Annotated in this window: 63 protein-coding genes (2 of these 63 running past the window's edge); 38 read left to right on the top strand and 25 right to left on the bottom strand. The window is 67.7% G+C overall.

The features are described from left to right. Window positions 1–595 carry the 5' portion of a zinc ABC transporter ATP-binding protein AztA gene (gene aztA, locus EL338_RS12090; protein ID WP_126333973.1) on the bottom strand. It extends 50 nt beyond the left edge of the window, so the window shows 595 of its 645 coding nt (coding positions 1–595); it begins with the start codon at window positions 593–595; the stop codon falls past the left edge of the window. Between the two features lie 23 nt (window positions 596–618). Here aztA and aztB point away from each other — a divergent pair, with 23 nt between their 5' ends. From aztB to aztD, 3 genes are read left to right on the top strand one after another with little or no spacing between them, the layout of a single operon-like run. Then, window positions 619–2,616: a zinc ABC transporter permease AztB gene (aztB, locus tag EL338_RS12085; RefSeq protein ID WP_126336825.1), complete on the top strand. Its 1,998-nt coding sequence runs from the start codon at window positions 619–621 to the stop codon at window positions 2,614–2,616. Continuing rightward, window positions 2,613–3,527 (top strand): zinc ABC transporter substrate-binding protein AztC, encoded by a 915-nt coding sequence (gene aztC, locus EL338_RS12080; RefSeq protein WP_126333972.1) that lies wholly within the window; start codon window positions 2,613–2,615, stop codon window positions 3,525–3,527. The genes aztB and aztC overlap by 4 nt, the downstream gene beginning before the upstream one ends. A gap of 24 nt (window positions 3,528–3,551) precedes the next feature. Continuing rightward, window positions 3,552–4,772 carry a zinc metallochaperone AztD gene (gene aztD, locus EL338_RS12075; protein WP_126333971.1) on the top strand — a complete coding sequence of 407 codons (1,221 nt, stop codon included), beginning with the start codon at window positions 3,552–3,554 and terminating at the stop codon, window positions 4,770–4,772. 110 nt (window positions 4,773–4,882) lie between these two features. Here aztD and EL338_RS12070 read toward each other — a convergent pair whose 3' ends face one another. Further along, window positions 4,883–6,583: a PHA/PHB synthase family protein gene (locus EL338_RS12070; RefSeq protein ID WP_126333970.1), complete on the bottom strand. Its 1,701-nt coding sequence runs from the start codon at window positions 6,581–6,583 to the stop codon at window positions 4,883–4,885. Window positions 6,584–7,018: 435 nt separating this feature from the next. Continuing rightward, window positions 7,019–7,837, bottom strand: coding sequence for a TIGR03560 family F420-dependent LLM class oxidoreductase (locus tag EL338_RS12065; protein ID WP_126333969.1), 819 nt, complete (start codon window positions 7,835–7,837; stop codon window positions 7,019–7,021). Window positions 7,838–7,967: 130 nt separating this feature from the next. On the opposite strand from EL338_RS12065, the gene EL338_RS12060 reads away from it, so the two are divergent. Beyond that, window positions 7,968–8,246 (top strand): type II toxin-antitoxin system Phd/YefM family antitoxin, encoded by a 279-nt coding sequence (locus EL338_RS12060; RefSeq protein ID WP_126333968.1) that lies wholly within the window; start codon window positions 7,968–7,970, stop codon window positions 8,244–8,246. Beyond that, window positions 8,243–8,656, top strand: a complete 414-nt coding sequence (locus EL338_RS12055) for a type II toxin-antitoxin system VapC family toxin (RefSeq protein WP_126333967.1) — start codon at window positions 8,243–8,245, stop codon at window positions 8,654–8,656. Before EL338_RS12060 ends, EL338_RS12055 begins: the two co-directional genes overlap by 4 nt. A gap of 9 nt (window positions 8,657–8,665) precedes the next feature. Here EL338_RS12055 and EL338_RS12050 read toward each other — a convergent pair whose 3' ends face one another. After that, complete coding sequence (locus EL338_RS12050) at window positions 8,666–10,132, bottom strand: wax ester/triacylglycerol synthase family O-acyltransferase (protein WP_126333966.1); 1,467 nt, start codon at window positions 10,130–10,132, stop codon at window positions 8,666–8,668. 18 nt (window positions 10,133–10,150) lie between these two features. After that, the gene (locus tag EL338_RS12045; protein WP_126333965.1) at window positions 10,151–11,347 is read right to left on the bottom strand and encodes an alpha/beta hydrolase family protein; all 1,197 of its coding nucleotides are present in this window, start codon (window positions 11,345–11,347) and stop codon (window positions 10,151–10,153) included. A gap of 306 nt (window positions 11,348–11,653) precedes the next feature. Between EL338_RS12045 and EL338_RS12040 the strand changes: the two genes are divergently transcribed. The 4 genes from EL338_RS12040 to EL338_RS12025 all read left to right on the top strand — a co-directional run bounded on the left by EL338_RS12040 (window position 11,654) and on the right by EL338_RS12025 (window position 14,878). Further along, a complete protein-coding gene (locus EL338_RS12040; RefSeq protein ID WP_126333964.1) occupies window positions 11,654–12,193 on the top strand; it encodes a hypothetical protein in 540 nt (179 codons plus the stop codon). 276 nt (window positions 12,194–12,469) lie between these two features. Beyond that, window positions 12,470–12,745 (top strand): hypothetical protein, encoded by a 276-nt coding sequence (locus EL338_RS12035; RefSeq protein ID WP_126333963.1) that lies wholly within the window; start codon window positions 12,470–12,472, stop codon window positions 12,743–12,745. A gap of 370 nt (window positions 12,746–13,115) precedes the next feature. Beyond that, window positions 13,116–14,366, top strand: coding sequence for an IS256 family transposase (locus EL338_RS12030; protein WP_126333404.1), 1,251 nt, complete (start codon window positions 13,116–13,118; stop codon window positions 14,364–14,366). Between the two features lie 86 nt (window positions 14,367–14,452). Beyond that, window positions 14,453–14,878, top strand: a complete 426-nt coding sequence (locus tag EL338_RS12025; protein ID WP_126333962.1) for an AarF/ABC1/UbiB kinase family protein — start codon at window positions 14,453–14,455, stop codon at window positions 14,876–14,878. A 551-nt stretch (window positions 14,879–15,429) separates the two neighbouring features. Here the strand turns inward: EL338_RS12025 and EL338_RS12020 are convergent. Next, window positions 15,430–15,762: a type II toxin-antitoxin system PemK/MazF family toxin gene (locus EL338_RS12020; RefSeq protein ID WP_126333961.1), complete on the bottom strand. Its 333-nt coding sequence runs from the start codon at window positions 15,760–15,762 to the stop codon at window positions 15,430–15,432. After that, on the bottom strand, window positions 15,759–15,965 hold the full coding sequence (locus EL338_RS12015; protein WP_126333960.1) for an antitoxin MazE-like protein: 207 nt from the start codon (window positions 15,963–15,965) through the stop codon (window positions 15,759–15,761). The genes EL338_RS12020 and EL338_RS12015 overlap by 4 nt, the downstream gene beginning before the upstream one ends. A 119-nt stretch (window positions 15,966–16,084) precedes the next feature. Here EL338_RS12015 and EL338_RS12010 point away from each other — a divergent pair, with 119 nt between their 5' ends. The 4 genes from EL338_RS12010 to EL338_RS12000 all read left to right on the top strand — a co-directional run bounded on the left by EL338_RS12010 (window position 16,085) and on the right by EL338_RS12000 (window position 18,308). Next, window positions 16,085–16,636: a YaeQ family protein gene (locus EL338_RS12010; protein WP_126333959.1), complete on the top strand. Its 552-nt coding sequence runs from the start codon at window positions 16,085–16,087 to the stop codon at window positions 16,634–16,636. Between the two features lie 257 nt (window positions 16,637–16,893). Next, window positions 16,894–17,901, top strand: a complete 1,008-nt coding sequence (locus EL338_RS12005) for a zinc-dependent alcohol dehydrogenase family protein (RefSeq protein ID WP_126333958.1) — start codon at window positions 16,894–16,896, stop codon at window positions 17,899–17,901. A gap of 62 nt (window positions 17,902–17,963) precedes the next feature. Beyond that, window positions 17,964–18,089: a hypothetical protein gene (locus EL338_RS26780; protein WP_258538483.1), complete on the top strand. Its 126-nt coding sequence runs from the start codon at window positions 17,964–17,966 to the stop codon at window positions 18,087–18,089. Between the two features lie 9 nt (window positions 18,090–18,098). Continuing rightward, window positions 18,099–18,308 carry a hypothetical protein gene (locus EL338_RS12000; RefSeq protein WP_126333957.1) on the top strand — a complete coding sequence of 70 codons (210 nt, stop codon included), beginning with the start codon at window positions 18,099–18,101 and terminating at the stop codon, window positions 18,306–18,308. A 128-nt stretch (window positions 18,309–18,436) separates the two neighbouring features. Here EL338_RS12000 and EL338_RS11995 read toward each other — a convergent pair whose 3' ends face one another. The 3 genes from EL338_RS11995 to EL338_RS11985 all read right to left on the bottom strand — a co-directional run bounded on the left by EL338_RS11995 (window position 18,437) and on the right by EL338_RS11985 (window position 19,968). Continuing rightward, entirely contained in the window at window positions 18,437–18,865 is a 429-nt protein-coding gene (locus EL338_RS11995; protein WP_126333956.1) for a type II toxin-antitoxin system VapC family toxin, read from the bottom strand. Next, a complete protein-coding gene (locus tag EL338_RS11990; protein WP_126333955.1) occupies window positions 18,862–19,107 on the bottom strand; it encodes a FitA-like ribbon-helix-helix domain-containing protein in 246 nt (81 codons plus the stop codon). Before EL338_RS11990 ends, EL338_RS11995 begins: the two co-directional genes overlap by 4 nt. A gap of 114 nt (window positions 19,108–19,221) precedes the next feature. Then, on the bottom strand, window positions 19,222–19,968 hold the full coding sequence (locus tag EL338_RS11985) for a DUF4304 domain-containing protein (protein WP_220096886.1): 747 nt from the start codon (window positions 19,966–19,968) through the stop codon (window positions 19,222–19,224). A gap of 19 nt (window positions 19,969–19,987) precedes the next feature. Here EL338_RS11985 and EL338_RS11980 point away from each other — a divergent pair, with 19 nt between their 5' ends. Next, the gene (locus EL338_RS11980) at window positions 19,988–21,238 is read left to right on the top strand and encodes an IS256 family transposase (protein WP_126333954.1); all 1,251 of its coding nucleotides are present in this window, start codon (window positions 19,988–19,990) and stop codon (window positions 21,236–21,238) included. A gap of 20 nt (window positions 21,239–21,258) precedes the next feature. Here EL338_RS11980 and EL338_RS26775 read toward each other — a convergent pair whose 3' ends face one another. Then, on the bottom strand, window positions 21,259–21,387 hold the full coding sequence (locus tag EL338_RS26775; protein ID WP_258538482.1) for a hypothetical protein: 129 nt from the start codon (window positions 21,385–21,387) through the stop codon (window positions 21,259–21,261). A 104-nt stretch (window positions 21,388–21,491) separates the two neighbouring features. Next, window positions 21,492–22,601 carry an oxygenase MpaB family protein gene (locus EL338_RS11975; RefSeq protein WP_126333953.1) on the bottom strand — a complete coding sequence of 370 codons (1,110 nt, stop codon included), beginning with the start codon at window positions 22,599–22,601 and terminating at the stop codon, window positions 21,492–21,494. Window positions 22,602–22,742: 141 nt separating this feature from the next. On the opposite strand from EL338_RS11975, the gene EL338_RS26150 reads away from it, so the two are divergent. Next, window positions 22,743–22,895: a hypothetical protein gene (locus EL338_RS26150; protein ID WP_170217439.1), complete on the top strand. Its 153-nt coding sequence runs from the start codon at window positions 22,743–22,745 to the stop codon at window positions 22,893–22,895. Between the two features lie 89 nt (window positions 22,896–22,984). On the opposite strand, the gene EL338_RS11970 is transcribed toward EL338_RS26150, so the two are convergent. Further along, entirely contained in the window at window positions 22,985–23,587 is a 603-nt protein-coding gene (locus EL338_RS11970) for a TetR/AcrR family transcriptional regulator (RefSeq protein ID WP_126333952.1), read from the bottom strand. A 103-nt stretch (window positions 23,588–23,690) separates the two neighbouring features. On the opposite strand from EL338_RS11970, the gene EL338_RS11965 reads away from it, so the two are divergent. From EL338_RS11965 to EL338_RS11955, 3 genes are all read left to right on the top strand, one after another. Then, on the top strand, window positions 23,691–25,418 hold the full coding sequence (locus EL338_RS11965) for a thiamine pyrophosphate-binding protein (RefSeq protein ID WP_235666510.1): 1,728 nt from the start codon (window positions 23,691–23,693) through the stop codon (window positions 25,416–25,418). After that, complete coding sequence (locus EL338_RS11960) at window positions 25,415–26,551, top strand: zinc-binding dehydrogenase (protein WP_126333950.1); 1,137 nt, start codon at window positions 25,415–25,417, stop codon at window positions 26,549–26,551. The genes EL338_RS11965 and EL338_RS11960 overlap by 4 nt, the downstream gene beginning before the upstream one ends. An 84-nt stretch (window positions 26,552–26,635) precedes the next feature. After that, on the top strand, window positions 26,636–28,339 hold the full coding sequence (locus EL338_RS11955) for a GMC family oxidoreductase (RefSeq protein ID WP_126333949.1): 1,704 nt from the start codon (window positions 26,636–26,638) through the stop codon (window positions 28,337–28,339). Here the strand turns inward: EL338_RS11955 and EL338_RS11950 are convergent. Beyond that, entirely contained in the window at window positions 28,308–28,916 is a 609-nt protein-coding gene (locus EL338_RS11950) for an LGFP repeat-containing protein (protein WP_126333948.1), read from the bottom strand. The two genes, EL338_RS11955 and EL338_RS11950, sit on opposite strands and share 32 nt — an antisense overlap. Before the next feature lie 171 nt (window positions 28,917–29,087). Between EL338_RS11950 and EL338_RS11945 the strand changes: the two genes are divergently transcribed. The 9 genes from EL338_RS11945 (at window position 29,088) to EL338_RS11905 (ending at window position 36,528) form a co-directional block, all read left to right on the top strand. Then, window positions 29,088–29,930 carry an SH3-like domain-containing protein gene (locus EL338_RS11945; RefSeq protein WP_179967196.1) on the top strand — a complete coding sequence of 281 codons (843 nt, stop codon included), beginning with the start codon at window positions 29,088–29,090 and terminating at the stop codon, window positions 29,928–29,930. A 47-nt stretch (window positions 29,931–29,977) separates the two neighbouring features. Next, a complete protein-coding gene (gene scnC / locus EL338_RS11940) occupies window positions 29,978–30,685 on the top strand; it encodes a thiocyanate hydrolase subunit gamma (RefSeq protein WP_126333947.1) in 708 nt (235 codons plus the stop codon). After that, window positions 30,682–31,029: an SH3-like domain-containing protein gene (locus tag EL338_RS11935; RefSeq protein WP_126333946.1), complete on the top strand. Its 348-nt coding sequence runs from the start codon at window positions 30,682–30,684 to the stop codon at window positions 31,027–31,029. The genes scnC and EL338_RS11935 overlap by 4 nt, the downstream gene beginning before the upstream one ends. A 126-nt stretch (window positions 31,030–31,155) precedes the next feature. Then, window positions 31,156–32,130 (top strand): ABC transporter substrate-binding protein, encoded by a 975-nt coding sequence (locus tag EL338_RS11930; protein WP_126333945.1) that lies wholly within the window; start codon window positions 31,156–31,158, stop codon window positions 32,128–32,130. Beyond that, window positions 32,127–32,996 (top strand): ABC transporter permease, encoded by an 870-nt coding sequence (locus tag EL338_RS11925; RefSeq protein ID WP_163792137.1) that lies wholly within the window; start codon window positions 32,127–32,129, stop codon window positions 32,994–32,996. Before EL338_RS11930 ends, EL338_RS11925 begins: the two co-directional genes overlap by 4 nt. Next, on the top strand, window positions 32,993–33,730 hold the full coding sequence (locus tag EL338_RS11920) for an ABC transporter ATP-binding protein (protein ID WP_126333943.1): 738 nt from the start codon (window positions 32,993–32,995) through the stop codon (window positions 33,728–33,730). The genes EL338_RS11925 and EL338_RS11920 overlap by 4 nt, the downstream gene beginning before the upstream one ends. Beyond that, window positions 33,714–35,312: an FAD-binding protein gene (locus EL338_RS11915; RefSeq protein WP_126333942.1), complete on the top strand. Its 1,599-nt coding sequence runs from the start codon at window positions 33,714–33,716 to the stop codon at window positions 35,310–35,312. The genes EL338_RS11920 and EL338_RS11915 overlap by 17 nt, the downstream gene beginning before the upstream one ends. Beyond that, window positions 35,309–35,716: a 4Fe-4S dicluster domain-containing protein gene (locus tag EL338_RS11910; RefSeq protein WP_126333941.1), complete on the top strand. Its 408-nt coding sequence runs from the start codon at window positions 35,309–35,311 to the stop codon at window positions 35,714–35,716. Before EL338_RS11915 ends, EL338_RS11910 begins: the two co-directional genes overlap by 4 nt. 482 nt (window positions 35,717–36,198) lie before the next feature. Continuing rightward, window positions 36,199–36,528: a nuclear transport factor 2 family protein gene (locus EL338_RS11905; RefSeq protein WP_126333940.1), complete on the top strand. Its 330-nt coding sequence runs from the start codon at window positions 36,199–36,201 to the stop codon at window positions 36,526–36,528. 26 nt (window positions 36,529–36,554) lie between these two features. Here EL338_RS11905 and EL338_RS11900 read toward each other — a convergent pair whose 3' ends face one another. Both EL338_RS11900 and EL338_RS11895 read right to left on the bottom strand, forming a co-directional pair. Continuing rightward, entirely contained in the window at window positions 36,555–37,016 is a 462-nt protein-coding gene (locus tag EL338_RS11900; RefSeq protein ID WP_235666449.1) for a DinB family protein, read from the bottom strand. 52 nt (window positions 37,017–37,068) lie between these two features. After that, window positions 37,069–37,905 (bottom strand): lysophospholipid acyltransferase family protein, encoded by an 837-nt coding sequence (locus tag EL338_RS11895; protein WP_126333938.1) that lies wholly within the window; start codon window positions 37,903–37,905, stop codon window positions 37,069–37,071. A 151-nt stretch (window positions 37,906–38,056) separates the two neighbouring features. On the opposite strand from EL338_RS11895, the gene EL338_RS11890 reads away from it, so the two are divergent. The 5 genes from EL338_RS11890 to EL338_RS11870 are packed head-to-tail and all read left to right on the top strand — an operon-like array spanning window position 38,057 to window position 41,699. Next, entirely contained in the window at window positions 38,057–38,668 is a 612-nt protein-coding gene (locus EL338_RS11890; protein ID WP_126333937.1) for a DUF4178 domain-containing protein, read from the top strand. Window positions 38,669–38,676: 8 nt separating this feature from the next. Continuing rightward, entirely contained in the window at window positions 38,677–39,183 is a 507-nt protein-coding gene (locus EL338_RS11885; RefSeq protein WP_126333936.1) for a DUF2617 family protein, read from the top strand. Next, window positions 39,180–39,614: a DUF4247 domain-containing protein gene (locus tag EL338_RS11880; RefSeq protein ID WP_126333935.1), complete on the top strand. Its 435-nt coding sequence runs from the start codon at window positions 39,180–39,182 to the stop codon at window positions 39,612–39,614. The genes EL338_RS11885 and EL338_RS11880 overlap by 4 nt, the downstream gene beginning before the upstream one ends. A gap of 38 nt (window positions 39,615–39,652) precedes the next feature. Continuing rightward, window positions 39,653–40,111: a DUF350 domain-containing protein gene (locus EL338_RS11875; RefSeq protein WP_126333934.1), complete on the top strand. Its 459-nt coding sequence runs from the start codon at window positions 39,653–39,655 to the stop codon at window positions 40,109–40,111. A 13-nt stretch (window positions 40,112–40,124) separates the two neighbouring features. Then, window positions 40,125–41,699, top strand: a complete 1,575-nt coding sequence (locus EL338_RS11870) for a polyamine aminopropyltransferase (RefSeq protein WP_126333933.1) — start codon at window positions 40,125–40,127, stop codon at window positions 41,697–41,699. A 7-nt stretch (window positions 41,700–41,706) separates the two neighbouring features. On the opposite strand, the gene EL338_RS11865 is transcribed toward EL338_RS11870, so the two are convergent. Next, window positions 41,707–42,246 (bottom strand): MOSC domain-containing protein, encoded by a 540-nt coding sequence (locus EL338_RS11865; protein WP_197721927.1) that lies wholly within the window; start codon window positions 42,244–42,246, stop codon window positions 41,707–41,709. Window positions 42,247–42,470: 224 nt separating this feature from the next. Here EL338_RS11865 and EL338_RS11860 point away from each other — a divergent pair, with 224 nt between their 5' ends. Together EL338_RS11860 and EL338_RS11855 are read left to right on the top strand one after the other, a co-directional pair. Continuing rightward, window positions 42,471–42,800: a hemophore-related protein gene (locus EL338_RS11860; RefSeq protein ID WP_126333931.1), complete on the top strand. Its 330-nt coding sequence runs from the start codon at window positions 42,471–42,473 to the stop codon at window positions 42,798–42,800. Between the two features lie 50 nt (window positions 42,801–42,850). Further along, the gene (locus EL338_RS11855; protein WP_126333930.1) at window positions 42,851–43,462 is read left to right on the top strand and encodes a pyridoxamine 5'-phosphate oxidase family protein; all 612 of its coding nucleotides are present in this window, start codon (window positions 42,851–42,853) and stop codon (window positions 43,460–43,462) included. 13 nt (window positions 43,463–43,475) lie between these two features. On the opposite strand, the gene EL338_RS11850 is transcribed toward EL338_RS11855, so the two are convergent. Beyond that, window positions 43,476–43,655 carry a hypothetical protein gene (locus EL338_RS11850; protein ID WP_126333929.1) on the bottom strand — a complete coding sequence of 60 codons (180 nt, stop codon included), beginning with the start codon at window positions 43,653–43,655 and terminating at the stop codon, window positions 43,476–43,478. Window positions 43,656–43,840: 185 nt separating this feature from the next. Between EL338_RS11850 and EL338_RS11845 the strand changes: the two genes are divergently transcribed. Continuing rightward, window positions 43,841–44,740 (top strand): MBL fold metallo-hydrolase, encoded by a 900-nt coding sequence (locus EL338_RS11845; RefSeq protein WP_126333928.1) that lies wholly within the window; start codon window positions 43,841–43,843, stop codon window positions 44,738–44,740. Here the strand turns inward: EL338_RS11845 and EL338_RS11840 are convergent. Continuing rightward, window positions 44,734–45,873, bottom strand: coding sequence for an FUSC family protein (locus EL338_RS11840; protein WP_126333927.1), 1,140 nt, complete (start codon window positions 45,871–45,873; stop codon window positions 44,734–44,736). The genes EL338_RS11845 and EL338_RS11840 overlap by 7 nt on opposite strands. Before the next feature lie 56 nt (window positions 45,874–45,929). On the opposite strand from EL338_RS11840, the gene EL338_RS11835 reads away from it, so the two are divergent. After that, window positions 45,930–46,439 carry a MarR family winged helix-turn-helix transcriptional regulator gene (locus EL338_RS11835; RefSeq protein ID WP_126333926.1) on the top strand — a complete coding sequence of 170 codons (510 nt, stop codon included), beginning with the start codon at window positions 45,930–45,932 and terminating at the stop codon, window positions 46,437–46,439. A 3-nt stretch (window positions 46,440–46,442) separates the two neighbouring features. On the opposite strand, the gene EL338_RS11830 is transcribed toward EL338_RS11835, so the two are convergent. After that, complete coding sequence (locus EL338_RS11830) at window positions 46,443–47,336, bottom strand: serine hydrolase (RefSeq protein WP_126333925.1); 894 nt, start codon at window positions 47,334–47,336, stop codon at window positions 46,443–46,445. Then, window positions 47,333–48,214 carry a LysR family transcriptional regulator gene (locus EL338_RS11825; protein ID WP_308213124.1) on the bottom strand — a complete coding sequence of 294 codons (882 nt, stop codon included), beginning with the start codon at window positions 48,212–48,214 and terminating at the stop codon, window positions 47,333–47,335. The genes EL338_RS11830 and EL338_RS11825 overlap by 4 nt, the downstream gene beginning before the upstream one ends. 158 nt (window positions 48,215–48,372) lie before the next feature. On the opposite strand from EL338_RS11825, the gene bla reads away from it, so the two are divergent. Next, the gene (bla, locus tag EL338_RS11820) at window positions 48,373–49,272 is read left to right on the top strand and encodes a class A beta-lactamase (protein WP_126333923.1); all 900 of its coding nucleotides are present in this window, start codon (window positions 48,373–48,375) and stop codon (window positions 49,270–49,272) included. Window positions 49,273–49,305: 33 nt separating this feature from the next. Here the strand turns inward: bla and EL338_RS11815 are convergent, their stop codons facing one another. Next, the gene (locus tag EL338_RS11815; protein WP_126333922.1) at window positions 49,306–50,148 is read right to left on the bottom strand and encodes an alpha/beta fold hydrolase; all 843 of its coding nucleotides are present in this window, start codon (window positions 50,146–50,148) and stop codon (window positions 49,306–49,308) included. Between the two features lie 121 nt (window positions 50,149–50,269). Here EL338_RS11815 and EL338_RS11810 point away from each other — a divergent pair, with 121 nt between their 5' ends. After that, window positions 50,270–51,103: a carbonic anhydrase gene (locus EL338_RS11810; RefSeq protein WP_163792133.1), complete on the top strand. Its 834-nt coding sequence runs from the start codon at window positions 50,270–50,272 to the stop codon at window positions 51,101–51,103. Between the two features lie 7 nt (window positions 51,104–51,110). On the opposite strand, the gene EL338_RS11805 is transcribed toward EL338_RS11810, so the two are convergent. The 3 genes from EL338_RS11805 to EL338_RS11795 all read right to left on the bottom strand — a co-directional run. Continuing rightward, window positions 51,111–51,650 carry a hypothetical protein gene (locus EL338_RS11805; protein ID WP_126333920.1) on the bottom strand — a complete coding sequence of 180 codons (540 nt, stop codon included), beginning with the start codon at window positions 51,648–51,650 and terminating at the stop codon, window positions 51,111–51,113. Between the two features lie 76 nt (window positions 51,651–51,726). Further along, on the bottom strand, window positions 51,727–53,976 hold the full coding sequence (katG, locus tag EL338_RS11800) for a catalase/peroxidase HPI (RefSeq protein WP_126333919.1): 2,250 nt from the start codon (window positions 53,974–53,976) through the stop codon (window positions 51,727–51,729). After that, window positions 53,966–54,150: the end of a Fur family transcriptional regulator gene (locus EL338_RS11795; RefSeq protein WP_126333918.1), read on the bottom strand. The gene runs 292 nt beyond the window's last position; the window shows 185 of its 477 coding nt (coding positions 293–477); its start codon lies beyond the right edge, outside the window — the gene reads right to left on this strand; the stop codon is at window positions 53,966–53,968. Before EL338_RS11795 ends, katG begins: the two co-directional genes overlap by 11 nt.

Below are 54,150 nucleotides of genomic sequence, written 5' to 3'. Positions count from 1 at the left end.
GGGTCGCGACAATCACCGTCGTTCCGGTACCCGCGCACCGGTGCAGCTGCTCGATCAGCCTCGCCGCCGAACACGTGTCCAAACCGGTGGAAGGTTCGTCGAGCAACAGCAGCGGCGCCTCCTGCGCCAGCGCCTGGGCGAGCAGGACCCGTTGGCGCTGACCGCCGGACAATTCGCCGAGTGTCCGATCGCACAGGTCGGTGAGGCCGAGCTCTGAGATCCAACGCTGCACCGCGGCCCGGTCGGCCGCACTCGGTCGCCGCAGCAGGCCAAGCCGGCGCCAGCGACCCATCATCACGGCCGCGGCGACGGTGATCGGAAACGTATCGGTGACCGCACTGCGCTGCACGGCGAAGGCGATATCGCGGGCGTCGACGCGCACCGTGCCGGCAGCCGGTCGCAGCACCCCAGCGAGCAGGGCAAGCAGGGTCGACTTCCCGCAGCCGTTGGGCCCGACAACGGCATTCACCACACCTGGTTGAAACGACAACGTCAGCTGCCGAAACACTGCCGTGCTGCGGTAGTCGAAGTCGACCCCGGACACCGCGGCGCCAGGCGGGGCGACCGTGGCCGTCTTATTGAAAATGGGATTCATTACTGATAAGAGTGTACCCGATGATGTACTGGTTGACGGATCCCTTCCACGCCGACATGGTCCTGCGGGCCCTGATTGCCGGCGTGATCGCTGCCTGCTCCTGCTCTCTCGTCGGATGTTGGGTCCTGCTGCGCCGCAATGTCTTTCTTGGCGAGGCGATGACCCACGGCATGCTGCCCGGGGTCGCCGCCGCGGCGCTGCTCGGCGGAAGCTTGAGGGTGGGCGGACTCGTGGCGGCGCTGGCCATGGCGGTTGGTGTCGCGCTGATCGGCAGGTCGGCGAAGTTGTCCTCCGATAGCAGCATCGGGCTGCTGCTCGTCGGCATGCTGGCCCTGGGCGTGATTATCGTGTCCCAGTCTCAGAGCTTCGCGGTCGATCTGACCGCATTCCTGTTCGGCGATGTATTCGCCGTGCGCACAGTCGACCTCATCGTGCTGGGTGCGGCGCTTGCCATCACCGCCGCGGTGACACTCGTCGGACACCGCGCATTCGTCGCGGCGACATTCGATCCACGCAAGGCCGCCACCCTGGGGCTGCGCCCGCAATGGGCCATCCCGGCGCTGACGGTGCTGATGGCGGTGGCGATGGTCGCCTCCTTCCACGTGGTCGGCACACTGCTGGTGCTGGGCCTGCTGGTCGCGCCGCCGGCAACCGCACTGCTGTGGGTCCGTTCGATTCCGCGGGCTATGGCATTGTCGACGCTGATCGGTTCCGCGGCGGTGTACCTCGGCCTACTGATCTCCTGGTACGCGGGGACGGCGGGTGGCGCCACCATCGCGGGTGTCGCGGTACTGATGTTCTTCACATCGGCGCTGCTTTCGGCACTGCGCGCGAAATGGCTCCGGCTCGGTGTGCTGACCGCCTCAGCCGTCGTCGCGGTGGGTTGTGCCAACGGCTCGGGACCGGCCCCGCCGCCGACCGAGACATCCTCGGCCACCACCGGCGACGGTGTGGCCGTCGCGGACGGCGCCCGCGAGATCGACGGTGCGCTAACCAAACTCGTCCTGGTCGACCCCGCCACCGGTGACACCTCGGTCTATGACGCGGTGCAGGAGACCGAGACCGCGCTCGGCTCCTATGGCCAGGTATCGGCGATCTTCGGGGACGGCCGGTTCGGTTACCTGCGGGCGGGTGAGCGCACCACCGTCGTAGATGCCGGGGCCTGGACCTTCGACCACGGCGATCATTACCATTACTTCGCCACCGAACCCGCGGAGGTTGCCACACTCGACGTGTCCGTCGATGCCGTGGCCGCCGGCAACTCTACCGTCGCCCTCCGAACCGGCACCGGGGCAACAGAATTACTCGACCGGGAGAAGCTCGGGCAGAAGAAGGTCGAGAAGCCTGCACAACTCGGGGTCGGGCCGGATGTCGCCGCGGCCGTGCCATACGGCAGCAGGCTCGTGACCGTGACCGCGGACGGGCGTCTCCAGGTCACCGATGAATCCGGTACCTCCGCTGTGGCCGGCGAATGCCCCGAGGTCACCTGGGCCTTGGCGTCCCGGCGAGCGGTGTCGTTCGGATGCGCGACGGGCGCCGTCCGGGTGACCGGCGGCGCCGGTGAACTGACCACCACCGCAATGGCTTTCCCGCCGGACGCACCGGCCCAGGCGCCTGCGCAGATGGCGTCCCGCGATCGTGCCGATGTCTTCGCCGGCCTGTCGGCGGGCACCGTCTGGGTGTTGGACAGCCGACAACGAGCGTGGACCGTCATCCCGGTCCACAACGCCGTTGCGACCAACACAGCCGGTGACGGATCCGTGCTGGTGCTGCGCCGTGATGGCAGCCTGAGCTCATTCGACGTCGACACCCGCACCGAGACGGCCCGGGTACCGCTGATCGCGGACGGGGTGCCGACCGATGGATTCCCACCGGTGATCGACATCGACTCGGACCGCGCCTACGTCAACAGTGCTGCCACCAAAGAAGTGTACGAGATCGACTATGCCGACGGGCTGCGGATCGCACGCACCCTACGCACGGAGGTGACACCGGGTCTGATGGTCGAGGCGGGTCGATGACCGCAGTGCGGATCTGGATCTTCGCGCTGCTCGGGTTGCTGGTCATCGGCTGCGGCGGTGCCGGCACCACAGGGCCCGGCGGTGGCGAAATCGTGGTCACCACAAACATCCTGGGCGATGTCGTGCGAAACGTGGTCGGTGACACCGCGACCGTGCGGGTACTGATGCAGGCAGGCGCCGATCCGCACTCATTCGGAGTCTCCGCCCAGGACGCCGCGGCGATGAGCGGTGCCCAACTGATTCTCCACAACGGGCTCGGGCTGGAGGAGAACATCGCGCGTAATATCGAAAGCGCTGCTTCCCAGGGCGTTCCGACGCTGGGAGTGGGGGATCGCATCGACAGCATCGCCTATTCCGACGGCGACAGCGCCGGCACACCCGATCCGCATTTCTGGACCGATCCGCAACGCATGGTCGCCGTCGTCGACGCCGTTGAGGAGATGATCGTCGGCGAGATCGACGGCATCGACACCGTCGCGGTGTCGCGCAACGCCGACGAATATCGTAGGCAACTCCGCGAACTGGACGCCGAGATGGCGCAGGCCTTCGGCGCGATACCGCCGGATCGTCGCAAGCTGGTCACCAACCATCATGTGCTCGGATATCTAGCCCAGCGCTTCGATTTCACGGTGATCGGCGCGGTGGTCCCCAGCGGCACCACGCTGGCCGCACCCAGCGCCTCGGACCTGCAGTCCCTGGCAGACGCCATCGACTCGGCTCGGGTCCCGGCGATCTTCGTCGACTCCTCACAGCCAGAGAAATTGGCCCGGGTGCTCGCCGAGCAGGCCGGCGTCGAGGTGCAGATCGTCCCGCTCTACAGCGAATCACTCAGTCCGCCCGGCACTCCGGGCGCGACCTATCTCGACATGATGCGCGCCAATACCGGCGCCATCGTCACCGGTCTGCGATAGCCGCAGGCCAGAAAGGGAGCGAATATGTCAAATCCGAGGTGGCTGTACCGCGTCGGAGCCTTGTCGTTCGCGGCGGCCGCGCTCGCGGCCTGCTCGGCGGGCAGCGACAACGGCGAGAGCACCGGCACGTCAGAGGCGAGCGCATCCGGGACGGCCTCAGCGCCGGCCACCCCAGGTGCTCCCATCACCGACCCCCTGGTCGCCACCTATGACGGCGGACTCTACGTTCTCGACGGTGCGACTCTCGAGGTCAAGCAGGACATCCCGCTGGACGGCTTTCTCCGGGTGAACCCGGCCGGCGACCACGGCCACGTACTGGTCACGACCACGGAGGGCTTCCGCATCCTGGACGCCGCGGGTGGCCGGCTGACCGAGGACGTCTTCCCGGCCATCGAGGCCGGCCACGTCACGCCGCACGGTGAGCACACCGTGCTGTTCGCCGACGGCTCGGGCGAGATCACCGCGTTCGACCCGCATGCGCTGGAGGCCGGCGGGCTGCCCCAGACGCAGAAGTTCACAACGCCTGAGCCGCACCACGGCGTAGCGGTCATCCTTGCCGACGGAACCCGGCTGCAGACCCTCGGCAATCCGGATACCCGCGTCGGCGCCGCCGCATTCGACGGTGACCGCGAGATTGCACGCAACGAGCAATGTCCGGGCGTGCACGGTGAGACCGTGGCGGCCGACGAGGTCGTAGTCCTCGGCTGCGAGGACGGTGCGCTCGAGTACGCCGACGGAAGGTTCACCAAGATCGCAAGCCCCACCCCGTACGGCCGGATCGGCACCACCAAAGGCCACGACGATTCGCCGGTTGTATTGGCAGACATGAAGATCGACCCGGACGCCGAGCTGGAGCGGCCCGAGCAGTTCGCGCTTATCGACACCACGACCGACCAGATGCGCATCGTCGCGTTGCCGCAGGGCGTCAGTTACACCTTCCGGTCCCTGGCCCGCGGGCCGCAGGCCGAGGCGCTGATCCTGGGCACCGACGGCAACCTGCACGTCTTCGACCCGGTCACCGGCGCTCCGACCAAGGCCGTCCAAGTGACCGAACAGTGGACCGAGCCCGACGATTGGCAGCGGCCCCGTCCCACGCTGTTCACCCGCGAGGGCGCGGTGTACGTCTCCGACCCAGCCACCAAGCAGATCCATCTGGTGGATCTGGCGGCCGGAACCGTCGCCGAGTCGGTGACGCTGGAGCAGACGCCGAACGAGTTGAGCGGCACGGTCGGACACCACCACTGATCGGGCGTGACACCGGCCCGGCGGGTATCACCCGCCGGGCCGGTGCGTCGATCAGCAGCGCCCCATCAACCAGCGATCGTCGGTCGGCTGGACCCCAGCCTCAACGAGGCTCAGGGTTTCGGTGCCTTCTCCTTGACATAGCTGCCTGGTGCGGGCTCGATCTCGGTGTAGGTGCCGCTGCCCAGGCTCTGCGGCGCCGCGACCTTGTCGCCGGCGGTCTTGGCCAGCCATTCGTGCCAGACCGGCCACCAGCTGCCGGGGACGCTCTTGGCGGAGTCGAGCCACTTCTCCGGGTCGGGGTCGTAGGATCCGCGTTTCTTGGACACCCAGTAGTTGCGCTTGTTCTTCGCCGGGGGATTGATCACGCCGGCGATGTGGCCGCTGGCGCCGAGGACGAATGTCGGTTTGCCGCCGAGGAATTGGGTGCTCGCGTAGGCCGACGTCCACGGCACGATGTGATCCGCCCGGGAGGCGTAGACGAACGACGGGATGTCCAGCGAGCCGAGGTCCACCGGGACGCCGGCCTGCACGGTGCCGCCGGGTTCGCGAAGCTTGTTCTCCAGGTACAGGTTTCGTAGGTACCAGCTGAACATCGGGCCGGGCAGGTTGGTGTCGTCGCTGTTCCAGTACAGCAGGTCGAACGGCGGCGGGGCCTGGCCCTGCAGGTAGCCCTTGACGACGTACGGCCAGATCAGGTCGTTGGCCCGCAGCAGCGAGAAGACCTGGGCCAGCTCGCTGCCCTGCAGCACCCCGCCGTTGCCGATCCTCGCCTCGCGCTGGGCGACGCTGGCTTCGTCGACCAGCAGGCCGATCTCGCCGGTGTCGGTGAAGTCGAGCAGCGTGGTCAGCAGCGTCATGCTGGCGGCCTTCTGATCGCCGCCGGCCTGCAGGACCCCCAGCGCGCTGGCCAGCAGCGTGCCGCCGGCGCAGAAGCCGAGCGTGTTCGCCTTGTCGGCGCCGGTGACGTCCAGCGCCACATCGATGGCCTGCAGGACACCGTCGACAACGTAGTCGTCCCAGGTGATTTGGCCCTGCTCGGGGCCAATGTTGCGCCACGACAACAGAAAAACTGGGTGGCCCTCGGCGACCGCGTGCGCGACGAACGAGTTCTCCGGCTGCAGGTCCAGGATGTAGAACTTGTTGATACACGGCGGGATGATGACGAGCGGACGTTCGTGCACCTCGTCGGTGGTCGGGGTGTACTGGATGACCTGGATGAGCTCGTTCTGATAGATGACCGCACCCGGCGTGGTGGCGACGTTCTCGCCCACCTCGAACGCCGATTCGTCGGTCATCGAGACGCGGCCCTTGGCCAGGTCCTCGGTGAACAGGCGCATGCCCTCGATGAGGCTCCTGCCGCCGGTTTCCAGCGCCAGCTGCTGGGCCTCCGGATTGGTCATCAGATTGTTGGCCGGGCTGAGCGCATCGACCACCTGGCGCAGCGCGAAACTCCACTGGCCCTTGCTGCGCTCGTCGAGCGGGGCCGCCTCGAGGGCCTTGGTCAGCAGATCCACCTGGGTCAGGTAGGCCCGCGCCGTCGCCTCGAAGCGGGGGTCCTTGGTCCAGGCCTCGCCGGCGAAGCGGCGGTCGGCGATCGGTTTCGCGGCCGGACCGAGCCCGAACATCGCGGCCCACTGCCCGGTGAGCTGATTCCAGGTGTCCAGCTGCCATTCGGTGGAAGCGGCCAGCGCCTCCGTCCATTGTTTGGCCACCGGGATCTCCGGGCCACCGGCGGCCGCGGTCAGCAGCGCCTGCTGCGATTCCACGAGATCGGTGAACCAGCGAGTGGCGTCGGTGCTGGGCTGGGACATGACATCGCCTCCAAAGGTCAGGGCGACGCGGGCACGGGCTACCGGTGGACGTGGTCGCGCCTCCGGCCTCAGGATGCTACGAGCGGTTCGGTGGCGTCATCTTTCGTCCGCTGGTTGAAAACTGGGGCGTCGTTATCCTGGACGAGGGTCGAGCGGAGGGGAGGGGCGCCTTGGTCGAATGCCGTAAATGCCAACAGGCTTTGTGCAGCCATGACGCTGCCTGCCCGACGATGATCCGGTGGTACGACGACCCGTGGGACGGCGAGTTCTGGCGGCGCTGTGAGTGCACGGCGTCGATCGAGGCCGCGACATGCCCGGTGACGGTCAGGCGGGTGGAGCGACCCGGGCGGTGACGCCTCCCGTCGAGAAGCACTTACGCCGAGGGCTGCAGTCGAATGCTGACTCCAATCCGGGGCATAACGCCCGAACGCCGCCTCAGAGCGCCGCGCAACGCGCCAGCAGGTCCTCGTCTGGAGGCTGGTAGAACGACAGCACCACGTGCTGGCAGCCGACGTCGCGGTACTGCGGCAGCGAATCCAGTTGCTGCTGCACCTGTTCCGCATTGCCCGGATGCAGGAACAGCTGGACCGACCGCCGGATCTCCTGGGGCGGGCGGCCGACCTCGGCGCAGGCCTCGTCGAGGGCGGCGTTGGTGCGCGACCACTCCTGCGCGCCCTGCCCCGGGGCGTTCCATTCGTCGGCGTGCCGGGCGATCACCCACAGCATCTTCGGTTTCATCCCGCCGATGACGATCGGCGGATGCGGGTGCTGCAGCGGCTTCGGATTCGCCAGCGCGTCCTCGACGGTGAAGTACTTGCCGCTGAAGCTGACTCGGTCTTCGGTCCAGAGTCGCCGGACCACCGTCAGCGCCTCGTCGAGCATCGCCACCCGGGCACCCGGCGCGGGGAACTCGAAGCCGTAGGCCTGGTGCTCCGCCTCGTGCCAGCCCGCGCCGAGCCCGAACTCCAGCCGACCGTGGGACATGTGATCGATGGTGGCCGCCATCTTCGCCAGCAGGGCCGGGTTGCGGTAGGTGACCGAACCCACTAGGCAACCGATCCGTGCATTCTTGGTGTGTGCGGCCATGCCCGCCAGCAGGGTCCAGCCGTCGTAGGTCAGCAGTTCCGCGTCGGTCAGCCCGTAGAAGTGGTCGTAGTCCCAGATGGCATGGAAACCGAGGGCGTCGGCGCTGCGCCAGAAGCGTTCCAGCACCGGGTAGTCGAAGGTCGGGGCCAGCTTCGCCGAGATCAGCATGACCGCAACCTACACCCGGGCGCGCGGCGCGGCCGTTGAACGTTTGTCGCCAGAGCAACGCTTCGCGGCCGTATCGATGACCGCCTGCACCACCACTTGGGAGTAGCACACTTTGTGCTACCATTCTGAAATGGAGGCTATCGGAGTCCGCGAACTGCGGCAACACGCATCGCGATACCTCGCGCGGGTTGAAGCCGGTGAGGAACTCGGCGTCACCAACAACGGCCGACTCGTCGCCAGACTGGTCCCGGTGCAGGACGTCGAACGGTCCCGCGAATCCCTGATCGAGGCCGGCGTTCTGACCCCGGCCAATCGGCCGCGGAACCTCTTCGACATCATTGCCACGCCAGATCCTGGCCGTGAGCGCACCCTGTCGGAAGTTCTCAGCGAGATGCGCGACGAACGTTGATCTACCTGGACACGTCTGCCCTGACCAAGCTGCTCGTCGCCGAAGCCGAGACACCAGACCTGCAGTCGTGGCTCCTCGAACAGCGCGACCACGGCGAAGACCACGCGGTGACGAGCGCCCTCGGCCGTGTCGAATTGATGAGAGCTGTTGCGCGGCTGGGGGAGCCGGGACTTCACGAGCGTGCACTCTATCTGCTCGACGGCCTGGACATTCTGCCGTTGACCGACGCCGTGATCACCTTGGCCGAAACGATCGGCCCCGCCCGCCTGCGCTCACTGGACGCGATTCACCTTGCCTCGGCCGCCCAGATCAGGCGTGAGCTCACGACGTTCGTCACCTACGACCACCGGCTGTTGGAGGGCTGTCGCGCAGTCGGTTTCGACACCGCGTCGCCGGGCGGCTCGGCATGAGCCCGCACGTCAGCCTTGGACCTCGCGGGCGGCCTCGAGCAACTCCTCGACAGCGCCGCTGAGGCACTGCTCGTACACCTCGGGGTCGGGGAGGGCCTTGCGGTCGGCGGTGAAGCAGAACGTCACGCGGTTGCCGTAACTGCCGATGCCGTTGTTGAGCCCCATGCCGTCGAGCACCGGACCAAGCCCGGTGGTGTCGACCATCTGCGCGCCACAGAAGTACATCGGGGTCAGCGGCCCAGGGACGTTGCTCACCAAGGTATGAGCGGCGACGGTGCGCCCACGCCGACTCAGGGCGCGCACGGCGGCGCGTTGCACCGTGCCGATCAGGCCGCCGAAGGCCTCCTCCGACATCGCGATCAGCGATCGGACCGGGTGCGCACCCGAATCCTTGACGTGCGCAGTCGATTTCACGATGCGCGCGAGCCGGTCGAGCGGGTCGTCTTCGTCGGTCGCCATCGTGATGGGTGCAACCGAGTATTCATTGCCGCTGGTCCCGGTGCTGGTCGCCGAGACCGTGGTGCCGCTGGAGCGGGTGGCCGTCGGCCGGACCGAGATGGGCATCATCGCCACCATGGCCTCGTCGGGCAACTCGTCCTTGTCGAGCAGATAGCGCCGGATGGCCCCGCCGACGATGGCGACGCCGACGTCGTTGATCGTGGCTTGCGGCATCGCCGCGCGGATCTCCTTGAGGACGTCCAGCGTCGTGTAGGCGGTGCCGAACACGCGATGCGGCGAGACCACCTGGTTGAAGCGGGTCGCCTTGGCCAGCGACGCCGGCGATGTCACGGCCGGGTCCCGGGTGTCGGTGACCAGCGCGGGCAGTTGCGGCGCGAGCTTGCGGACCTGACGCAGCACGTCGACAGGCCGGACAGCACCATGCAGCGCAGCGCGGCTCAACAGGCCGAGGTCGGACGGCATGGAGTCCGGTTCCCACTGGTAGTCCTCCGGGACCGGCGGCGGTCCGTCGTCGGGCTCGTGGCTGTGCAGCGCGGTGAGGATCTCGGCGCCGGCGACACCATCGATGGCGGAGTGGTGCACCCGCAGGAACACGGCGAAGGCGCCCTGCGGCAGATGGTCGACGCCGTCGAGCCCATCGATCAGGTACAGCTCCCAGGGCGGCCTGGTCAGGTCCAGGGGCCGAGCGTGGATACGCGCGATCTGGGTGCACAGCTGCCGCCAGCTACCCGGACGCGGCAGGGCGATGTGCCGGACGTGGTATTCCAGATCGAAGTCGCCGTCCCGGATCCACCAGGGCCGGTCCAGCCCAAAGGGCACGTGCACCAGCCGTTCCCGGAAGCTTTCGGCGACATGAAGGCGTGCCTCGACGTACTTGAGGACCTCCTCGTAGGTGACCGGGTCGCGCGTCTCGGTGCGCGTCGAGGGGTCGTAGATGCCGACGATGCCGATGGTGTTGTGCGCTGTCGCGGTGTCGAGTGACACCATCGTCCAGTCGGCACTGGAAAGCTGACGCATGGTTTCCCCCTGGCTCCCTCAGGAATGGTGTCGCAGCCCGGACGAGGCGAGGAGCGAGGCGATGTGGTCGTCGTAGGCCGCTCCCCGCCACGCGGTGACGTGGCCGCGTGGGCACCACGCGATCGACGGTTCGCCCCAGTGCCGCCAGAGCTGGGCGGCACCGCGCGGCGGCGCGATCCGGTCGACCTGTCCGGCCACGATGTGGCGCCGCTGGTGGGGGACCAGGCACGGCCGGGCCAGCGGTGAGACGACGCGGTGTACGAGCTCCGAGCGATGGTCGTGCACCTTGCGGTGCCAACGGCGTTTGGCCGGCGTGATCGGCTCGGCGTCGCGCATCGACGCGGCCAGGTCGCTGGTCGGGACGATGGCTACGAGACAAGCCAGGTCGCCGTCGAGCGTCGAGAGCAGGTTGACGACGTAGGAGCCCAGCGATACGCCGAGCAGGCCGACCGACGGCGCCTGCTGGTCTTCGCGCAGCCACTGCAGCAGCCGCCGGATGTCCCACACCGACTGGGTGAGCCCCAGCACGTTGTTGATCGCGAAGATGTTGGACGCGAACTGCCGCGAAGGGGAGAAGCCGCAGGAGCGCGGACCGTGCAGCGGGAGCACGGGCATGGCGATGTTGATGCCGAGTTCCTCGTGCAGATGGCGCACGCGCAGCATCTTGGCGTCCGACGGCCGTCCCATCCCTTGCCCGTGGACGACGACGAGCCATGGTCGGGGAGCACCGGGGTGACGCAGCAGCGGAACCGACACCCGTTCGTTGGCGCGGAACGTCCGCCAGCGATCGCCGCCGGGCTCGCGCTTCTCCGGCCGCCAGCCGCTGTCGAACCGGGCGATCTCCCGTCCGGGTGAAAGGGCCGCGATCCGAACGTCATCCGGCGCGTTCGGGCGCCGGTGCCGAAGCTGCGGAGCGTCCAGCCAACCGGCGTCACCGTAGTAGCGGACCGCGGCGTCGAGTTCGGTCGAGGCCGCCGCATAGTCCTGCGCTGATCCCAGCGACGACAGCAGCGGCATCGGCGCCGCTAGCAGCGCGTCGACGGCTGCGGCCACCCCGAGCCCGAACGAGGGCTCCGGTATCGGCACGTCGTCGCGGGTGGTGACGCCGCGCCTCCGGGCCGTCTCCGCGCGGGCGACCTCACGGGCCCCGGCCATACCGGCGGCTACCAACGGTGTGGCCGCGGCGGCCAGGCCCAGCCAGGTCGAGCGTCTCACCGCTGCACTCCTTGTGTGCGCCGAAGATTCGTTGGCCCCGTGGTCCTCGGATGACGGGGGACCCGTCGAGGCGGCGTCATCGCAGTCGAAGGCCATCGAACCGTGAGTTGCTGCCGCTTCGGACACAGGACCAGCTTTGCAGCCTGGTCACGGATAGTCGTCGTTATCCGTGAACTCGTGTGTCGTGTCGCGGCCCTAATCGAGTACTACGAACCTGCAGTTAAGGCCCGCGGAAACGAGGGATTCGCCGACGATTGCAGGCGCGACTATCGTCGACCTCGGGCATTGTCTAGGAGGTGAGCCCCCGTGTTCCGTCTGCGGTCGCGCCACCAGTCGATCGAAGAGACCCTCGAGCAGATCGAACACCGGGTGTTCGACGACATCCGTCTGCCCCCATGGGCACGACGGGTGGCGTGGGCGGCGACCACGGTGCTGATCATGACCGGAATCACCGAATGGGTGATAGGAGGGGCCCTACCGCTGGTCACCTCCGCGCTGGGCGCCGCTGCCGCGATCAGTTCGGTCGCCACACTGCGGCGTCGCCGGTTCCGCTGGTGCGTCGCGGCGGCATACCTGTCCGGGTTGTCGACTGTCGCCGGCGTCGGGGCGTTCTGGTGGTCACGTACCGGCTCGGCGGGCCCGATCCTGGCGACTTCCACCGGCGTGGCCGCCGTGGCCGCGGCCACGCTCACGGCAGTGTGGGTCGCGGTGGCGATCACCCCGCTGCAGGATTCGCATCCGGATATGCGGCAGACCTCGAAGCGCAAGTGGGGTGTCCGCGAGAGCGGCGACACGATCACCTGGCCACCGCCAAGCGCGGAGCCGCACCGGCCCGATCGCAAGTAGTTCTTTTTCGTCAGTGAGCGCGCGACGACGAGATCGCCATGCGCCAACGAGGCTCGACGCTAGCGGCGCGACGGCATCCAATGCCGTCGCGCCGCTGTCATTCGTCGAGAAGGTTACTTCTTCTTCTTTTTCTTGTCCTTCTTCTTGTCCTTCTTCTTCGACATGGTCACACCTCCTTGCCGTCAACGAATTGTTGCCCTTAGTCAATCATGCGTTGACGAAAGTGTCAACAAATCGTTGCCGCCGGGAGTGCAATCGACCCTCTATGCTGCGTCCATGGATGCGCACGCACCCCACCAGCAGTTGGCGGACGCGCTCGCGGAACTGGACGCCGCGACCGACCCCCTGAGCCGCCTCGATGCGGCCCGGCAGATCCGCGAGTTGGCGGAGGCACTGGAGCTCGCGCAGGTGCGGGCCGCGCGGGAGCATGGCACGTCCTGGAGCAAAATCGGCGCCACCTATGGCCTCACCAAACAGGGTGCGCAACAACGCTTCCGCGCCGATGCGCGCCGCCCGAAGGGTGGCAGGAAATCCACATCGGGGGAGGAGTAGCCGGTCTACGATCCGTAGCGGCGTCTCCGCGCTCCTCGCGCGAGGCCTCGAAGGTCTCCCGACCTGCGGACGCCGGCCCTTCTGCACAAACGCCGTTCTGCCGGCGCCGCGGCTGTCATCATGTTGATGTGCCGAAGGTGCCGCGCCACGCTCTGCATCGAGGCGCCAAGTTGGCCGGCCTGCCAGTGGGCGCTGCGGGCCGCGCCGTAGTCGGGTGGGGCCAGAAGCGGGTAAGTCCCCTGGGGTGGTGGGGTTTCGGAGCTGAGGACGACCCGGGCCCGGGTGTGTCGGTGAAGGCTTTCGGGCGGGCCATCGCGTAGTGGTCAGTGAGTTACCTACCAAGTGACTCAAGCAAAGGACGCACCACGCGATGACCCAGGACCATTCTGCCTTGCTCGCCCAGCTCGATGCACTCAAGTCCGCTGATGCTGGGGCGGTGTTCGCCGAGCTGATCCGCGCCGGGCTGCAGGCGTTGATCGAGGCCGAGGCCACCGAGACCATCGGGGCCGGACGCTACCAACGCAGCGGCGAACGCAGCACGCACCGCAACGGGCATCGGCCCAAGACGGTATCGACGACCTCCGGCGATATCGAGGTCAAGATCCCCAAACTGCGGGCCGGCTCCTTCTTCCCCTCGCTGCTGGAACGGCGCCGTCGCATCGACAAGGCCCTGCATGCGGTGATCATGGAGGCCTACGTCCATGGCGTGTCGACCCGCAGCGTCGATGGCCTGGTCGCCGCACTCGGGGTTGGATCCGGGGTCTCCAAATCGGAGGTCTCGCGCGTCTGCGCCGGCCTCGACCGCGAGATCGAGGCTTTCCGTACCCGCAGCCTGACCCACACCACGTTCCCGTACGTCTTCTGCGACGCCACCTTCTGCAAAGTCCGCGTCGGCGCCCACGTGGTCTCTCACGCGTTGGTGGTGGCCACCGGAGTCTCGATCGACGGGACCCGTGAGGTGCTGGGCACCGCGGTCGGTGACAGCGAGTCTTTCGAGTTCTGGCGGGAGTTTCTGGCCTCGCTCAAGGCCCGCGGCCTTTCCGGGGTGCACCTGGTGATCTCTGATGCCCACGCCGGGTTGAAAGCCGCCGTGGCCCAGCAGTTCACCGGGTCGTCCTGGCAGCGCTGCCGGGTCCATTTCATGCGCAACCTGCATGGCGCGGTGGCCGCCAAACACGCCCCGGCGGTCACCGCGGCGGTCAAGACGATCTTCGCCCACACCGACCCCGCTGATGTGGCTGCGCAGTGGGATCAGGTCGCTGACACGCTCTCGGGCAGTTTTCCGAAGGTGGCCGCGATGATGGATGAGGCGAAAGCCGACGTGCTGGCCTTTACCGCGTTCCCGCGCACCCACTGGCAGAAGATCTGGTCGAACAATCCCATCGAGCGGCTCAACAAGGAGATCAAACGCCGTGCCGATGTCGTGGAGATCTTCCCCAACCCCGCCGCGTTCCTACGGCTGGCCACCGCGGTGGTCATCGAGGCCCACGACGAATGGCAGGTCACCCGCCGCTACCTGTCCGAGGTGTCCATGGCTGAGCTGCGCAAAGTCATCGACGCAAAACACGCCGCCGCCCACCCAGTGACCGAACCGGTTTCCTCACAACGCCAAATCGCCTAGCATTCACCACGACTCGTTGATCACCACGCGTGAACCCACGCCGATCCGAAGTCCACCACCCCAAGGGGCACTATCTCGTGAGATCCGTGCCGCTGGATCTGCTACCCGACGGTGAGATCCGCACGGCGGCCCAGAGGGATTTGTCGGACCGATTGCAGGCGATGGGTTTCAGCGATTCAGGTGTCGACGTTCGACCCGAGGATGTCCTGGCGAACTTTGGACCGATCGTAGAACCGCTGTGGGAGGACCGGTTCAAGTTCAGCAGGGATTGGCTGCAACGGCAGGTTCCTCGACTTCAAGGCCTTGTTCGCGGTCATGATTTTCTCGCCGCCGCTAGATTGAACGTCCCGGCAGAGCATGCGTTGATGTTCCGCACCCTTGTCGGACTCGTCGCAGTGACCTGTCAGCTAGAAGCCGAGGTTGCGCTGCGCGACATCGTCCTCAGGTGGTATCCCGAGTTCGCTGAGCCAAAGATCCCGCCCGCAGTGGCGGACGCGTTGGGTACCAGCTGATATCGCAGCGGGCTGGCAAGCCTGGCAGTCGCGAAACATGAAACACAACAGCATGATTCGCTGAGCAGCCCGCCGTAGACGTTCCGTCACTGTGACGTATCTAGCAATCTCACGAGGGAGGTCCGTGCGCAGGGGCCGAGGCCGGCGCCAGCCGCAAGACATGACCCAGGGACCGCAGTGGGGCATCGCCGGCGCGAACCCGCCTGGGATGGCAGCGCTGCATCCAGACCCGACTCGAGTCGCGATGCGGGCTGTCCGGCACTCTCAACCAGTAGCGGATTCGGAAGCCGCAACGGTCGTCGCCGCGGCATCTGGAGCCTGCCGTGAGGCCGGGAGCTGCAACAACGGACACTCTCAGATGGTCGCGGAAAAACAGTCGGATCCGGAATGCCCTCAGATAGTCGCGGAACACTCTCAAGAAGTAGCGGATCGGACAGCAAGAGACCCCGGATCGGACAGTGCGCCCGAAGCCCCAGGTCCCCATTGTGCCGATAAGCTACATTATGTCAACTAAACTGCACCTAATTACGCTCAAGCCCAACGGTTTTCATTTACCGGGCCAGTCCAAGGAATGCCATCATCGCCCGCTCCACCTCGACGACTTGTTCCGCAGTGAGCCGGCCGACTCGGACGTGAACGTTCGACCTTCTGACGGTGGTGAGCTGATCGATCATCACGTCGCTGTCGTGGTCCAGTCCCGATAGCCGACCTTGTCCGCCGGTTATCCGAATGCGCATCAACGGCGCATCCAACAACGTGCTGGTCATGGGCGCAACCGTCACTGAACCCGTGGCGTCAAAGAGGTCATCCTGAACGATCACCGCCGGACGTGACTTCCCCGCGTAGATGCCCCCCGCTACCGTCCAGATCTCCCCTCGGTTCACTCCTCATCCCAGGGCGTCGAGACAGCCTCGATAAAGTCCTGGTCGTCGTTGCTCTCGTCCGCTCTTGCGACCAACGAAGCCTGGCGATGCGCCTCGGCGGCGAAACTCTCAGTGCGCACGTCCGGCACCCAGACTTGCAGCGGCCGCAGGCCGCGCTCGCGCATCCGCCGCCTGTACTCGCCTACCCTGTCCCTCACCGCCATGTCGACATGTTACATGTAACGGGCTGGTGACGACTCGAACCGCCGTCTGACTCGGCGGCCCCTGTCCACTCAATGCGACCCGACCACTCGGGGGGCACCACCTGGGTGGACACTATGGCGTGGCACTTTCTGCAACAGTATTCAAAGTCGAACTTGGCGTCTCCGATGTCGATCACGACTACTACGCCGATCACACTCTGACCATGGCCCGTCATCCCAGTGAGACCGATGAGCGGATGGTGGTGCGGTTGTTGGCGTTTGGGCTGCGCGCACACCGCCTTGGCGACGTCGACGGTGAGTTGGCGTTCGGGGCAGGCCTGTCCACCCCCGGTGTACCGGACTTGCGCCTCGCCGACTACACCGGCCGGATCCTGGAATGGATCAACGTCGGCCAGCCCGACGAACGCGCCTTGGGCAAGGCGGCCAGCCAGGCCGAGCAGGTGCTGCTCTTCCCGTTCGCCGCCGGCGTGGCCACCTGGTGGCGCACTGTCGGACCCAAAGTGGCGGGGCTGCCGAATCTGTCGGTGGTGCAGATACCACACCCAGCGGTGCAGCAACTGGCCCAGACTGTCGATCGACGGATCTCGGCGCAGGTGATGGTGATCGAAGGTCAGGTGACGATGACCGTAGGCGGAGTCGACGCCACCTTCACACCCGAGCCATTGGAGTGAACGTCTGAGTCCCAGGTACCAGTCGATGGAGTTGGCGGCAATGATGACGCCGAGGCGTCATCATTGCCCGGCCAGGCCTGGCCGGAACGCCAGCGTGATCATGGCGATGCCACCCGCGCACCGGGTGACAGGCGTGTCACTATCCTCGAAAGTATCGGCATTGCCGGCGGGAGTGTGTGGATCGTGCGAGCGAGGCTGAGAGACGACCATCTGTCCCAGCGCGCCGCAGGCCCGCAACCACGATGAGGAACGCCGATATGACTGATCTGATGAAAGCCGTTGTGCTCCCCCGCTTCGGAGGCACCGATGCTTTCGAGTTGCGCGACGTCTCGGTACCACGAGTCGAACCCCGCCAGGTACGGGTGCGCGTCCATGCGACGGCCGTCAACCCGCTCGACTATCAGATCCGGCGCGGAGACTACGCCGATCATGTGCCGCTCCCGGCGATCATCGGGCACGACATCTCCGGCGTGATCGAGGAAGTCGGATCCCACGTGACCGAGTTCCGCCCCGGCGATGCGGTGTACTACACGCCCCAGATCTTCGGCGGAGCCGGCTCCTACGCCGAGCAGCACGTCGCCGACGTCGACCTCGTCGGCCGCAAGCCGGAGAACCTCAGCCACCTAGAGGCGGCGAGCCTGACTCTCGTCGGCGGAACGGTCTGGGAATCCCTGGTGACGCGAGCGCAGCTCACCGTGGGCGAGACGATCCTCATCCACGGCGGCGCCGGCGGTGTCGGCACCATCGCGATCCAGATCGCGAAAGCGGTCGGCGCACACGTGATCACCACCGCGAAAGCCGGCGACCATGAGTTCGTGCGCTCTCTCGGAGCGGATGCGGCGATCGACTTCACTTCGACCGACTACGTCGATGCTGTGGCCGAGATGACGCGAGGTGAGGGAGTCGATGTCGTCTACGACACGATCGGTGGCGACGCGCTCACCCGAAGCCCGTTGACGCTGGCCGACTTCGGACGCGTCGTCAGCATCGTCGACATCGAACAGCCGCAGAACCTCATCGAGGCGTGGGGCAAGAATGCCGCGTATCACTTCGTCTTCACCCGACAGAACCGAGGAAAACTGGACGCACTCACCACGCTGATCGAGCGCGGCCTCGTGAAGCCGGTTATCGGCGCAACTCTTCCGCTCGCACGAATGGGCGAGGCTCATGAACTCCTGGAGAACAGGCGGTCGTATGCACTCCGCGGCAAGGTCGCGATCGATGTAGCGGGTGAAACTGTGGCAGTTCCTCCTCGCATCTCGTAACCGACCGCTCAGTTCCACTTCCACCGTCGCCGAAACCGCCTCGACACCAGCAGTGCCGATGGATGAGTTTCGCCTACCGAGACACCGATACCTCCGGGCCGGGGCGGCTCATCTTCGACGCCCGTTGGTGGTCAGGCGGCGATCTGTTCGACCTGTCCGACGGCGTGATGCTTTCGTTCCCACCGTAGGCTCACGGCATGCACAACGTGACTCTGACCAGCAGCGCAGCAACGGCGACGCTGACGGTGGGACTGGCGGCCTACTCAGCATTGATCCTCGCCGGCATCGCGGTGGCGATCCACGGTGCCCGCCGGCACCGGCGAGGCCAGGCGATCGCCGCCGTAGTGCTGGTCGGCGTGCTGACCCTCGCCGGCGTGGTGATGGGGATTGTCAGCAGCGTCGCGTGAACCCTGGTGCTCCCCGTCGGCCGTCGGTACGAGCGAGCGCAGCACCATCCCGGGTGCTGGGGGGAAGCCCAGCAACTAGTCGGCCGTATCGACCGGCGGCCCAACGGTTCTCACCCCCGGCCGAGCAGTTACGGCGTTGCCGAATCCCACGGGTTGATGAGTTCGACCCCGGTGCCGGCGAAGTCACTGACGTTGCGCGTCGCAAGCCCGACGTTCCAGTTGCGGCAGATTGCGGCGATCTGTCCGTCGGCAAAACTGATCTGACGCCCACTACGCTCCCGATCGGCGACTATATCCGCATAGTGAGTTGCGGCGAGCGCGTCGAACGGCAAGATCCTGTCCCGGAAATCCTCCGCCAGCAGTCCTTCCATCTTTGCGCGAAGCTCACCCCTACGACGCCCGTCCGGCAAGCGGGCAACGCCATACATCAGCTCGGCTGCCGTCACAGCCGTCAGCAGGAGGTCGGACACATCCAGACTGTCGACCCAATTAGCGACATCAGAGTCCGGAGCCGGGCGCATCAACTCCGAGACGACGTTGGTGTCCAAGACGATCATTCGTCAAGGACCGCAGGACGTGGACGCTCCGTCCGGTCGGGCAGATCAAGCTCCACGCCCCCGGTTCCCGAGAAGCGTTGCCGAATCCGTGTCGCCATCCCAGGGCCGCCAACTGGGCGCTCCAATGCTGCGCGCAAGATCTCGCGCACTTCCGCTTCCATCGAACGGCCGTGCTCCGCTGCGCGAACACGCAGGGCTGCTTTGAGGTTGTCGTCGAAATCACGAATCGTCAAGGTCGCCATCAAGTCACCCCCTCACCCACTGCTTGCAATGCAGTCAATGCTAGCAGATTGCGATGCTTTGCTTGATTTCCTGTCCAAGAAACTCCGTGAACAGCCCTCTGGCGACCGCCGCCCTCACGAAAGCTCGCGCTTGTCACTGCCCTGAAGCGGGTCGAGCAGTCCTTGCTTCTGCAGGTCCGGCGCCCAGCTCCCGACAGCCGAACCGATGTCACGGCTGAAGATCGACCAACGGTCTTGATGCCCGAAGCATTCGCGCAACCTTGTCACGTATTCAGTCAGTGTGTCGATGTCACCGACTGCGGCCAGGTATCGGCAGGTCCTCTCGTATTCGATCAGCAAGTTGTTGTCGACCGCGTATCGCACCAACTGCTTCGTGGTGCTTATCCGCTCCATCTCAGCCAGCACCAGATCAAAGCCCTCGCAAAGAGCGGCGGTGAATTGCCGCATGTGCGTACGACGGTCAAAACGCACCGCGTACGGTAGATCGGGAACCAAATGCTCCCAACGACGTTGCAGGAGCGAGCCTTTGAGCGGATGCCCGCTACGCTCGTCGCCCTGGCACGCGGTGTCGACCTCGGCCGAGCCGATGCCGACGTTGACGAAGAATCCATGCCACGATTTCGTGCCGTTGTACCAATCTGCTTGAAGCTCGATGACGTCGTAGAGTCCCCCCCCGCGCTCCCGAATGAAGTTGGAGTCAGAAGATATCTCGAAGCCGCGGGTGCACAGGAAAGGGCCGGGTAAGTCCCCTGGGGTGGTGGGGTTTCGGAGCTGAGGACGACCCGGGCCCGGGTGTGTCGGTGAAGGCTTTCGGGCGGGCCATCGCGTAGTGGTCAGTGAGTTACCTACCAAGTGACTCAAGCAAAGGACGCACCACGCGATGACCCAGGACCATTCTGCCTTGCTCGCCCAGCTCGATGCACTCAAGTCCGCTGATGCTGGGGCGGTGTTCGCCGAGCTGATCCGCGCCGGGCTGCAGGCGTTGATCGAGGCCGAGGCCACCGAGACCATCGGGGCCGGACGCTACCAACGCAGCGGCGAACGCAGCACGCACCGCAACGGGCATCGGCCCAAGACGGTATCGACGACCTCCGGCGATATCGAGGTCAAGATCCCCAAACTGCGGGCCGGCTCCTTCTTCCCCTCGCTGCTGGAACGGCGCCGTCGCATCGACAAGGCCCTGCATGCGGTGATCATGGAGGCCTACGTCCATGGCGTGTCGACCCGCAGCGTCGATGACCTGGTCGCCGCACTCGGGGTTGGATCCGGGGTCTCCAAATCGGAGGTCTCGCGCGTCTGCGCCGGCCTCGACCGCGAGATCGAGGCTTTCCGTACCCGCAGCCTGACCCACACCACGTTCCCGTACGTCTTCTGCGACGCCACCTTCTGCAAAGTCCGCGTCGGCGCCCACGTGGTCTCTCACGCGTTGGTGGTGGCCACCGGAGTCTCGATCGACGGGACCCGTGAGGTGCTGGGCACCGCGGTCGGTGACAGCGAGTCTTTCGAGTTCTGGCGGGAGTTTCTGGCCTCGCTCAAGGCCCGCGGCCTTTCCGGGGTGCACCTGGTGATCTCTGATGCCCACGCCGGGTTGAAAGCCGCCGTGGCCCAGCAGTTCACCGGGTCGTCCTGGCAGCGCTGCCGGGTCCATTTCATGCGCAACCTGCATGGCGCGGTGGCCGCCAAACACGCCCCGGCGGTCACCGCGGCGGTCAAGACGATCTTCGCCCACACCGACCCCGCTGATGTGGCTGCGCAGTGGGATCAGGTCGCTGACACGCTCTCGGGCAGTTTTCCGAAGGTGGCCGCGATGATGGATGAGGCGAAAGCCGACGTGCTGGCCTTTACCGCGTTCCCGCGCACCCACTGGCAGAAGATCTGGTCGAACAATCCCATCGAGCGGCTCAACAAGGAGATCAAACGCCGTGCCGATGTCGTGGAGATCTTCCCCAACCCCGCCGCGTTCCTACGGCTGGCCACCGCGGTGGTCATCGAGGCCCACGACGAATGGCAGGTCACCCGCCGCTACCTGTCCGAGGTGTCCATGGCTGAGCTGCGCAAAGTCATCGACGCAAAACACGCCGCCGCCCACCCAGTGACCGAACCGGTTTCCTCACAACGCCAAATCGCCTAGCATTCACCACGACTCGTTGATCACCACGCGTGAACCCACGCCGATCCGAAGTCCACCACCCCAAGGGGCACTATCAAAGGGCCGACATCGTCGGAAATCATGTCTTCATAAGCCCGTTGCAGTGCACCGCTGACCGTTCCCTCGTCCATGACCAAAGGCTAAATCGCCGACGCCGTCGGACCGTGCAAGAAGATGGCTGCCTGTGGATAGAGGTGGTGTACGCGCCGGGTGAGGACGGCGGCATCCTCCCGTACTAGCCGGAGGCCGCACCGATGTTCGGCTCCCCCGCCGGCGCATCGGCTCGAACCGCGCGCCGTGCCCGGCTGTCCCGGAGCGCCTGCTGGGCGGAGTCCAGGGTGATGTTGCGCGGGTGGATTCCTTCCCGCGCAAACCCTTTCGCCGCGATCGGCAGGTACCCGAGCTTCGGCGGAAGGACGCGCTCGAGCACCGCATCGACCCGCCGATACATCCGCGTGAAGCGGCGCAGCATCTCGTCGTCTTCGGGCGTCCACTCCAATCCGAACAGCTCCTGCACATGGCGCGGGAAGCTGTTGACGACGACTTGCCGTCGTCCCACCACCCAGGGCCACACGAGCTTCTTCATGGCCGCAGGCCACCAGCGCGGCGCCAGACGTCGCTCCACGAACTGTTCCAGCATCAGCTGCGTGACCTGCGAGTTGACCAGGTGGTGACGCTCGACGTTCGCCAGGTACCGCTCGAAATCCGCGTAGGTGTCCGGCTGCGGACTGTCGTCCACTCCCCAAATGCTGTACCACTCCTTGGATTCCTCGAAGATCTGCTCCTTCATGGCCCGCGGCATGGCCCCGTCGAAGTAGAGCTGCTCGGCGACCACGATCAGCAGGTGATAGAAGAAGGTGACGTGCGCAAAGTAGAAGGTTTCGGCGTTCAGAGCGTGATACGTACCGTCTTGTAGAGAGCCCTTGATGGGCTTGTGCATATTGCGGGTTTTCAGCCCGTACTTCTTCGCTTCCTCCGCGGCCTCGTACACGGCCCCGTAGATGTACTCGCGAGATCGCTGCCGTCGCGCCTTGGAGATCTTCGCGCGTGCCCGGAAGGAATTGTCGCCGGTGAAGAGGACCGACCCCGAGGTCGCCTGGCCCATCTGCGGCCACGCCCCCGCGATGGGACCTATCACCCCGCTGCCGAAGAACATCACGTCGAGACGGCCCCAGTACTTCCACGTCAGGGAATCGGCCGGAATCGGGTGTTGACAAAGGTCTTGCCGCGACAAACTGTCATCGCCGGTGTATTCGGACACTGTGGCGTCGTCCGGGATCACCGACTCAGGATCGAAGGTCGCCTGCATGATCTTCTTGAGTGCCCTGAGACCCCGGACCGCCATATCGAACTCCTCGCGTCTGTCTGCATCAGACAACCACGGCCGACGGGCCCACGTACCCGGCTTGGCCAACCCGAAGCACGTCGTGGCCATCCATTTCGGGTGCCCCGCCCCAAACCGTCGGCCGCAGGCGGACAATGACGTATGGCCACTGCACTCTGGATCATCGTTGCCATACTCGCCATCGGCACTGTCGTCGGCGGGCTGATGCGGATGCGGGCCTGGCTGCGGAAGCCGGCCCCGCCCGAAATCATCGAGGCCGCGCGCAGGCGAGAGGAGGAAGCGGAAGACGACTGACACGGGACCTCGCACGACGGGGTGCGTCAGAACTCGGTTCTGATACTGCTGCCAATTCCATACGGCGACTGGGTAATTCGGCATCCCGCCTAACTCTGTTGAAGCCCGGTCAACATCAGGTCGACGGTGTGCACCATCGCGGCGCGCAGCTCCATGTCGGGGGTATCGAACCAGTTCGCTACGCAACCGGCCAGCACCGTGACCACCATGGTCGCGATGAACTGCGCACCCAGCTGCTGTCCGCGCAACTGACCGTTGCGCTGCCCCTCGGCCACGATCTCGGCCACCAGGGCGATCAGTTCCGGGTGCAGGGTCTCGCCACCGACCGGCGTCTCGGGCCGGTTGAGCATGTCGAAGGCCATCGCGCGCATGGCTGCGCTGCTGTCCGCCCAGGCGTCCGCCACGACCGCCCCGACCGTTCGCAACCGTTGCGGGGCCGAGCCCGCACCCGCGTCGACCTCTGTACGCACCCGATCGGCGAGGCGCCGGTTGAACTCGAGCAGCAACGCGCCCTTGGCGCCGTAGAACCGGAAGAACGTGGCACGACCGATCTCCGCGCGCTCGCAGATGTCTTCAACCGTCACCTCCGCGTAGGCGCGCTCCTCGAAAAGTTCCATGGCGGCCTCGTAGATGACCGCACGCGTACGTTTCCGCTTGCGTTCCCGCAACGACGGTCCTGCCGCATCCTCCATGGCCGCAGTGTAGCGACCGCACACCCTTGACAGATATCAACGTCTCAATTGATACTTGAGTATCACATCACTGTGATGTGCGCCGTAGGAAGGTCTCATTGTGATGGTCAATGGAGGCGAACTGCTCGCCCGTTCCCTGGAGTCCGCCGGCGTGACGGACATCTTCGCGCTGCACGGCGGGCACCTCGACTCGTTCTGGGCGGCGTGCGCGGGATCCAACCTGCGCCTGGTCGATACGCGGCACGAGGCCGCGGCGGGTAATGCCGCCGACGGCTACGCCCGGACCACCGGTCGACTCGGCGTCGCCGTCGTGACGTCCGGTCCCGGATTCGCGAACGGCTTCGCCGCGCTACCCAACGCGCTGGCCGACGGGGTGCCGATGCTGATGATCGCCAGTGCTCCCCCGCTGCGTGAACTGGAGACCAACGAGATGCAGGGCGGTCTGGACCAGGTGGCCGCGGCCGCGCCGGTCACCAAGTGGGCGCACCGTGTGGTCACCACCGAACGCATCCCCGACCTGGTGGCGTTGGCCATCCGCAAGGCGCTGACGGGCCGGCCCGGCCCGGTGTTCTTGGAGATTCCGATCGACGTGCTCGTCACCCCGGTCGACGATGCCGCCGTGCGCGTCGGTGGCGTGGCCGTCGTCGATGACCGGCCCGCGCCGTCCCCGACCGCGGTTGCCGACGCCCTCGAACAACTGCGGACCGCGCAGCGGCCGGCCATCGTCATCGGCGGCGGCACGCTGTGGTCGGATTGCGGCGACGAACTCGCCAAGTTCGCCGACCACACCGGGATTCCGGTCTTCGCCAACAATCGCGCCGCCGGCGTCTTGCCCGCCGAGCACCGCTGCAACGCCTGGGCCGTCGACAACCTCGCCGTGCTGGCCATGGCCGTCACGCCCGGCCCCGACGTGGTGATGCTGTTGGGCGCCCGAACGGGTCTACTCACGGGTGGTCGCGCCAATTCGATGGTCCCGGCCGATGCCACCGTCATCCAAGTAGATTTGGACGCAAGCGAATTCGGCCGTCTGCGCCCTGTCGAGGTGCCCGTGGTGGCCGACTGCCGCGAGTTCCTCCGGAGTCTGCTCGACGCGGACACGCAGTGGCCGGACCGCAGCGAATGGCTCACGCAGGCCACCTCGGCGCAAGCCATGGTGGATGAGCTCTACGCCGCGGTGCCAACGGTCGATGACGGGCGCCTGCACCCGTATCACGCGGGTCGCGAATCCGTGAAGGCCGCGGGGCCAGGATCGGTGCTGGTCCTCGACGGCGGCGAAGCCCCACTGTGGGCAGGGATGAGTCTGTCCGCGGCGGCGCCGCACCGTGCACTCAACCTCGGCTACATGGGCTATCTCGGTATCGGCCAGGGGTTCGCGATAGGCGCGCAGATCGCCGAGCCCGAGCGACGCGTGCTGCAACTCACCGGTGACGGCGCGTACGGGTTCCACATCCAGGAACTCGACACCATGGTCCGCCACGGCCTGCCGATTGTCACGGTGGTGTTGAACAACGCCTGCTGGGGTATGTCGATCCACGGCCAAGAGGCGGTCTACGGCGCGGGCAGCGACGTGATCACGCGCCTGGCCGACACCGATTACCACGAGGTGGCAAAGGCTTTCGGCGGCTATGGCGAAAAGGTCACCGAACTCGAGGAGATCGCTCCGGCGATCGAGCGCGCATTCGCCTCCGGGAAGCCGGCCTGCATCAACGTCGCGGTATCCGGCGCGGCCGTACATCCACTGACCACGATGATGCTAGGCGACCTCGACGTCGAAGACGCCGTGGTCGTGCCGTACTACGAGAGCATCCCGATCCCGGGCGCCCGCGGATGAAGGCGGTCAGTTGCCGGGAGGCGACGCTGTCGGTGATCGACCTCCCGGCGCCGCATCCGGCGCCGGGGCAGCTACTGTTGAACGTGTTGCGGTGCGGGATCTGCGGTTCGGATCTGCATGCCAAGGATCATGCCCACGAGTTGGCCGAGGTGATGACGGCCGTCGGGGTCACGGACGCGGTGGCCCCCGACAAGTCGGTGGTCTTCGGTCACGAGTTCTGCGGCGAGGTGGCCGAACGGGGCCGGGGCGCGACCAGACGGTTCAAGACCGGCACCACAGTCGTGTCGTTCCCGCTGCTGCGCGCGGGCGACGGCGTGCACCTGACCGGGCTGTCCCCGGCCGCACCCGGCGCGTACGCCGAGCAGGTGCTGGCCGAGGCCGCGATGAGTTTTGTGGTGCCCAACGGGCTGGCTCCCGACATCGCCGCACTGACCGAGCCCATGGCTGTGGCGCTGCACGCCGTGCGGCGCAGCGACATCACCCGCCGCGACACCGCCGTTGTGATCGGCTGCGGCCCTGTGGGTCTGGCGATCATCTGCCATCTCAAGGCCCAGGGTGTCGAGACGATCGTCGCCAGCGACCTGTCCCCAGGACGACGGGAGTTGGCTCGACGGTGCGGTGCCTCGCTGGTCATCGATCCGGCGGAGGACTCACCGTATGCGGCGGCGCCGGGCCTGACCTCGGGCACCGACCTCTATGAGATGGGCATGAGCACGATGGAGAAGCTGCGCCGGATCCCCGGTTGGGTACCGCTGTACCGCATTGCCGAGAAACTGGGTGCCACCGCGCCCAAACGCCCGGTGATCTTCGAGTGCGTCGGTAACCCGGGCATGATCGACTCGATCCTGGCTGCGGCGCCGTTCAACTCGCGCGTCGTCGTCGCCGGAGTGTGCATGGGCACCGACCGGTTGCGGCCGACGTTGGCGAACGCCAAGGAAATCGACCTGCGATTCGTCTTCGCCTACACGCCCCTGGAGTTCCGCGACACCCTGCACCTACTGGCCGACGGCAAGGTCGACGCCTCGCCCCTGATCACCGACACCGTAGGTCTGCAGGACGTGGCCGCCGTGTTCTCAGCGCTGGGCTCCCCCGGCGATCAGGCCAAGGTGCTGATCGACCCGTCCCGGCGCTAATCCGGCCGGCTGCACCAGCGCGGCATGCGCAGTCATCGAGCACCCTTGCGCCCGCCCGCGGCGCCGTTGAGGAACACTGCTGGCATGAGCGTCGCCGAGTTCGACTTTGTCATCGTGGGAGCGGGCAGCGCGGGGTGCCTGCTGGCCAATCGGCTCAGCGCCAATCCCGACCACCGGGTGCTGTTGGTCGAGGCGGGCGGCAAAGACGACTGGTTCTGGATCAAGGTGCCGGTCGGCTATCTGTACACCATCGCCAACCCCCGCACCGACTGGTGCTTTGCGACCGAGGCCGATCCGGGCCTGGCCGGCCGCAGCATTCACTACGCGCGGGGCCGCGTGCTCGGCGGCTGCTCATCGATCAACGCCATGATCCACATGCGCGGGCAGGCAAGCGATTACGAATTGTGGGCCCAGGCCACCGGTGACGATCGATGGCTGTGGGACGGTCCCGGCCAGACCCTGGCCATCTACAAGGAATTGGAAGACTACTTCGGCGGGGCCGACGAGTGGCACGGCGCGGCTGGGGAGATTCCCGTCGAGCGGCCCCGGGTGCGGTGGAAGATCCTGGACGCCTGGCAGGCCGCGGCCGCCCAGACCGGCATCGCCCCCATCGAGGAGTTCAACCGGGGTGACAACGCCGGCAGCGCGTACTTTCACGTCAACCAGCGGCGCGGCCGTCGCTGGTCGATGGCCGACGCGTTCCTGCATCCCATCGCCCACCGACCCAATCTCACGGTCTACACCCAAACCCAGGCGCTGCGGCTGCTGATGGACGACCAGGCCCGCGACGATCAGCGCCGCGGCGCCTGGACCACGGCCGCCCACCGCGCCTCCGGGGTGCGCCTGCTCAAGGACGGTCGCACTGTCGATGTCCACGCCCGCCGCGAGGTGATCCTGACCGCCGGAGCCATCGGTTCGCCGCATCTCATGCAGGTCTCGGGCCTGGGCCCGGCCGGGCTGCTCGCCCAGCATCAGGTGCCGATCACCGTGGACCTCCCCGGGGTCGGTGAGAACCTCCAGGACCACCTGCAGTTGCGGACGATCTACCGCGTGGGCGGCGCGCGGACCGTCAACACGCTGTACCGCAACTGGATCACCCGTGGCGGCATGGGCCTGCAATACCTGCTGATGCGATCGGGCCCCCTGACCATGCCGCCGTCGACGCTGGGGGCCTTCGCCAAGAGCGACCCCGCGCTGGCCAGTCCTGATCTGGAGTGGCACGTGCAGCCGCTGTCGTTGCCGAAGTTCGGCGAACCGCTGGATCGGTTCGCGGCCATCACCCCCTCGGTCTGCAACCTGCGGCCCAGCTCGCGTGGCCACGTGCGCCTGGCCGACGCGGACCCGCTGACCAACCCGAAGATCCTGTGCAACTACCTGTCCACGGACAGCGACCGTCAGATCGCCGTGCGGGGCTTGCGGATGACCCGGCAGATCATGGCGGCACCGGCCATGGCGCGGCACCGCCCCGAGGAGCTGCTTCCCGGCCCGCAACTGGTGAGCGACGAAGATCTGCGACAGGCGGCCAGCGAACTGGGTACCACCATCTTCCACCCGGTGGGCACCTGCGCGATGGGAGCCTTTGACGCACACGGCCTTCCGCGTTCGGCCGACACCGTGCTCGACACCGAGTGCCGCGTGCACCGCGTCGCCGGCCTGCGCGTCGCCGATGCTTCGGCGATGCCCACCATCACGTCCGGCAACACCAACGCACCGGTCATGCTCATCGCCGAGCGTGCTGCCCGGGCGATCCTGGGCTCTACAGCCCGGACGGCACGACCTTGCCGTTGACCGTCACCGCGACGTGGCCGGTCTTCGGGTCGAACGCGACCTGACCGTGGTCGAAGTTCTGCACCAGCAGATCGCCGACGGCGTGCTCGTCGCTGGTCGGGGCACCCAGCGGGCCCATTGAGCCGTTGTCGCCGAGGTCGTCAGGAACGCCATCCGCGTCACGTTCGACATTCCACGCCTCGCGGATCTTGCCCCAGGTGATGTAGCCAGGCGTGCCCGCCTCGCCGTTCACCGCGGTGATCACCCCACCCTGGAACTGCTGGAACAACACACCGCGCTCCCGTGCTCCCGCGTTGCGATCACCCGTCAGCGGCTTGCCGAGGGCTTGCTTCTGCTCTTCGGTTGCCGACGCGTACTTGGCGGCGATCGGACCGGTCAGGGTCACCTCGACGTCGCGCTCCCCGATGAGCTTCACCTCGGTGGGCTGATCCGGGGCTTCCTCAACAGTGGTGGACACCAACCCGACCTGCGGCGGCGCCGACGCGTCGACGTTCTCGCCGGTGCTGCAGCTCGCGGTGATCAGCGCGGCGGCCGCCAGGCCGACGACTGCCTTGTGGCGGTATGCGGTCGCCCTCATGGGTTTCCTCTCGCGTGTTCCGGTATTCGGGGCTGGATCGATGCCCACCCGGGCCGGACTATAACCGAAGGAGCCCATGACTCGGGGAACAGCCAATCTGCGCAGGTTTCCTGCAGGCAGGCCATCGCCTGGTTATTCTGACGGCATTCGGACCTATCCAGGGGGTCAGCAATGCCACCAGTCGACGAACGACTCCGACGGCTGGCGCTGATCTCCAGACTCGCCGCGACCTTTCCGGAAGATCCGGAGTGGCCGTTTGCCGACCAGCTGAGCAGCGAGCACTTCTGGGCCTACCTGAAGAATGCCCACGACGTCGGTGGCGAGTTGGACGTGCCGGCGGTCTACGAGAACAAGGAAGAAGAGCACTGGGAGCTGATGACCTATGTGCTCTGCGAAGTCCTTGGTTGGCAAGGGATCTGGGTGTCCGAGGAGCGGCGTCGGCTGGCCAACGTGGATGTGGGGCGATCGATCTACCTGGGGTGGCCCTACTACAGCCGCTGGCTGTGGTCCGTCGGCCGCCTGCTCATCGAGAAGAAGCACCTCAGCTGGGGTGAGCTGACCGACCGCCTCGCCGAGGTCCAGCAGCGCTACGCCGATCTGCCGTCGGGCTCGCACCTGGACGCCCAACCCAAGTTCCAGGGTGACGGCGCCGACGTCGTCCGCAACAAGCACCATCTCCGCGCGCAAGGTATCGGCGACCCGCAGGTGTTCGCCGGGGAGGCCGGTCCGGCCCGGTTCAACGTCGGTGATCCGGTGGTCGTGCGTGATCTGCCGGCGATGTTCTACACCCGGACACCCGAATACGTGCGCGGCGCGGCCGGGGTCATCGCCGACCTGGCCTACGAGAGTCCGGCTCCCGAAGACGAGACGTGGGACCGCGAGGACGCCAAGCCCGAGTGGTTCTACATCGTCCGGTTCAAACAGACCGAGCTGTGGGGCGATTCCTACACCGGCCCCTCGAACGACACCCTGCAGACCGAGATTCCCGAGCGGTGGCTGGCCCCGGCTGGCTGACGGCAACTCATCCCTTCACCGAACCACGACAGCCGCAAGGGAGTTCGATGTCCCACGACCATGATCATGGCCACGATCACGACCGCACCGTCAAGCCGATGGTCGACGAGATCACCGACTTCGAAGTGCTCGAGATCGCCCTGCGCGAATTGTGCATCGAAAAGGGTCTGTTCACCGCCGAGCAACACCGGCACTTCACCGAGTTCGCCGAGAACATCGGGCCCACTCCGGCGGCGCAGCTCGTCGCGAAGGCTTGGCTGGACCCGGAGTTCAAGGCGCTGGCGCTGACCGATCCGATCACCGCATGCAAGGAAGTCGGGGTCGACTGGCTGGCCCCCACCGGATTCGGCACGCCCAGCGACTTCGTCGCCCTGAAGATCCTCGAGGACACCGCCACGGTGCACCACGTCATCGTCTGTGCCCTGTGTTCGTGTTATCCGCGACCGCTGCTGGGCAATTCGCCGGAGTGGTATCGGACCCCGAACTACCGGCGGCGCATTGTGCGCTGGCCGCGGCAGGTGCTCTCCGAATTCGGGCTGCAGTTGCCGGCGGGCGTCGAGGTGCGCGTCGAGGACTCCAATCAGAAGCACCGTTTCATGGTGATGCCGATGCGTCCGGACGGCACCGACGGGTGGAGCGAGGAGCAACTCGCCGAGATCCTCACCCGGGACTGCCTGATCGGCGTCGCATTGCCCACGCCCGGGGTGACGACCAACGTCATCACCGCCACTCACCCGGCCGCCAACCCGATATGAACCCCGACGACCCTATCGGGATGCTCGCGGAGATTGCCGCGTCGGACCAGACCTGGCCGGCCATGGCCGCCAAATACGGTGTCGACAACGACCTTCCGCCGTGGAAGACCAGTCTCGACGGCCTCACCGACGCCCTGGACCATGCCGCGTGCACTGAGGGCACACTGACCTTCAAAGAGCGACGCGACGACGAGGACGCCCTGGCGGCCACGCACTACCGGAACCTCCCCTATCCGGAGAACCAGCTGATGGCGCTGGCGCATTCGTTGATCTCCCGCGGTGTCGTCGACGAGGACCAGCTGCGCGAACGGCTCGCGGTCATCCGCGCGAGGTTGGAGTCCTAACCGCCCTGGCACTGCGGTCCCCGCCGACATTTCCAGTCAGGCCGATTCCAACCATGGTCTGCGGCGGCGCCACGGCATCTACTTGGGGTCATCCGTGCTCATCGGCAACCCCCCGGAGGCCCCTTCATGTTCCGCCACTTAGTGCGCACCGCCCTGACGCTTGCTGTCCTCGGTTCGGCCGTCGCCTGTGGCGGCGGCGGTGACGGCGGTGACGGCGGTGACCCGGGCGGCTACACGCTGCGCATCGGCGCCACCTCCACGACCGGCACCCCCGCCGGGTCGCTGGGCTGGGGCGACAAGGAGGGCATCCTCGCCGAAGAACTCAAGGCGGCCGGCGTCGGCAAGATCGAGTACGCGTTCTTCCAGTCCGGCAGCGATGTCGCGTCCGCGTTGATCGCCGGTGCCGTCGACGTCGCGGCCATTGGCGACAACCCGGCGCTGCGGGCCCGCAGCAGGGACCCGAAAGTGGTGCTGCTGGCCCTTGATTCGATCAACAGCGATGTGTGGCTGGTGGGCGCCAAGGGCGGACCGACCGATATCGAGGGTCTGGTGGGCAAGGCGGTGACCGCGCCGCAGGGCACGGTCCGCGATCGCTCGGCCCGACAGCTCATCGACGCGGCCGGACTCACCGACCAGATCCAGGTGCGGGACGTGCCCACGCCGGAGTCGATCGCCGGCCTGAGCTCGGGCGAGATCGCCGCCACCTCGGTGAGCGGAGCCAGCGCTTTCGAACTGCAGCACAAGGGCTTCCCGCTCATCGACAGCCTGTCCAACCACGGCCTGGGCTACGCCGGCGCGACCATCGGTCTGGCTCCGTTCCTCGAGCAGCACCCCGGCTTCGCCGAGGCCTGGGCCACGGCCGTCACCGCGGTCAACCGTGACATCCAGGACAACTTCGACGCGTACACGGACTGGGTCGCCAAGACCGACGGCACCGACGTCGAATTCGTCCGGGAGGCGATCGGTCCCGAGGAGTTCAACACCGAACCGTTCCCGAAGGACGGCGTCGACCAGCTGCAGGCCGCCTACGAGTTCCTCGTGGCCGACGGGTCCCTGGAGAATCAGTTCGACGTGCGTGAGTGGGCCGGAGCGCGGTCGTGACCGCCGTCGCCGCGCAGCAACGTCGCGAGGCTCCCGCCCCAGAGTTGGTCGATGTCATCGTCGACAACGGCCGCCGACGCGGTCTCTGGGCGCGGATCCCGCGTCCGGTCCGCCGGATGGCAAGCCCGCTGTTGATCCTGGCCGCCTGGGGCATCGGCTCGGCCACCGGACTGCTCAACGAGGACCTCTTCCCGCCGCCGTCGGACGTGGCCGTCACCGCCTGGCAGCTGCTGACCGAAGGCCAACTCGCCCTGCACGTGGGCACCTCGACCACCCGGGTGCTGATCGGCACCGTCCTGGGCGTCACCCTGGGGGTGGTGCTGGCGGTCCTGGCCGGACTGACCCGCACGGGTGAGGACCTGCTCGACTGGAGCATGCAGATCCTCAAGGCCGTCCCGAACTTCGCGCTCACTCCGCTGCTGATCATCTGGATGGGCATCGGCGAGGGGCCGAAGATCGTGCTCATCACCCTGGGCGTCGCGATCGCGATCTACATCAACACCTATTCCGGCATCCGCGGCGTGGACCAGCAACTGGTGGAGATGGCGCAGACCCTCGAGGCGCGGCGCTCCACGCTGATCACGCAGGTGATCCTGCCCGGCGCGATGCCGAACTTCCTCATCGGTCTGCGCCTTGGGCTTTCCAGCGCCTGGTTGAGCCTGATCTTCGCCGAGATGATCAACACCACCGAGGGCATCGGGTATCTGATGTCGCGCGCTCAGACCAATCTGCAGTTCGACGTCTCGCTGCTGGTGATCGTCATCTACGCGGTGCTCGGTATCGTCTCCTATGCGCTGGTGCGCCTGCTCGAGCGGCTGCTGTTGTCCTGGCGCAACGGATTTACCGGTTTCGAGGGCACGGTATGACCGCTGCGGTGGTCAAGGCCCGCGGGCTGAGTCGCGCCTTCGGCGAGCAGCAGGTCCTCGACGGTCTCGATCTGGACATCGCCGACGGTGAATTCGTCGCCATGCTGGGCCGTTCCGGTTCGGGCAAGAGCACCCTGTTGCGGATTCTGGCCGGCCTGGACAAGCAGGCCGACGGCTCGGTGATCGTGCCGCGCTCGCGCGCGGTGGTCTTCCAGAATCCACGCCTGCTCCCCTGGCGCCGCGCGCTGGCCAACGTCATCTTCGCCCTGCCCGATGCCGGCCCGGACACGCCTAGCCGGGCCGCCCGCGGACAGGCCGCACTCGACGAGGTCGGGTTGTCCGACAAGGCGAAATCGTGGCCGCTGGCGCTGTCCGGCGGTGAGGCCCAACGTGTTTCGCTGGCGCGGGCCTTGGTCCGCGAACCCGACCTGCTGTTGCTCGACGAGCCGTTCGGCGCGTTGGATGCGCTCACTCGACTCAAGATGTACCGCCTGCTGCACGAGCTGTGGGCTCGTCGGCACATGGCGGTCCTGCACGTCACCCACGACGTCGACGAGGCGATCCTGCTCGCCGACCGCGTGGTGGTCCTCTCCGACGGAAAGGTGTCGCTGGATCGCCGCGTCGATCTGCCGTTCCCGCGCAGCCGCGGCGACGACGGTTTCGACGACCTGCGCCGCGTATTGCTCGCCGAACTTGGTGTACGGGAGGAGGTCGGTCATGACCGCAGCCGGTGACGTCGACACCCATCACACCGACGTCCTGGTGATCGGCGGCGGTCCGGCGGCCACCTGGGCCGCGATAGCCGCCACTGAGGCCGGCAGCCGAGTCACGCTGGTGGACAAGGGGTATTGCGGGACCAGCGGCGCGACCGCCGCCGGCGGTAACAATCTCTGGCTGATCCCGCCCGGTCGCCGCCGCGACGAATCGCTGCGGGAACGTGAGGCTGCCGCAGGCGGACTCACCGACGCCGAGTGGATGGCGCGGGTGCTGTCCACGTCGTGGGACCGCATCGACCAACTCGCCGGCTGGGGCTACCCGTTCCCCGTCGGCGACGACGGCCGACAACTCCGCATCAGCCTGCAGGGGCCGGAGTACATGCGTCGGATGCGGCGCAAGGCCCACCGCAGCGGCGTGCGGATCCTGGACCACCATCCGGCCACCGCGCTGACCACTGACGACGAAGGAATTGTCAACGGCGCGACCGGAATCGCCCGGCAGGACGGTGGCCGCCCATGGCGCATCGGTGCCGGTGCGGTGGTGTTGGCCACCGGGGGTACCGCATTCCTGTCCGGGTCGTTCGGCACCAACGTCGACACCGGCGACGGCTACCTGATGGCCGCCGAGGTGGGCGCCCACCTGTCCGGCATGGAGTTCTGTACCGCCTATGCGCTGGCACCGGAATGGGGCGTTCACACCAAGGGCCGCATGCTGCAGTGGGCCAGCTTCTACGACGAACATGGCCGGCCGCTACCCACCCAACTCGGGCTGGCCGGACGCAAGGACGCACAGCGGGCGTTGGCCCGCGGCCAACGGGTCTTCGCCCGGTTGGACCGGGCCCCCGAACACATCCGCCAGATCATGCGCGATGCCCAGCCGAACTACTTCCTGCCGTTGGACAAGGCCGGCATCGATCCATTCGTCACCGCCTATCCGCTGCGCATGGTCTACGAGGGCTCGGTGCGCGGCACCGGCGGTCTACGGCTCACCGGATCCGACTGCGCGACCACCGTTCCCGGGTTGTTCGCCGCCGGCGATGCGGCCACCAGGGAGCTGATCACCGGTTCGATCAGCGGCGGCGGCAGCCACAACGGATCGTGGGCCATCGCGTCGGGATCGTTTGCCGGGCGCGGCGCCGCGGAGTACAGCCGTCGGCGCGTGGCCGGCCCGGTGGTCGCCCCGCACCGGGTGGGGCTGCGACCCGGGCCGCGCGATGCCCCGACCGTCGATGAGGTGGTGCGCGCCGCGCAGGACCACATCCTGCCGCCGCAACGCAGCCACCTCAAGTCCGGCGACAGGCTCACCGAGTCCGCCGCAGCGCTCGAGAAGTTGTGGCGCGACATCGCCGACGGGTTGGCCCGGGTGCCGGCGCGCGACGCCTACAAGCCGCGGCAGGCGATCGCGCTGGTCGCGGCGGCGCGGTGGATCACCGCAGCGTCGCTGGCGCGCACCGAGACCCGCGGGATTCATCGGCGCGAGGACCTTCCCGACGTCGACCACCGGTTGACCCACCGGCTACTGGTCGGCGGGCTGGACGCGGTGTGGACCGCCGCCGACTCTGTTCTGCCGCAGCTGATCTCGTCGGAGGCCGTGGCGTGATCGAGATCGTCAGCGCCACCGCCTGCATCGCGTGCGACGTGTGCATCAAGGTCTGCCCCACCGATGTGTTCGACCGCGGCGCGGACGGCATCCCGGTCATCGCCCGGCAGTCGGACTGCCAGACCTGCTTCATGTGCGAGGCCTACTGCCCCGTCGATGCGCTCTACGTCTCCCCCGTCTCGGCGCCGGCCGGGCCGGACAACCCGCACACCGACGAGGATGCCGTCGCCGGTCACGGGTTGCTCGGCGGCTACCGCGAGATGGTCGGCTGGGGCCGCGGGCGAACCTCAGGGGCCCTCAAGGATCGCAATCCGTTGCTCAAGGCTGTTCCGCCCTTACCGGAATCTCGACTCCCGGCGCCGGCGCCGCTGGCGACAACGCCCTGGAATCACCGGAGCGACTGACGCGCGGGTGAAGTGCGGTTGCCCGTCCCTGGGAAGGCCTCGCCCACTGCCCTGGCAACGCCATCGAGGTTGCTATCGCTTGCGGAATCGCACTCCCTTGCACTAATTTGGCATTCGCCCGAGTTCAACAGGACACGACGCCACATCAGCGGGACACAGACACCTCCGGGCTGGTAGACGACCGTCGTTGCCACCGGAGGAACCGCACACCACATGCACTATTGGGCGACAAGCACTGGCCACGCGTTGGCCGCAACCCTGCGCATCACCGAAAGCGAATTCAGCACGACCCAAGACGGCGGGCGCTGATGACCCGCCGCAACCACAGCACCACGCCACCCACGCTCCTACGAACCCCGCCGCAAAGAATTAGCCGAGCTACCATGACCCACCTGCTCCAGCAGACGAACGCGGGACTCATCACAGACACGTTGTCATGCCTCAGCACATGTGGTCGGGCTTGACCGAAGGAAAGGTTCGCGATGCCAACTCAACTACCAGCACCGGTGCGCGGTGTCATCGATGCCGCCAACAATGGTGATACCGCCGCGTTCCTGGACCAGTTTGCGCCAGGCAGTGGCTACGTCACCGACTGGGGGCGAGAGGTCCGCGGCATCGATGCAATATCTCGTTGGAGCAACGCCGAATTCATCGGTAAAGCCATCAAGCTCGACATCATCACGTTCTACCGCACCGATGACGACGAGATCGTCGTCATCGCACAACTTCACAACAACGGCTCCAGCACCCCGTACACGTTCACCTTCCAGCTCGCCGACGACCGGCTCGCGGCAATGCACATCAACGCCTGACAACGGCCTGCACGCCAAGGCGGAAGTCAGTTGGCGAGGATCTGCTCGCGCAGGATGTCGGCGTGCCCGCAGTGGTGGGCCAGTTCACGCAGGACCTGCAGATACACCCAGCGCAGCGTGCGCGGTCCGGCGCGGTGGCCCCGCGCAACCGTCTCCAACGGCAGGCCGGCGACAATCTCCCGGGCCGTCGCGCACGCGTCCCGAAACGCCGCCGACACCGAAGCGACGGTGTCGTCGTCGGCAATCCGGTACGACTCGTCGACGCTGTCCACCAGACCGAGATCCACGCGCGACATGCCGCCGACGGATTCCTCGAACCACACCCGCTGCATCCACGTGACGTGCTTGAGCAGGCCGAGCAGCGTGGTCGCCGACGGGACCAGTCGGCGCCGTGCCTGTTCCTCGGTGAGGCCGTCGAGGGTGGTCTGGATGAGGCTCCGGTACTCCTCGACGAAGGCGTCGAGCTGAGTGCGCTCGTCGTCCAGCACAGCATCGAATGTGCCCAATGCACCTCCCACCCTCGGAACTGCTGCCGTGGCTTCAGCCTAGGACCGGAAAGCGCCGCCGCGCGGCGAGCCGGTCCAGCGACCGCTGCATCGTGACCCGCACGTGCGCGTCGACCTCATCGATGTCGGGGTCGTCACCGAACTGCGCGACGATGTCGATCGGGTCGAGCACCTCCATCACGATCTTCGACGGCAGCGGCAGATTCGGCGGGAAGAACACGCTGAGGCCGAACGGCAGGCCCACGCTGACCGGTACGATCTCCAGCCGAAACTTGGTCAGCCGCAACAGCTTCGCAAGGCGGTGACCGCGGGTCAGGAACAGCTGCGTCTCCTGGGCGCCGATCGAGACGAGGGGCACGATGGGCACACCGGCGCGGATGGCCGTCTTGACGTAGCCGGTGCGGCCGTTGAAGTCGATGACGTTGGCGGCCGTGGTGGGCCGGTACGCGTCGTAGTCACCGCCCGGGAAGACGAGCACCACGGCGCCGTCATCCAGCGCGGCGGCCGCGTTGTCCGGGCTGGCCTCGATGATCCCCAGTCGATTCATCACCAGCGACAGCGGCCCCATCACCACGCCGTAATGCGCGAGGCTGTGCAACGGTCGGTCGTAGCCGAAATGTCCGTAGAACGCGGGTGCGAACACCAGGCCGTCGGGGGTGATCATGCCGCCCGAATGATTGGCCACCAACAACACCGGGCCGCCGGCCGGGATGCGTTCGATGCCGCGCACCTCGGCGCGGAACCACGTCCGCACGGCAGGTCTGACCCACTTGCCGACCTGTTCGATGAACTTCGGATCCCAACCGGACCGTTCGTTGCCGCCCACCCGTCCCCCCCATCCCGAGGTTTCGATGATCCCCTCCCCGTTCATGCCCGGAGACCGATTCGGACAAACATGGCCAGCGGCCACGCCCCGCGTCCGAGAGAGCCGACTCGACGATTGCAGCAGTCCCCACGCGCGCTGTTACCGTCGGTACTAGACCAACCACCGCATCACCGGCACACCGCAGGGAAGGGGCCGCGTGGAAACGCTGCTGATACTGCTGGCTATCGGCTTCTTCATCGCCGCGATCGTCGTGTTCGCCAAAGCGCGGCAGCGTCCTCACGAGCCTCGGCAGCGGGCCGAGCGCCAAGATCCGTTGAAGTTCGCCACCATGCCGACGTTCGGGCCGCGCCAGCTGGGCCCCGGCGCCATCGTCAGCTACCGCGGCATCGATTACGTCGTCCGCGGATCGGTCACGATGCGCGAGGGACCGTTCGTCTGGTGGGAGCACCTGTTGGAGGGCGGCGACGGCGAACCGATCTGGTTCAGTGTCGAGGAAGATGAGGGCCGCCTCGAGTTGGCGATGTGGACGCGACGCAAGGATCTGGCACTGCAACCGGGCGGGACCCATACGGCCGACGGCGTGACGTTCAACGAGACCGAACGCGGGCGGGCCTCCTACACCACCGAAGGCACGACGGGCCTGCCGGCCGGCGGCGACATGGACTATGTCGACTACGCCGACGGCGCGCAGACCACGTTCCTCGGCTTCGAGCGATGGGCCCCCGAAATGGCGTGGGAGGTGTCGCTCGGCCGCGCGGTGACGCCCGGTGAACTGACCGTCTACCCCGCACCCCCCGCCGACGCCTAGGATTGCTGTTGCCGCTCCACGAACTCGCCGTGTCGCCGACCGACGTCAGCGGCGCGGGCCTTGGGCTGGCACTCAACGCCCCCGCCCCACCCACGCTGGCAACGTGGCGCATCCGCCACCCCGACGGTGGCGCGTTGCAACTCGGCGTGCTGGGCGCGTCCCACGTCGTCACGGTGGAGAGCCCCAAAGCCTGCTTCTCCGAACAGGTTTCCTGCACAGCCCACCGCCACGGCGGCGACCTGCCGGAACGCGCCGAAGCCCCCGGCTACCAGCTCGAATCGCACATGAGTACCCAGGATGAGCCGACGTTCCGCCAACTCGCAAGGCAGCTGCGCGAGTACTGCGCGCGCGATCCCGAGTGGCTCGGCGGCGCGTTCCCCGGCGACGACGCGGCGCTCACCGCGCTGTGCGCCCAACCGGACGGTGCGGGCTGGCGGTGGCAAACCTGGCACCTGTATCCACAGCCCGGGGCCGGCGGCACCGTGGTGTACACCGCCAGCCGGTGGGCGCCATGAGCAAGGGCGGCCTGTACCTCCTCGCCGGCGCGCTGGCGATCGGCGGCCTGGTCTGCCTGCTGTTGGGAATGTCGCTGGCGGCCAAGGATATTCGAACGCACGTGGCGGAGAATTACCCCGCGTACTCGCATGGCGCCGAAGCCTCGAGTTACGAATGCACCGGGTCGCCCAGCGAAGTGGCCGACCGGCTCGCCGACTATCAGCGCCCCGAGGCCAGGGCCACCGATCGCGACGTCGAGTACCTGCGCTTCGACGACGACATCGTGATCGTCGGCCCCGACAACGACCGGCCGTGCACGATCCGGGTCGAAGACGTCCGCGGCAGCAACTACAGCGGAGGCGCATTCATCTTCCTGGGCCCCGGTTTCTACCCAGGTGCTCCTGCGGGCGGATCGGGCGGTAGCCCGGGCGGCCCGGGCGGAGGAAAGTGACACCCGCACCGGACACCCACCTAGTCGAAGGAGATCCCATGCACATCGCCGCCATCGAGTTCGGCACCATCAGCGGTGATTACCTCGCCCAGAACGTGGTCGCGGCGGTCCTCTACTTCCTCGTCGGCGTCGGTGTGCTGGTGGCCGGCTTCGTGATGGTCGACGTGTTGACGCCAGGCAATCTGCGTCAGCTGGTGTTCGTCGAGCGCCGTCCGAACGCGGTCGCCGTCGCCTCCGGAATGTATGTGGCGCTGGCCCTCGTCGTCGCCACCGCCATCATCGCCAGTTCGAGTGATCTCGGCCAGGGACTCGTCGACGCCGCCGTGTACGGAATCGTCGGCGTCGTCCTGCAGGGTGTCGCACTGGTGGTGCTCGAAGTCGTCGTACCCGGCCGGTTCCGTGACCTCATCACCGACGAGCGGCTCCATCCGGCGGCAATCGCCACGGCGGTGGCGCTGATCGCGGTGGGCGCGGTCAACGCCGCCGCGCTGTCGTGACCCAGGCTCGTCGGTGAGCACCGAGCAGGAAGCCGCGGCCGACCCGGTCCAGCCGACGAGGCGCTGGCGGGCCCTGCTGCTCGCGGCCGTGGCGGCTTGCGCGGCATGCGGGCTGATCTACGAACTCGCGCTGCTGACCCTCTCGGCGAACATCCACGGCGGCGGCATCGTCGCCACCTCGCTGATCGTGGCCGGCTACGTCGCGGCCCTCGGTGTGGGCGCGTTGCTCGTCAAGCCACTGTTGGGCCGGGCGGCGATCACCTTCATCGCCGTCGAAACCCTGCTCGGCGTCATCGGTGGCCTATCGGCGGCGGCGCTGTACCTCACCTACGTGTTCATCGGTGGTTCGTTGTGGGTGCTGGTCGTGGGCACCGCCGTCATCGGCTGCCTGGTCGGGGCCGAGGTGCCCCTGCTCATGACGTTGCTGCAGCGTGGTCGCACGGCCGGCGCCACCGACACCGGCCGGGTACTCGCCAACCTCAACGCCGCCGATTACCTCGGCGCGCTGATCGGCGGGCTGCTCTGGCCGTTTCTCCTGTTGCCGCAACTCGGCATGATCCGCGGCGCCGCGGTCACCGGGATGATCAACCTGGTGGCCGCGGCCATCGTGGCGGTCTTCCTGCTGCGCCACATCATCAGTGCACGCGAGCTGGCGGCGGCACTGGGCGTGCTCGCCGCGGCGCTGGGCCTGCTGGCAACGCTGCTGGTGCGTGCCGACGGCCTCGAGACGACGACCCGACAGCGGCTCTACGCCGACCCCATCGTCGCCTACGAGCGCTCCGCGTATCAGGAGATCGTGGTGACTCGCCGCGGTGACGACCTGCGGCTGTATCTCGATGGCGGACTGCAGTTCTCGACCCGCGACGAACACCGCTACACCGAAAGCCTGGTCTATCCGGCGCTCAGCGAATCACCGCGGTCGGTGCTCGTGCTGGGTGGGGGCGACGGCCTGGCGGCGCGCGAACTGCTCCGGTTCCCCGGCATCGACAGGATCGTGCAGGTCGAACTCGACCCGGCGGTCATCGACCTGGCGCGCACCACGCTGCGCGAGGTCAACGGCAACGCGCTGGCGGATCCCCGGGTCGACGTGGTGGTCGACGACGCGATGGCGTGGCTGCGCGCCCCGCACCCCGACGTGCACCCCTCGGGTGGCTTCGACGCGGTGATCGTCGACCTCCCGGATCCCGACACCCCCGTCCTGGGCCGACTGTATTCGACCGAGTTCTACGCGCTCGTGACGCGCGCGCTGGCCCCGAACGGGCGCTTGGTCGTCCAGGCGGGCAGCCCGTACTCGACGCCGACGGCGTACTGGCGCACGTTCTCGACGATCGAGTCCGCCGGCTTCGCCGCGACGCCGTACCACGTGCATGTGCCCACCTTCGGTGACTGGGGTTTTGTCCTGGCGCGACGCGGTGCCGACCCGCCCACGCCCACCGTGCCGGCGGAGGCCCCAGCACTGCGATTCCTCGACCAGCAGGTGCTCGACGCCGCCACCGTGTTCGCGGACGATCAGGCGCCGCGCACCTTGGAGCCCTCTACGTTGGATCGGCCCCGCATCGTCGAGGACATCCGCCTCGGTTACCGGTGACCGCGGCTCACACCACGTCGAGCGGCACGTGAGCCCCGTCGACCGGCAGGACCCGGACCGAATCGCCGCGACGCACAACGCCTCCCGCGACCACGACCGACATCACGCCCGCAAGGCGCACCGTCTTGCCGGTCGCATCCACCTCGATGAACTTCTGCATGAGCCCGTCGTGCAGTCCGTTGATCTGGTTGCACGGGTTGCGCAGCCCGGTCACCTCGACGACGGCCTCGTCGCCGAGTTGCAGGCGCGTGCCCCGCGACAGGCCCAGCAGGTCCACGCCGCTCGTGGTGACGTTCTCGCCGAGATCGCCCGGACTGACCCGGTACCCATGCTCGGCGGCGTAGTCGAAGAGTTCGGCGTGGATCAGGTGCACCTGACGCAGGTTGGGCTGGGTGGGGTCGCGGCGCACCCGCGAACGGTGCTTCACCGTGGTCCCCGCATGCGCGTCGCCCTCGACCCCGAGTCCCGCGAGCAGCGTGATGCTGTCGAGAGTCGGTTTGCTGAAACGGTGCGTGGCGTCGCGCGCCACGGCGAGGATCTGGCCCACGCGGTCATCGTAGGGCCCGGCGCACGGTCCCGCCTTTCGAGCGCCGCGCCGGCGGCCGCGGCCTCCCGTAACGTTTTCCGTGCCGCCGTCGAAAGCCTTACTGTGCGACCAGTGCTGGGCCTCGGTAGCGAGCGCACCCTCGGGCCCAGCGGAGCTGTTAGCGTATTCGCCGACCATTTCCCGGTGCGCGGGTGCGTCTGACCCCTGCTGTAGAAGGTGGAGATATGAAGACCAAGTTTTTCGTCACGACCGGTGTTGCGGCCGCTGCGTTCCTGTTCGGCGGCGCGGCCGTCGCGTCGGCGGCGCCCGATGTGGAAGCCATCGTGAATTCGACGTGTACCTATCCGCAGGTCAGCAGCGCGCTGCACGCGACCTCGCCGCAGGTGGCCGCCGAACTCGAAGCCAGCCCCATGGCCGTCAGCTGGATCCAGAACCTGCTGAACTCCGGCCCGGACGAGCGGCGCGCGGCGCTCAACCAGATCGCCGGCTTCCCCCAGCTCGACGGCTACACCTCGGTGATCAACTCGGTGGCCTACAGCTGCCAGAACTACTGACCCGCTGAATTCAGTTGCCGACGACGGGTCGGCTGCGTTGACTTGTCGACATGGCCGACCTGAGTGCCCTGACGCGCAAGCCCGACCGCGGCGGTGACCGACGCCTGCTCGACGAGGTGTTCGACCACTGCCAGGTCGCCACGCTCGCGACCGTCGTCGACGACGAACCCTGGTCGGTACCGATTCTGGTGGCGCGCGTCGGCGACCAGCTTCTGCTGCACGGGTCGACGGGCGCGGGCGCGCTGCGCCACGCCGCGACCGGCGCCAAGGTGGCGGTCAGCGCGTTCCTGCTCGACGGCCTGGTGATCGCCGACCGGGCGTTCGACCATTCGGCGAACTACCGCTCGGCGGTGGTCCGAGGCGTCTGTGTGACCGCGAGCGCGGACGACGCAGGGTCCGCGCTCGACAGCTTCACCGATGCGCTGCTGCCCGGCCGGTCGGCGGAGTGCCCGCCCCACACCGCCAAGGAGATTGCGCAGACGCTGCTGCTCGCACTGGCCATCACCGAGGACAACTGGATCGCCAAGCAGCGCAGCGGTCCGCCCGGCCCGCCCGAGAACCCCGGGTGGACGGGAGTGATTCCCGTCGCACCCTCCTACGGTCAGCCGCTGGAGGCCACGCCGGGGCCGCTGCCGGAGTCGGTGCGGCGGTTGCTCGCCTGAAGCGTGTCCGGGGCTAAGCCTCGGGCGCGGTCTCGGGGGCCGGCTGCGCGGCAGGGTTCTTGGCCTGCTTGCGTTGAGCGAGCTGATATTTCACCAGAGCGACCAAAGCCTTCGGGTTACGAGCGAACGCACCGGCAGCCTGAGCCCCCATCTTCAGCTTCTGGCGGGCTGTCAGTTCCTGCGCTGGCTCCATTGAATCTTCCTCCCTGAGATGTTGGTCGCCCCGGAACGATAGCCGAAGCAATGACGGGTCGGGCGTGCACCTCCGCACCGGAGTTTCGCCGCGGCGGATGAGTCTGCGCCGTGCGGGGCGTTCCACCGCAATGACAGTCATTTCACGACGCCTCGGATCGGGGCGCGCAGGCGAGGAGCACAACCATGAGCGTGGACAGCATTCCCGGGATCGACGAGTTGGTGCCGTCGCGGTATGCACAACAGGTCGGGGACATCGAGGTGCTGGTGATCAGCGACGGAGTCTTGCCGATCACGGCCTCGACGTTGGCCACCAACGTCGAGCCGAACGAGCTGGCGGGCTGGCTCGGCGACAACTTCCTGCCGCCGGAGGTGGTCGACTGGCCGCTGAACGTCGTGGTGGTCCGCAGCGGAGAGCGCACGATCCTCGTCGACGCCGGGCTGGGACTGGAGTTCCCGGACTTCCCACGCGCCGGTCAGACCGCGCACCGGCTCGAGGCCGCCGGGATCGACCTCGCGGCGGTGACGGATGTGGTGCTCACCCACCTGCACATGGACCACGTCGGCGGGCTGCTCACCGAGGGTGTCAAGGACCGGCTGCGGCCGGACCTGCGGGTGCACCTCGCGGCCGCCGAGGCCGAGTTCTGGACGGCACCCGACTTCACCGACACCACCATGCCGCAGCCCATCCCGAACGTGCTTCGGCGCGTCGCGGCGCAGTTCCTGGACGAATACCACGGCCTGCTACGAACTTTCGAGACCGAGTACGAGGTGGCCCCGGGCGTGCTCCTCAGCCGCACCGGCGGCCACACCCCGGGTCACAGCATCGTGCGGGTGGCCTCCGGCGGCGAGGCGCTGACGTTCGCCGGTGACGCGGTGTTCGCCCCGGGGTTCGAGAATCCCGAGTGGCACAACGGTTTCGAGCACGATCCGACGGAGTCGGCACGCGTGCGAGTCGAGTTGCTGCGGGAGGTGGCGGCCTCCGGGGAGTCGTTGGTGGCCACGCACCTGCCGTTCCCGTCGGTCTGCCGGGTGGCCACCGCCGGCGACGCGTTCCGCTGCGTGCCGACGGTCTGGGACTACTGAGCGGGCCTGCGCGCCACGGCCTCGGCGTCGACCCCGGTGATCGTCACCGCGGCGACGACGATGCCCACCACGATTCCCACCGCGGTGTCGAGCACCCGGTCGATGGCGGCCGCCGGCGCCAGGCCCGCACCAAGGCTGGTCAGCAACAACGCCATCGGCGTCACTGCCACCGAGCACAGCGCGTAGTTCACCGTCGAGGCGATCTCGGCGAGGATTTGGAAGATGACGATGGCGACGACCGCGCCCCAGTACCCCAGCGGCAGGGCGAGCAGGATCGCGGCCAGGACCGCGCCGGCGACGTTGCCGAGCAACCGCTGCACACCGCGGTGCACCGTGACGTGATAGCCGACGCCCTGCATCGCGGCCACGGCACCCATGAGGGCCCACATCGGATGTTCGAAGCCCAGCGCCATCGCGATGGCCGCACCCAGCGCCCCCGCGATGGTGATGCGCACACCCCGCGCGAACAGGGACCGGTGCGGGGCGCGGCGCAGGGTGACCCAGATCGGCTCCCGCCGGGCCACGCCGGACTCGGCCACGCGGTGTGTGCGGGTGAACCGGTCGCGCGCCAACCCGTACAACCACGGCGCCAGCGCGGCAAGCATGCCGATCAGCGCTCCCCCAGCCGTCACCGCGACCGAAAGAACCACATCGCCGGCATCCTTGGCGAAGACCTGCGCGCCCGCGGCGCCGAACACGAACACCACCGCGCCGGGGCCGACGATGTGCAGCGCCCACACCAAGTACGCCGCGGCGCCGGCCAGGACGGAAACCACCGCGGTCACGAGGAATACGTTGCTGCCGGTGGCGCCCAGGACCGCGCCGATGCCGATCGACGCGGTGATGCCCGTCCCCAGGACGGCAAGGCGGCCGGCGCGCACCGGGTACGGGTCCGGGCGGCAGAACGCGGAGATCAGAGCGCCCAGCGCCGCGAATCCGGCCACGGCGTGCTGGCCCGTCACCCCACCGATGATGAACACCACCGCGACCGCGACACCGACCCGCAACGGCACGGCCAGACCGGCCCGCCCGAAGTCGACATCGAGGACGCCGCGCAGACCGCGCGGCGTGACGGCATGCCCCAGCGCGGAGAAACCGTGGCTGAGGTGGCGAGTGAGAGTAGACGCGAACATTGGGCGATACTTTACCACTATTTTACTAATGAAGTAAATAGGGCTATTCTTGCCGCATGACCAGCACCGCCGACGTGGCGCCCGTTCCCGACACCGTCGACCGCGTCCGTCAGGAGTGGTCCGAGGCGTGTCCGCACCTCGACACCTCCCCCATCGACGTGGTGGGCCGGGTGCATCGCATCTCCTCGATCTGCAATCATCGCCTCGACGTCAGCCTGGAGCGGCACGGCATCAACCGTTCGGAGTTCACCGTGCTCAGCGCGCTGGTGCGGGCGGGGCGACCGCTGCGCGCCAGCGAGGTCGTCCTGACCACCATGCTCAGTGGGGCCTCGATCACCAAGATCGCCGACGCCCTGGTCAAACGGGAGCTGGTGGTCCGGCAGAAGTCGGAGCGCGACGGACGCGTCGTCCTGCTGGCGCCGACCGACGCCGGGCGCGCCATCATCGACGATCAGATGCCGCGCCGGCTCGCCGACGAGCAACGCCTGATCGCCGGACTGACCGACGACGAGCGCCAGACACTGGCCGGGCTGCTGCGGAAAGTCTGTGCGGCCCTGGGCGATTGACCCTCAATCCAGCCAGGCCCGCAGTTCGGTGACCGCGAGATGGGCGGCGCGGCCGATCGCGGCGTCCACGACGGGTAGGAAGACATCCGAGCGGGCGGCCCGAGTGAAGACCGCGACCGCGATGGGCGTCTCGCCGGGCATCTCCACCACGGCCGCCTCGTTGCGGATGGGCCCGATTGTCCCGGTCTTGCCGGCGACCATCACATCGGCGAACGGGAACCCCGAGCGGATCCGGTGCGGCCAGATCTGTTGGGCCAAAATGGCTCTCATGGTCGAACAGGTGTCCGGGGTGGCGACCGTGCCGGTCCAGATCCCGTTGAGCACCGCGATGATGTCCGCCCCGCTGGTGGCGGTCGTGTAGGCCGGATCGAACGCGGCGCTGTCGTGAATGGTGTTGTTGCTGGCCAACAGTCCGACGGCCTCGGGCAGCGTCAGCGCCCCCGAATCGTGGATGATCTGCCGCTGCAGGGCCGCGGTGCCCCCGACGACTCGGGTGCAGGTGAGGCCGAGATCCTCGATCACGGCCTCGACCGCCGCCAGGCCGAGGGCGCCGAGGATCACGTCCGAGGCGGCATTGTCCGACAGCGTGATCATCAGCCGCGCCAGATCCCACCACGACAGCGTCACCGGATCGCTGAACAGGCTCAGCCCGGTGGGCCCGGGTGTGCAGTCCGCCGGCACCACCCGGACGCTGGCACGGGGGTCGAGCTGACCGGCATCGAAGGCCCGTGCCAGCGCCACCAGCACGATCACCTTGTACACCGAGGCGGCCACCACCGGTTCCGTCCCGCCGACGTCGACCACCGGAGCGTCCCGCCCGATCGGCTGGGCCCGCAGCCAGCCCTGGCAGCCGGCGTCGACGAAGACGTCGTTGATCCGGTCGACCACCTCGGTCATGGCCCGACCCGCAACAGTTCCCGATCCAGCGCGTAGATCAGCTCCGCGAGGTCGCGGCCGGGAGCGGCAACGATGCGCACCCGCAGGGCCACGTCCTCGACCAGCATGCGACGGTGCACGGTCCCGGCGTGGACCGCCGCCGTCGTCGTCGCCACGCCGAAGCACTGCCCCGCCGCGACCGCGGCACTGACCTCGCGATGGGTCGAGGCCGGGTGCACCGCCGGGTCGAGGCCGCGCCGCCGCAGGGCATCCAGCAGCACATCATGGGCGGGCGGGTTGTCCCCGCGCGGCGCGCAGGCCAGCGCCAGCCCGCGCAGCATCTGCGCCCGCGGATTCTTCGCCTCCGCGGCACGACTACCGATGGGCAGAACCACTTTTCGATCCAAGGTGAGCACCGGTCCGGCGCTCAGCTCGGCGATCACCGCGGGGTGCGCCACCACCGCGATGTCGAGGTCGCCGCGGCGCAGATCGGCCAGCAGCGCCGCGGTGCCCTTGGTCACGGTCGCCACCGGCACCTCGGCCGAGTCCGACGCGCCCCGCAGCGCGCGTACGCACCGCGCCAGGATCTCGTCGTCGAGCTGCGGGATCGCACCCCAGCGCACCCCCTGCAGTCCACCGAAGAGCTGCGCGGCCTCGGACAGCAGCCGGGTCGAGTCGTCGACGATCAACCGTGCCCGTGGCAGCAGCGCGGCACCGGCCTCGGTCAGCGTGGCCCCGGCCGGTCCGCGCTCGACGAGCTGCAGCCCGAGGTGGTTCTCCAGGCGCCGCAAGCCCTGCGAGATCGGCGGCTGCGTCATGCCGAGACTGTCGGCCGCCTTGCCGAAATGGCGATGCTCGGCCACCGCCACGAAGTACCGCAGATGCCGGATCAAATCCACGCCGTCCAATCAACACGACGCGCACGGGCGAGGCAACACGACCGTGGCGATGCGCCCGCGGAACAACCCCTCGCTGCCTGCGCCGATTCGCAACCACTATGGGCCACACCGCGCGGCGAACCTGGCGAGGCCACCGGCGCCGTGTTTGGGTACCTCGCATGACCACACACCTGACTCGCCGCCAAGCCCTGATCGGGCTCGCGGCCGCCGCGGCGTTGGTGGGCTGTCGCCAGGCAGGCGCCGTTCCGCTCCCCCAGCCCACCGGACCGCTGGACCTCGCCGGCCTCGAGGATCGGTACGGGGCCCGCATCGGCATGACCGCCGTCGACCTCGCCTCCGGGAAATCGTTGGCGCACCGGGCCGATCAACGGTTCGCCATGTGCTCGACGTTCAAGACCTACGCCGCAGCCCGCGTGTTGCAGCTGACCGAACAGGGCCGACTGCACCTCGACACGCAGACACCGATCACCGAGTCCGACATCGTCACCCACGCCCCGGTGACCGGAACCAAGGTCGGGCAGTCGATGTCGCTGGCCGACCTGTGCGCGGCGGCGCTGATGGAATCCGACAACACCGCGGGCAATCTGCTGCTGCGGGCCATCGGCGGACCGCCGGCGATCACCGAGTTCGCGCGCAGCGTCGGCGATGACCGCACCCGGCTGGACCGGTGGGAAACCGAACTCAACTCGGCGCTGCCCGGGGATCCTCGCGACACGACCACCCCGGGCGCCCTGGCGCTCGGCTACCGCGAAGTGCTGACCGGCACCGCCCTTGCCGAGGCCTCCCGCGAACAACTGCTGGCCTGGATGAAGGCGAACATCACCTCGGACAAGCGATTTCGGGCCGGGCTGCCCGCGGGCTGGACGAGCGCCGACAAGACCGGGGGTGGCGACTACGGCACCACCAACGACGCCGGACTGCTCCTCGGCCCGAAGGGGCAGCGAATCGTCCTGGTGGTGCTGACCCGCTCCCTCGACGATCAGCCCGAGGCCGGGCCCTACAACGAGGCGATCGCGGAGACGGTTCGGCGCACGCTGGACGCCCTCGGGCATCGATAGGGCCGGCCGCGGCGCGGGGCGTTGACCCGCGGGTCAGAACAATTCCGGGGTCGTCGGTGCCACGTCGTCGAGAAACGCAGTGACCATGGGGGCCAGGACCTCGGACTCCCCCGCCAGGCCGATGTGGGAAATGGCCGGCAGCACCACCAACCGTGCGGGCGGGGACCGGCGCAGCATGCCGGTGGCGGCCGCGTCCACATCACCGCCACCGCGCAGTTCGAACATGGCCAGCGCGTGCTCGAGACGAACGCCGTCGGCGTCGCCGATTATCACCATGGTCTTCGCCGGGATGGACCGCATCTCCTCGTCGCTGATGTGCTGGTCGTCGATGTTGAGCACCTTCATCTTTTCGAGGTAGGCGCCAAACGCCGCGGGATCGGGCGTGTGCTCCAAGAATGCCTGTTCGACCGGGGTGCCCGACCACGCATCGGCGCCCATGCTCGCGATGGACTCGTAAACCGAGGGATGCCAGCCGTCTTGACGAAAGGTCGCCGACATCGAGACCAACTTGCTCACCATCGCCGGGTGCCGAACAGCGAGTTGCAGTGCCACCCCGCCGCCCTGCGAATACCCCATCACGTCGGCGCGCGGCACCTCCAGTGCGCGTAACAGCGCCGCAGCGTCGTCGGCGAACTGCTCGTAGGACATCGCACGGGCGGTATCCGCAGTGCGGCCGTGGCCCTGCTGATCGAAGATGATCACAGGCCGCGATGCCTCGAAAGCCGCCACCCACGCCGTCATCGAGTCGGTCGCCATGAACGCGCCGGGAATCAACAGCAGGGGCGGCGTCGATGTCCCCAGTTCTCCGTACACCTCGTAGTACAGGTGGAGTCCGTTGATCGGCAGGTACCCACTCCTCGAGGACTTCGTTGTCACGACATCGCCCTTTCCATATCGTCGTTATCCACGCGTGAACTTCCGTCACCGATGCAGACCGGGTTCGCCGCACAAACTCATCGCGGACGAGAGGCCACGACGCCGACGTATGGTGGGGCACGTGAGTGAGCAACGCGCACAAGGAACTCCCGTGGCCGGGGCGACGCTGAGTTTGCACTGGACGGCGGAAACCGGACCGCCACCCGTCCGAACCCCCGACACCGCGCAGGACGCAGTCGCACTGCTGGACAGAGGGTCTCAGGCCTTCGCGCAGCTGGGTTCGGAGCCGCTCGAATGGCGGTTGGACCCCGCCGCCCTGGGCTTTGGCCCGGCCGACAACGACGGCGTGCTCACGCAGGAACCGTTCGCCGCGGTGCTCAGTTGCTCGGACGCACGGGTACCCATCGAGCTGACCCTGGGCCAGGCCGCCAACGAACTGTTCGTCGTGCGGGTGGCCGGCAACGTCACCGGTGCCGCCTGCCGCGGTTCCCTGCACTACGCCGCCGCACACCTGCCGAGCGTGAAAGTGTTTGCCGTAGTCGGGCATTCACGCTGCGGCGCGACCACCGCGGCGGTGGACGCGACGCTGCATCCGGACAAGTACCTCGCGATCGCCACGGACGGTCCGCTGCGCGAGATCGTCGACTCGCTGCTGGCCGGCGTCAACTTCGCGCAGCGCGCACTGATGCACGCGCACGGCGCCGCGGTGGTCGACTCGCCGCACTTCCATGCGCGGCTGGTCACGTTGGCGACGCTGGCGAACACCGCGCTCAGCGCCCTGGTGATCGAGCGTGATCTGGGGCGGCCGTGCGCCTTCGGCGTGTACAAGCTCTCGGCCCGCAGCGTCGGGGTGCGCCGCGCCGACGGGTTCCACCCCGGTTTCGCGATGGCCCCCAAGGACGAGGAGGAGATCACGTCCCTGGTCCTCGACGCGGCCCGTTCGCTCGAACTCTGAGGGTCCGCTACGGCGTTGGGGCCGGCGGCGTCGGGAAGCCCGGCGGCGATGCCGGATCCGGCTGTCCGGGCTGGACGAACTCGTATCCCGGGGGCGGCGGCCCGTCGATCGGATAGTAGCCCTCCGGCAGCGGCGGACCACCGCTGTTCGGAGGCGCGGCCGTCGACGCGGTCTCGGACCCCGGCGCGTTCATCGACACGAAGCCGGGCGGCAATGCCGGCGCCGGCCCGGCCCCCGGCGGTGGCGGTGCACCGCCACCGGGAACCATCGCCGGGTCGTCAACCAGATAGTAGGGATTGCGGGCCTGGTGCCAGAGGTCACGAAGCGTACCCAGCGGGCCCGAGCCGTACTGGCCCGTACCGTAGACCGGATTCGCCATCTCGGGCACCGTCGGCGGCCCCGGCGGCAGCGGCGGTGGTGGCGCCCCGGGCTCGGCCGGCGGGGGCGGCGGAACCGGGTCCGCGGCGGCCGACTGGGCCGCGCCCAGGGCCACCCCGACGGCCGCCAACCCGGCGGCGGCCAGCACGATGGGGTGCCTTACGGTCATGAACCCGACGATCCTCTCTGTGGCGTAGCGAGCATCGTCGCACAGATCCGCCGCCGACGACGGGTCGAGCGTCGACTCAGTCCAGATCGAACCGGTCGTTGTTCATCACCTTCACCCACGCCGCGACGAAGTCCTCGACGAACTTCCCCTGGTTGTCGTCCTGCGCGTAGACCTCGGCCAGCGCGCGCAGTTGGGAATGCGAACCGAAGACCAGGTCGTTGGCCGTGGCGGTCCACTTGGTCTGCCCCGAGGCCCGATCGACGCCCTCGTAGACGTTCTCCGCGGTCGACCCCTTCCATTGGGTGTTGATGTCCAGGAGGTTGACGAAGAAGTCGTTGGTCAACACCCCCGGCCGGTCGGTGAACACGCCGTGGCCGGCGCCGCCGTGGTTGGCCCCGAGGGAACGCAGCCCGCCGATGAGCACCGTGAGCTCCGGAGCGGTCAGGTTCAGCATGTACGCCCGGTCCACCAGCAGCCGCTCCACCTGGGTCTTCTCATTGGGCCGCAGATAGTTGCGGAACCCGTCGGCCCGGGGCTCGATGATGGCGAACGACTCGACATCGGTCTGCTCCTGCGTCGCATCGGTGCGTCCCGGCGCGAAGTGCACGTCGATATCGAAGCCGGCGTCCTTGGCCGCCTTCTCGACAGCGGCCGAACCCGCCAGCACGATCAGGTCGGCCAGCGAAATCTTCTTGCCGCCCGAGGCCGAGCCGTTGAAGTCCTGCTGGATCTGCTCGAGCACCGGCAGCACCTTGGCCAATTCGGCGGGCTCGTTGACCTCCCAGTTGCGTTGCGGCTCGAGCCGGATGCGGGCGCCGTTGGCGCCGCCGCGCTTGTCGGTGCCCCGGAAGCTGGCCGCCGACGCCCACGCCGTCTTGATCAGTTGGCTCACCGAGAGCTGGGATGCGAGCACCTTGTTCTTCAAGGTGGCGATGTCCTGCTCGTCGACCAGCGGGTGGTCGACGGCCGGCACCGGGTCCTGCCACACGTAGCTTTCCTTCGGCACCCAGGGTCCGATGTAGCGCGAGGCCGGCCCCATGTCGCGGTGCAGCAGCTTGAACCAGGCCCTGGCGAACGCGTCCGCCAACTCCTCGGGGTGATCCAGCCAGCGGCGGGTGATGTCGGCGTAGATCGGGCTCTCTCGCATCGAGATGTCGGTGACCAGCATCGTGGCCATCCGCTTCTTCGCGGCGTCGAACGGTTCCGGGATGCTCGGTTCGACGTCCTTGGCGACGTACTGCCAGGCGCCGGCCGGACTCTGCTCCAGCTCCCACTCGTGCCCGTAGAGGTACTCCAGGAAGGTGTTGTCCCACTGGGTCGGAGTGGGCGTCCAGACCACCTCAGGACCGCCGATGATGGCGTCGGCCCCCTTACCGGATCCGTAGCCGCTCTTCCAGCCCAGGCCCTGCTGCTCGATGGGCGCTCCCTCGGGCTCGGGACCGACCAGGTCGGGATCGCCGGCGCCATGGGTCTTGCCGAAGGTGTGGCCACCGACGATCAGGGCCGCAGTCTCCTCGTCGTTCATCGCCATCCGGCCGAACGTCTCGCGAATGTCGTACGCCGCCTTGAGCGGATCCGGCTCGCCCTCGGGCCCCTCCGGATTGACGTAGATCAGCCCCATGGTGGTCGCACCGTAGGGTTCGGCGAGTTCCCGCTCACCCGAATAGCGCTTGTCGGTGCCCAGCCAGGTGTCCTCGAAGCCCCACAGCGTCTCCTCGGGTTCCCAGATGTCCTCCCGGCCGAAGGCGAAGCCGGCGGTCTTGAATCCCATCGACTCCAGCGCGACGTTCCCCGCCACGATGATGAGATCGGCCCACGAGATCTTGTTGCCGTACTTCTGCTTGATCGGCCACAGCAGCCGACGGGACTTGTCCGTCCCGCTGTTGTCCGGCCAGCTGTTGAGCGGGGCGAAGCGTTGGGCGCCTTGACCGCCACCGCCGCGGCCGTCGTGGATCCGGTAGGTGCCCGCGGCGTGCCAGCTCATCCGGATGAATGCGCCGCCATAGTGGCCGTAGTCGGCCGGCCACCACTCCTGGGAGGTGGTCATCAGCTCGATGAGGTCGCGTTTGAGCGCCTCGGCGTCGAGGGTCTTGACCTGTTCGCGGTAGTCGAAATCGGCGCCCAGCGGATTGGCCTTCTCGGTCTGTGCGTGCAGCACCGACACGTCGACCTGGTTGGGCCACCAGTCTTGGTTCTTCAGGGGTGCGTGCGCCTTCGGGGTGGGCGACGGCATCGCCGGGTTCTCGCTCTCGCTCCTGCTCCCGGTCTTGGTTTCGGGCGAGGGCGGGCGGGCGTCAGAGGTGTCAGACACGGTCTTACCTTTCATCGAGTGGTGGTGGGCTGCGGTCGGGAAGTTCTCGTGCGGTGGCACAGCGGGGGCAAATTCCCCAGTAGATGACCTCGGCTTCGTCGATGGCGAACCCGGCCAGGGATCCGTCGTCGGCGGCGGTCAGGCAGGGCGTCTCGCCGACGGCGCAGTCGACGTCGGCGATCGTGCCGC

It is taken from the genome of Mycolicibacterium chitae (assembly GCF_900637205.1).
Taxonomy (GTDB): Bacteria; Actinomycetota; Actinomycetes; order Mycobacteriales; family Mycobacteriaceae; genus Mycobacterium; species Mycobacterium chitae.
The sequence above is the reverse complement of the archived record's forward strand: the minus strand, read 5'-3'. Positions and strand labels throughout refer to the sequence as shown.

Excerpts from the sequence above, each read along its gene's own strand:
- aztB (WP_126336825.1), top strand. The coding sequence starts at position 619 with ATGTACTGGTTGACGGATCCCTTCCACGCCGACATGGTCCTGCGGGCC.
- aztC (WP_126333972.1), top strand. The coding sequence starts at position 2,613 with ATGACCGCAGTGCGGATCTGGATCTTCGCGCTGCTCGGGTTGCTGGTC.
- aztD (WP_126333971.1), top strand. The coding sequence starts at position 3,552 with ATGTCAAATCCGAGGTGGCTGTACCGCGTCGGAGCCTTGTCGTTCGCG.
- EL338_RS12070 (WP_126333970.1), bottom strand. The coding sequence starts at position 6,583 with ATGTCCCAGCCCAGCACCGACGCCACTCGCTGGTTCACCGATCTCGTG.
- EL338_RS12065 (WP_126333969.1), bottom strand. The coding sequence starts at position 7,837 with ATGCTGATCTCGGCGAAGCTGGCCCCGACCTTCGACTACCCGGTGCTG.
- EL338_RS12060 (WP_126333968.1), top strand. The coding sequence starts at position 7,968 with ATGGAGGCTATCGGAGTCCGCGAACTGCGGCAACACGCATCGCGATAC.
- EL338_RS12050 (WP_126333966.1), bottom strand. The coding sequence starts at position 10,132 with ATGCGTCAGCTTTCCAGTGCCGACTGGACGATGGTGTCACTCGACACC.
- EL338_RS12035 (WP_126333963.1), top strand. The coding sequence starts at position 12,470 with ATGGATGCGCACGCACCCCACCAGCAGTTGGCGGACGCGCTCGCGGAA.
- EL338_RS12030 (WP_126333404.1), top strand. The coding sequence starts at position 13,116 with ATGACCCAGGACCATTCTGCCTTGCTCGCCCAGCTCGATGCACTCAAG.
- EL338_RS12015 (WP_126333960.1), bottom strand. The coding sequence starts at position 15,965 with ATGGCGGTGAGGGACAGGGTAGGCGAGTACAGGCGGCGGATGCGCGAG.
- EL338_RS12005 (WP_126333958.1), top strand. The coding sequence starts at position 16,894 with ATGACTGATCTGATGAAAGCCGTTGTGCTCCCCCGCTTCGGAGGCACC.
- EL338_RS26780 (WP_258538483.1), top strand. The coding sequence starts at position 17,964 with ATGAGTTTCGCCTACCGAGACACCGATACCTCCGGGCCGGGGCGGCTC.
- EL338_RS12000 (WP_126333957.1), top strand. The coding sequence starts at position 18,099 with ATGCACAACGTGACTCTGACCAGCAGCGCAGCAACGGCGACGCTGACG.
- EL338_RS11995 (WP_126333956.1), bottom strand. The coding sequence starts at position 18,865 with ATGATCGTCTTGGACACCAACGTCGTCTCGGAGTTGATGCGCCCGGCT.
- EL338_RS11990 (WP_126333955.1), bottom strand. The coding sequence starts at position 19,107 with ATGGCGACCTTGACGATTCGTGATTTCGACGACAACCTCAAAGCAGCC.
- EL338_RS11980 (WP_126333954.1), top strand. The coding sequence starts at position 19,988 with ATGACCCAGGACCATTCTGCCTTGCTCGCCCAGCTCGATGCACTCAAG.
- EL338_RS26775 (WP_258538482.1), bottom strand. The coding sequence starts at position 21,387 with ATGGACGAGGGAACGGTCAGCGGTGCACTGCAACGGGCTTATGAAGAC.
- EL338_RS11975 (WP_126333953.1), bottom strand. The coding sequence starts at position 22,601 with ATGGCGGTCCGGGGTCTCAGGGCACTCAAGAAGATCATGCAGGCGACC.
- EL338_RS26150 (WP_170217439.1), top strand. The coding sequence starts at position 22,743 with ATGGCCACTGCACTCTGGATCATCGTTGCCATACTCGCCATCGGCACT.
- EL338_RS11970 (WP_126333952.1), bottom strand. The coding sequence starts at position 23,587 with ATGGAGGATGCGGCAGGACCGTCGTTGCGGGAACGCAAGCGGAAACGT.
- EL338_RS11965 (WP_235666510.1), top strand. The coding sequence starts at position 23,691 with ATGGTCAATGGAGGCGAACTGCTCGCCCGTTCCCTGGAGTCCGCCGGC.
- EL338_RS11960 (WP_126333950.1), top strand. The coding sequence starts at position 25,415 with ATGAAGGCGGTCAGTTGCCGGGAGGCGACGCTGTCGGTGATCGACCTC.
- EL338_RS11955 (WP_126333949.1), top strand. The coding sequence starts at position 26,636 with ATGAGCGTCGCCGAGTTCGACTTTGTCATCGTGGGAGCGGGCAGCGCG.
- EL338_RS11950 (WP_126333948.1), bottom strand. The coding sequence starts at position 28,916 with ATGAGGGCGACCGCATACCGCCACAAGGCAGTCGTCGGCCTGGCGGCC.
- EL338_RS11945 (WP_179967196.1), top strand. The coding sequence starts at position 29,088 with ATGCCACCAGTCGACGAACGACTCCGACGGCTGGCGCTGATCTCCAGA.
- scnC (WP_126333947.1), top strand. The coding sequence starts at position 29,978 with ATGTCCCACGACCATGATCATGGCCACGATCACGACCGCACCGTCAAG.
- EL338_RS11935 (WP_126333946.1), top strand. The coding sequence starts at position 30,682 with ATGAACCCCGACGACCCTATCGGGATGCTCGCGGAGATTGCCGCGTCG.
- EL338_RS11930 (WP_126333945.1), top strand. The coding sequence starts at position 31,156 with ATGTTCCGCCACTTAGTGCGCACCGCCCTGACGCTTGCTGTCCTCGGT.
- EL338_RS11920 (WP_126333943.1), top strand. The coding sequence starts at position 32,993 with ATGACCGCTGCGGTGGTCAAGGCCCGCGGGCTGAGTCGCGCCTTCGGC.
- EL338_RS11915 (WP_126333942.1), top strand. The coding sequence starts at position 33,714 with ATGACCGCAGCCGGTGACGTCGACACCCATCACACCGACGTCCTGGTG.
- EL338_RS11905 (WP_126333940.1), top strand. The coding sequence starts at position 36,199 with ATGCCAACTCAACTACCAGCACCGGTGCGCGGTGTCATCGATGCCGCC.
- EL338_RS11895 (WP_126333938.1), bottom strand. The coding sequence starts at position 37,905 with ATGAACGGGGAGGGGATCATCGAAACCTCGGGATGGGGGGGACGGGTG.
- EL338_RS11880 (WP_126333935.1), top strand. The coding sequence starts at position 39,180 with ATGAGCAAGGGCGGCCTGTACCTCCTCGCCGGCGCGCTGGCGATCGGC.
- EL338_RS11875 (WP_126333934.1), top strand. The coding sequence starts at position 39,653 with ATGCACATCGCCGCCATCGAGTTCGGCACCATCAGCGGTGATTACCTC.
- EL338_RS11860 (WP_126333931.1), top strand. The coding sequence starts at position 42,471 with ATGAAGACCAAGTTTTTCGTCACGACCGGTGTTGCGGCCGCTGCGTTC.
- EL338_RS11855 (WP_126333930.1), top strand. The coding sequence starts at position 42,851 with ATGGCCGACCTGAGTGCCCTGACGCGCAAGCCCGACCGCGGCGGTGAC.
- EL338_RS11850 (WP_126333929.1), bottom strand. The coding sequence starts at position 43,655 with ATGGAGCCAGCGCAGGAACTGACAGCCCGCCAGAAGCTGAAGATGGGG.
- EL338_RS11845 (WP_126333928.1), top strand. The coding sequence starts at position 43,841 with ATGAGCGTGGACAGCATTCCCGGGATCGACGAGTTGGTGCCGTCGCGG.
- EL338_RS11840 (WP_126333927.1), bottom strand. The coding sequence starts at position 45,873 with ATGTTCGCGTCTACTCTCACTCGCCACCTCAGCCACGGTTTCTCCGCG.
- EL338_RS11835 (WP_126333926.1), top strand. The coding sequence starts at position 45,930 with ATGACCAGCACCGCCGACGTGGCGCCCGTTCCCGACACCGTCGACCGC.
- EL338_RS11830 (WP_126333925.1), bottom strand. The coding sequence starts at position 47,336 with ATGACCGAGGTGGTCGACCGGATCAACGACGTCTTCGTCGACGCCGGC.
- bla (WP_126333923.1), top strand. The coding sequence starts at position 48,373 with ATGACCACACACCTGACTCGCCGCCAAGCCCTGATCGGGCTCGCGGCC.
- EL338_RS11805 (WP_126333920.1), bottom strand. The coding sequence starts at position 51,650 with ATGACCGTAAGGCACCCCATCGTGCTGGCCGCCGCCGGGTTGGCGGCC.
- katG (WP_126333919.1), bottom strand. The coding sequence starts at position 53,976 with ATGAAAGGTAAGACCGTGTCTGACACCTCTGACGCCCGCCCGCCCTCG.